Source organism: Pseudarthrobacter polychromogenes (genome assembly GCF_014644495.1).
Taxonomy (GTDB): Bacteria; Actinomycetota; Actinomycetes; order Actinomycetales; family Micrococcaceae; genus Arthrobacter; species Arthrobacter polychromogenes.
On sequence record NZ_BMKU01000006.1, the window covers coordinates 56,299 to 113,969 of the forward strand.

Annotated in this window: 50 protein-coding genes, 1 tRNA gene and 1 pseudogene (2 of these 52 only partly in view); 36 read left to right on the forward strand and 16 right to left on the reverse strand. The window is 65.5% G+C overall.

From position 1 onward, the window contains the following. The 4 genes from IEX43_RS11285 to IEX43_RS11300 all read left to right on the forward strand — a co-directional run. A protein-coding gene (locus IEX43_RS11285; RefSeq protein WP_181038097.1) for a DUF6457 domain-containing protein crosses the window boundary here: on the forward strand, nt 1-249 show its 3' portion. Its footprint begins 45 nt before the window's first position; the window shows 249 of its 294 coding nt (coding positions 46-294); its start codon lies off the left edge, out of view; its stop codon occupies nt 247-249. Next, nucleotides 246-1,622, forward strand: coding sequence for a molybdopterin molybdotransferase MoeA (locus IEX43_RS11290; protein WP_188811090.1), 1,377 nt, complete (start codon nt 246-248; stop codon nt 1,620-1,622). Before IEX43_RS11285 ends, IEX43_RS11290 begins: the two co-directional genes overlap by 4 nt. Nucleotides 1,623-1,703: 81 nt before the next feature. Beyond that, on the forward strand, nt 1,704-2,579 hold the full coding sequence (gene fdhD / locus IEX43_RS11295) for a formate dehydrogenase accessory sulfurtransferase FdhD (RefSeq protein WP_188811092.1): 876 nt from the start codon (nt 1,704-1,706) through the stop codon (nt 2,577-2,579). A gap of 137 nt (nt 2,580-2,716) precedes the next feature. Then, nucleotides 2,717-5,767 carry an alpha-mannosidase gene (locus tag IEX43_RS11300; protein ID WP_188811094.1) on the forward strand — a complete coding sequence of 1,017 codons (3,051 nt, stop codon included), beginning with the start codon at nt 2,717-2,719 and terminating at the stop codon, nt 5,765-5,767. Nucleotides 5,768-6,015: 248 nt separating this feature from the next. On the opposite strand, the gene IEX43_RS11305 is transcribed toward IEX43_RS11300, so the two are convergent. Then, entirely contained in the window at nt 6,016-6,753 is a 738-nt protein-coding gene (locus IEX43_RS11305; protein ID WP_188811096.1) for a hypothetical protein, read from the reverse strand. Continuing rightward, nucleotides 6,750-7,484 (reverse strand): hypothetical protein, encoded by a 735-nt coding sequence (locus IEX43_RS11310; protein WP_188811098.1) that lies wholly within the window; start codon nt 7,482-7,484, stop codon nt 6,750-6,752. Before IEX43_RS11310 ends, IEX43_RS11305 begins: the two co-directional genes overlap by 4 nt. A gap of 251 nt (nt 7,485-7,735) precedes the next feature. Between IEX43_RS11310 and abc-f the strand changes: the two genes are divergently transcribed. Together abc-f and IEX43_RS11320 are read left to right on the forward strand one after the other, a co-directional pair. After that, nucleotides 7,736-9,379 (forward strand): ribosomal protection-like ABC-F family protein, encoded by a 1,644-nt coding sequence (gene abc-f, locus IEX43_RS11315; protein ID WP_188811100.1) that lies wholly within the window; start codon nt 7,736-7,738, stop codon nt 9,377-9,379. Continuing rightward, nucleotides 9,376-11,289, forward strand: coding sequence for an ABC transporter ATP-binding protein (locus IEX43_RS11320; protein ID WP_188811102.1), 1,914 nt, complete (start codon nt 9,376-9,378; stop codon nt 11,287-11,289). The genes abc-f and IEX43_RS11320 overlap by 4 nt, the downstream gene beginning before the upstream one ends. Here the strand turns inward: IEX43_RS11320 and IEX43_RS11325 are convergent. The 3 genes from IEX43_RS11325 to IEX43_RS11335 form a co-directional block, all read right to left on the reverse strand. After that, nucleotides 11,286-11,705, reverse strand: a complete 420-nt coding sequence (locus IEX43_RS11325) for an NUDIX hydrolase (protein WP_188811104.1) — start codon at nt 11,703-11,705, stop codon at nt 11,286-11,288. The two genes, IEX43_RS11320 and IEX43_RS11325, sit on opposite strands and share 4 nt — an antisense overlap. Then, on the reverse strand, nt 11,702-12,199 hold the full coding sequence (locus IEX43_RS11330) for a DUF6314 family protein (RefSeq protein WP_188811105.1): 498 nt from the start codon (nt 12,197-12,199) through the stop codon (nt 11,702-11,704). The genes IEX43_RS11325 and IEX43_RS11330 overlap by 4 nt, the downstream gene beginning before the upstream one ends. A 1-nt stretch (nt 12,200) precedes the next feature. Further along, nucleotides 12,201-12,273: transfer RNA gene (locus tag IEX43_RS11335), tRNA-Arg, on the reverse strand. An 83-nt stretch (nt 12,274-12,356) separates the two neighbouring features. On the opposite strand from IEX43_RS11335, the gene IEX43_RS11340 reads away from it, so the two are divergent. Continuing rightward, complete coding sequence (locus tag IEX43_RS11340) at nt 12,357-13,112, forward strand: DUF998 domain-containing protein (RefSeq protein WP_188811107.1); 756 nt, start codon at nt 12,357-12,359, stop codon at nt 13,110-13,112. Here the strand turns inward: IEX43_RS11340 and IEX43_RS11345 are convergent. Beyond that, a complete protein-coding gene (locus IEX43_RS11345; protein ID WP_188811109.1) occupies nt 13,105-13,734 on the reverse strand; it encodes a hypothetical protein in 630 nt (209 codons plus the stop codon). The two genes, IEX43_RS11340 and IEX43_RS11345, sit on opposite strands and share 8 nt — an antisense overlap. A gap of 32 nt (nt 13,735-13,766) precedes the next feature. Here IEX43_RS11345 and IEX43_RS11350 point away from each other — a divergent pair, with 32 nt between their 5' ends. Continuing rightward, nucleotides 13,767-14,597 (forward strand): inositol monophosphatase family protein, encoded by an 831-nt coding sequence (locus tag IEX43_RS11350; protein ID WP_188811112.1) that lies wholly within the window; start codon nt 13,767-13,769, stop codon nt 14,595-14,597. Nucleotides 14,598-14,604: 7 nt separating this feature from the next. On the opposite strand, the pseudogene IEX43_RS11355 reads toward IEX43_RS11350, so the two are convergent. Next, nucleotides 14,605-15,946, reverse strand: a pseudogene (locus tag IEX43_RS11355) (DUF222 domain-containing protein). A 280-nt stretch (nt 15,947-16,226) separates the two neighbouring features. On the opposite strand from IEX43_RS11355, the gene pcrA reads away from it, so the two are divergent. The 5 genes from pcrA (at nt 16,227) to sucD (ending at nt 23,240) form a co-directional block, all read left to right on the forward strand. Beyond that, the gene (gene pcrA / locus IEX43_RS11360; protein ID WP_377102785.1) at nt 16,227-18,779 is read left to right on the forward strand and encodes a DNA helicase PcrA; all 2,553 of its coding nucleotides are present in this window, start codon (nt 16,227-16,229) and stop codon (nt 18,777-18,779) included. A gap of 119 nt (nt 18,780-18,898) precedes the next feature. Beyond that, nucleotides 18,899-20,209, forward strand: coding sequence for a glycosyltransferase (locus IEX43_RS11365; RefSeq protein ID WP_188811116.1), 1,311 nt, complete (start codon nt 18,899-18,901; stop codon nt 20,207-20,209). A gap of 18 nt (nt 20,210-20,227) precedes the next feature. Further along, complete coding sequence (locus IEX43_RS11370) at nt 20,228-20,914, forward strand: hypothetical protein (protein WP_229666420.1); 687 nt, start codon at nt 20,228-20,230, stop codon at nt 20,912-20,914. A 242-nt stretch (nt 20,915-21,156) separates the two neighbouring features. After that, a complete protein-coding gene (gene sucC, locus IEX43_RS11375; protein WP_188811118.1) occupies nt 21,157-22,326 on the forward strand; it encodes an ADP-forming succinate--CoA ligase subunit beta in 1,170 nt (389 codons plus the stop codon). An 11-nt stretch (nt 22,327-22,337) separates the two neighbouring features. Further along, nucleotides 22,338-23,240 carry a succinate--CoA ligase subunit alpha gene (gene sucD / locus IEX43_RS11380; RefSeq protein ID WP_157239019.1) on the forward strand — a complete coding sequence of 301 codons (903 nt, stop codon included), beginning with the start codon at nt 22,338-22,340 and terminating at the stop codon, nt 23,238-23,240. A gap of 145 nt (nt 23,241-23,385) precedes the next feature. Here the strand turns inward: sucD and IEX43_RS11385 are convergent, their stop codons facing one another. Then, nucleotides 23,386-23,868, reverse strand: a complete 483-nt coding sequence (locus IEX43_RS11385) for an SRPBCC family protein (protein WP_188811121.1) — start codon at nt 23,866-23,868, stop codon at nt 23,386-23,388. Further along, complete coding sequence (locus IEX43_RS11390; RefSeq protein ID WP_188811123.1) at nt 23,865-24,227, reverse strand: ArsR/SmtB family transcription factor; 363 nt, start codon at nt 24,225-24,227, stop codon at nt 23,865-23,867. Before IEX43_RS11390 ends, IEX43_RS11385 begins: the two co-directional genes overlap by 4 nt. 162 nt (nt 24,228-24,389) lie before the next feature. Here IEX43_RS11390 and IEX43_RS11395 point away from each other — a divergent pair, with 162 nt between their 5' ends. From IEX43_RS11395 to IEX43_RS11460, 14 genes are all read left to right on the forward strand, one after another. Continuing rightward, nucleotides 24,390-24,794, forward strand: a complete 405-nt coding sequence (locus tag IEX43_RS11395; RefSeq protein WP_188811125.1) for a tautomerase family protein — start codon at nt 24,390-24,392, stop codon at nt 24,792-24,794. Nucleotides 24,795-24,998: 204 nt separating this feature from the next. After that, on the forward strand, nt 24,999-26,003 hold the full coding sequence (gene iolC, locus IEX43_RS11400; RefSeq protein ID WP_188811127.1) for a 5-dehydro-2-deoxygluconokinase: 1,005 nt from the start codon (nt 24,999-25,001) through the stop codon (nt 26,001-26,003). Continuing rightward, complete coding sequence (locus tag IEX43_RS11405; RefSeq protein ID WP_188811129.1) at nt 26,000-26,950, forward strand: Cgl0159 family (beta/alpha)8-fold protein; 951 nt, start codon at nt 26,000-26,002, stop codon at nt 26,948-26,950. The genes iolC and IEX43_RS11405 overlap by 4 nt, the downstream gene beginning before the upstream one ends. 40 nt (nt 26,951-26,990) lie before the next feature. Next, on the forward strand, nt 26,991-28,919 hold the full coding sequence (gene iolD, locus IEX43_RS11410; RefSeq protein ID WP_188811131.1) for a 3D-(3,5/4)-trihydroxycyclohexane-1,2-dione acylhydrolase (decyclizing): 1,929 nt from the start codon (nt 26,991-26,993) through the stop codon (nt 28,917-28,919). 46 nt (nt 28,920-28,965) lie between these two features. Then, nucleotides 28,966-30,477: a CoA-acylating methylmalonate-semialdehyde dehydrogenase gene (locus IEX43_RS11415; protein WP_188811133.1), complete on the forward strand. Its 1,512-nt coding sequence runs from the start codon at nt 28,966-28,968 to the stop codon at nt 30,475-30,477. Nucleotides 30,478-30,568: 91 nt separating this feature from the next. After that, nucleotides 30,569-31,480, forward strand: coding sequence for a sugar phosphate isomerase/epimerase family protein (locus IEX43_RS11420; RefSeq protein WP_188811135.1), 912 nt, complete (start codon nt 30,569-30,571; stop codon nt 31,478-31,480). Between the two features lie 45 nt (nt 31,481-31,525). Continuing rightward, nucleotides 31,526-32,539 carry a Gfo/Idh/MocA family protein gene (locus IEX43_RS11425; protein ID WP_188811137.1) on the forward strand — a complete coding sequence of 338 codons (1,014 nt, stop codon included), beginning with the start codon at nt 31,526-31,528 and terminating at the stop codon, nt 32,537-32,539. A gap of 101 nt (nt 32,540-32,640) precedes the next feature. After that, a complete protein-coding gene (locus IEX43_RS11430; RefSeq protein ID WP_188811139.1) occupies nt 32,641-33,516 on the forward strand; it encodes a sugar phosphate isomerase/epimerase family protein in 876 nt (291 codons plus the stop codon). Next, nucleotides 33,513-34,949 carry a sugar porter family MFS transporter gene (locus IEX43_RS11435; protein WP_229666421.1) on the forward strand — a complete coding sequence of 479 codons (1,437 nt, stop codon included), beginning with the start codon at nt 33,513-33,515 and terminating at the stop codon, nt 34,947-34,949. The genes IEX43_RS11430 and IEX43_RS11435 overlap by 4 nt, the downstream gene beginning before the upstream one ends. A 253-nt stretch (nt 34,950-35,202) precedes the next feature. Further along, the gene (locus IEX43_RS11440; protein WP_188811141.1) at nt 35,203-36,204 is read left to right on the forward strand and encodes a substrate-binding domain-containing protein; all 1,002 of its coding nucleotides are present in this window, start codon (nt 35,203-35,205) and stop codon (nt 36,202-36,204) included. 64 nt (nt 36,205-36,268) lie between these two features. After that, nucleotides 36,269-37,318, forward strand: coding sequence for an ABC transporter permease (locus IEX43_RS11445; protein WP_188811144.1), 1,050 nt, complete (start codon nt 36,269-36,271; stop codon nt 37,316-37,318). A gap of 13 nt (nt 37,319-37,331) precedes the next feature. Next, entirely contained in the window at nt 37,332-38,267 is a 936-nt protein-coding gene (locus IEX43_RS11450; RefSeq protein ID WP_188811146.1) for an ATP-binding cassette domain-containing protein, read from the forward strand. An 87-nt stretch (nt 38,268-38,354) separates the two neighbouring features. Beyond that, nucleotides 38,355-39,347 carry a Gfo/Idh/MocA family oxidoreductase gene (locus tag IEX43_RS11455; RefSeq protein ID WP_188811149.1) on the forward strand — a complete coding sequence of 331 codons (993 nt, stop codon included), beginning with the start codon at nt 38,355-38,357 and terminating at the stop codon, nt 39,345-39,347. 44 nt (nt 39,348-39,391) lie between these two features. Beyond that, on the forward strand, nt 39,392-40,432 hold the full coding sequence (locus IEX43_RS11460) for a Gfo/Idh/MocA family oxidoreductase (RefSeq protein WP_188811151.1): 1,041 nt from the start codon (nt 39,392-39,394) through the stop codon (nt 40,430-40,432). 127 nt (nt 40,433-40,559) lie between these two features. On the opposite strand, the gene iolB is transcribed toward IEX43_RS11460, so the two are convergent. Together iolB and IEX43_RS11470 are read right to left on the reverse strand one after the other, a co-directional pair. Continuing rightward, nucleotides 40,560-41,453, reverse strand: a complete 894-nt coding sequence (iolB, locus tag IEX43_RS11465) for a 5-deoxy-glucuronate isomerase (protein WP_188811152.1) — start codon at nt 41,451-41,453, stop codon at nt 40,560-40,562. A gap of 18 nt (nt 41,454-41,471) precedes the next feature. Continuing rightward, nucleotides 41,472-42,212: a GntR family transcriptional regulator gene (locus tag IEX43_RS11470; protein WP_188811329.1), complete on the reverse strand. Its 741-nt coding sequence runs from the start codon at nt 42,210-42,212 to the stop codon at nt 41,472-41,474. A 172-nt stretch (nt 42,213-42,384) separates the two neighbouring features. Here IEX43_RS11470 and IEX43_RS11475 point away from each other — a divergent pair, with 172 nt between their 5' ends. Beyond that, entirely contained in the window at nt 42,385-43,524 is a 1,140-nt protein-coding gene (locus IEX43_RS11475) for an LOG family protein (protein WP_188811153.1), read from the forward strand. A 20-nt stretch (nt 43,525-43,544) separates the two neighbouring features. On the opposite strand, the gene IEX43_RS11480 is transcribed toward IEX43_RS11475, so the two are convergent. After that, complete coding sequence (locus tag IEX43_RS11480; RefSeq protein ID WP_377102782.1) at nt 43,545-44,477, reverse strand: matrixin family metalloprotease; 933 nt, start codon at nt 44,475-44,477, stop codon at nt 43,545-43,547. Beyond that, nucleotides 44,477-45,649 carry a VIT1/CCC1 transporter family protein gene (locus IEX43_RS11485; RefSeq protein WP_188811154.1) on the reverse strand — a complete coding sequence of 391 codons (1,173 nt, stop codon included), beginning with the start codon at nt 45,647-45,649 and terminating at the stop codon, nt 44,477-44,479. The genes IEX43_RS11480 and IEX43_RS11485 overlap by 1 nt, the downstream gene beginning before the upstream one ends. Before the next feature lie 244 nt (nt 45,650-45,893). Here IEX43_RS11485 and IEX43_RS11490 point away from each other — a divergent pair, with 244 nt between their 5' ends. Continuing rightward, nucleotides 45,894-46,121, forward strand: a complete 228-nt coding sequence (locus IEX43_RS11490) for a hypothetical protein (RefSeq protein WP_188811155.1) — start codon at nt 45,894-45,896, stop codon at nt 46,119-46,121. Nucleotides 46,122-46,221: 100 nt separating this feature from the next. Here IEX43_RS11490 and IEX43_RS11495 read toward each other — a convergent pair whose 3' ends face one another. Next, entirely contained in the window at nt 46,222-47,739 is a 1,518-nt protein-coding gene (locus IEX43_RS11495) for a sodium:solute symporter family protein (RefSeq protein ID WP_188811156.1), read from the reverse strand. Between the two features lie 268 nt (nt 47,740-48,007). Between IEX43_RS11495 and IEX43_RS11500 the strand changes: the two genes are divergently transcribed. Further along, nucleotides 48,008-48,583, forward strand: coding sequence for a helix-turn-helix domain-containing protein (locus tag IEX43_RS11500; protein WP_104186205.1), 576 nt, complete (start codon nt 48,008-48,010; stop codon nt 48,581-48,583). A gap of 126 nt (nt 48,584-48,709) precedes the next feature. Here the strand turns inward: IEX43_RS11500 and IEX43_RS20290 are convergent, their stop codons facing one another. Further along, the gene (locus tag IEX43_RS20290) at nt 48,710-48,919 is read right to left on the reverse strand and encodes a DUF559 domain-containing protein (protein WP_229666422.1); all 210 of its coding nucleotides are present in this window, start codon (nt 48,917-48,919) and stop codon (nt 48,710-48,712) included. Continuing rightward, nucleotides 48,879-49,529 (reverse strand): type IV toxin-antitoxin system AbiEi family antitoxin domain-containing protein, encoded by a 651-nt coding sequence (locus tag IEX43_RS11505; protein WP_229666423.1) that lies wholly within the window; start codon nt 49,527-49,529, stop codon nt 48,879-48,881. The genes IEX43_RS20290 and IEX43_RS11505 overlap by 41 nt, the downstream gene beginning before the upstream one ends. Nucleotides 49,530-49,849: 320 nt before the next feature. On the opposite strand from IEX43_RS11505, the gene speB reads away from it, so the two are divergent. The 6 genes from speB to IEX43_RS11535 all read left to right on the forward strand — a co-directional run. Then, nucleotides 49,850-50,914, forward strand: coding sequence for an agmatinase (gene speB, locus IEX43_RS11510; protein WP_188811157.1), 1,065 nt, complete (start codon nt 49,850-49,852; stop codon nt 50,912-50,914). Between the two features lie 4 nt (nt 50,915-50,918). Beyond that, the gene (locus tag IEX43_RS11515) at nt 50,919-52,637 is read left to right on the forward strand and encodes a thiamine pyrophosphate-binding protein (protein ID WP_229666424.1); all 1,719 of its coding nucleotides are present in this window, start codon (nt 50,919-50,921) and stop codon (nt 52,635-52,637) included. 169 nt (nt 52,638-52,806) lie between these two features. Beyond that, entirely contained in the window at nt 52,807-53,280 is a 474-nt protein-coding gene (locus tag IEX43_RS11520) for a MarR family winged helix-turn-helix transcriptional regulator (RefSeq protein WP_188811158.1), read from the forward strand. 10 nt (nt 53,281-53,290) lie between these two features. Next, nucleotides 53,291-54,901, forward strand: a complete 1,611-nt coding sequence (locus tag IEX43_RS11525) for an MFS transporter (RefSeq protein WP_308422231.1) — start codon at nt 53,291-53,293, stop codon at nt 54,899-54,901. A 165-nt stretch (nt 54,902-55,066) separates the two neighbouring features. Next, on the forward strand, nt 55,067-56,800 hold the full coding sequence (locus IEX43_RS11530) for an ABC transporter ATP-binding protein (protein WP_188811160.1): 1,734 nt from the start codon (nt 55,067-55,069) through the stop codon (nt 56,798-56,800). Then, nucleotides 56,797-57,671 carry the 5' portion of an ABC transporter ATP-binding protein gene (locus tag IEX43_RS11535; protein ID WP_308422232.1) on the forward strand. The gene runs 1,201 nt beyond the window's last position, so the window shows 875 of its 2,076 coding nt (coding positions 1-875); it begins with the start codon at nt 56,797-56,799; its stop codon lies off the right edge, out of view. The genes IEX43_RS11530 and IEX43_RS11535 overlap by 4 nt, the downstream gene beginning before the upstream one ends.

Consider the following 57,671-nt stretch of genomic DNA (forward strand, 5'->3'; position numbering starts at 1 on the left):
CTCCAGGCCTATGAGCTCGAGGACGTCCAGGTGGACGTCAACGCCATCCTTGCCCTGGCTGGTGTGGCCGCCCACTCGGTGGTCCGCCCGGCGGCACCGCTGACCACCTTTATCGCGGGTTATGCCGCTGGGCTGGCGTCGGGTTCCGGGCAGGCAACGAACGCCGCTTCCATGGAATCCGCGCTGGCCGTGGCCCGCACCCTGGCCGCCGACTACGATGCTGAAGCCGCCGGGACTCCCGGCGAATGACCAGCGACGCCCAGGAGGAACCGAGCAAACCCGAAGCTGACCAGCCCCGGCATCTCGACCACACATGGGACGAAGCCCGGCAGGCCGCTTTCGACGCCGCCCAGCCGATTCCCGCCGGGCCGGTTGCGCTGGAGCTTGCCCTCGGACGGAAACTGAACCAGGACATCGTGGCGCTGCAGGACATGCCCCACTATGCGTCGTCGGCAATGGACGGCTGGGCGGTGAACGGCACCGGACCCTGGATCCTGGTTGAACCCGGTACGCCCCTTGCCCCGCACCAGGCCAGTCCCATCGCCACGGGGGGACTCATCCCCCCGGGTGGCAAGTCGGTATTGCGCAGTGAAAGTGCCCGGCTGGACAAGGACGAGGACGGACTGCCCATCCTGATGACGGGCGGCACGGCCCGCCCCGGCGAGCCCCGCACCGGCCAGCACGTGCGGAAAGCGGGGGAGGAGGCTTCCGGGGGCGACGTCCTGGTCAGGGCAGGAGTGGTGCTCAACCCCGCACACCTGGCGCTGGCCGCCCTGGCTGGATATGACGAACTTGTGGTCCAGGGAAAGCCCCTGGTCCGGCTGCTGCTGACCGGCTCCGAAGTGGTTGGCCACGGCGTGCCCGTCCCCGGCCAGGTGCGGGACACCTTCGGCCCGCAACTGCCGGCCGTGGTGGGCATGCTGGGCGGGATCCCCGGCGGGCAGCAGAGGATCGGCGATTCCTATGCCGAGTGGCTGGGCGCGCTGGAGGACGTGGTCCCGGAGGTGCCGGGGGCGCCGGACCTGCCGGCCGACGTCGTCATCACCACCGGCGGGACAGGAAAATCAGGCACCGACCACCTTCGCCGGGCCGTAGCTGAGCTGGGAGGGCGGCTGATCATCGACGGCGTGGCCATGCGTCCGGGGCATCCGGCCGTCCTGGCCGAACTTCCGGACGGGCGCTTCGTGCTGGGACTGCCGGGCAACCCGCTTGCCGCCATGATTGCGCTGTCCACGGTAGGGGCCCCGCTCCTGGCGGCGCTGGGGCACGGCGAGATGCCGGCGGTCCAGGACGTGCCGTGCGGAACCACTCTCGAGCCGGAGCCGGGGCGCACCCGCCTTATGCCGTTCCGGCTGCTGTACGGGATGGCCTCCCCGGCCCAGCACACCGGCCCGGGCATGATGCGGGGGCTGGCCTCCGCCGACGGCGTTATGGTTGTTCCTCCCCACGGGGTGAAGCTCGGTGAGCTGGTGCCAGCCTTCGCCCTGCCCTGGGGGCAGCCCATCCCTGCGCCCCCTGACCCCAATGCCAGGCCGAAGACGCGCAGCGCCGGAAGGACAGGCCGGACAGCTGCAAAGCCGGCCGCCACCGGTCCCGTGGACTGGAGCGAACTCCTTGGCTGACGAAGCCCGGGAGGGGCCGGCTGCGCTGGCGTCACCACGGGGCGGTTGCGATGATGGAACCATGAACAGGAACGGTGGGACATGGGACGTGTAACCCAGCGCCGCAAGGTGCACAAGTACGTGCTGGATGGCTCGCCGAATGCCCTCGAGTTCCCCGTCCGGTACCGGGAGGATGTCCTTGCGGTGGAGGAGCCGCTGGAAATACGGCTGGGCAGCATGTCCTACTCCGTCACGATGCGGACCCCCGGCCATGACTTCGACCTGGTGGCCGGGTTCCTGGTGTCCGAGGGCGTCATCTGGGATTCCGGGCAACTCGTCTCGCTGCGCTTCTGCGCAGGGGAAGACGAAAACGGCGTGCAGACCTTCAACGTGGTCGAGGCCCAGTTGCGGCCGGATGTAGAGGCTCCGTCCATAGGCCGGCACGTGTACACCTCCAGTTCGTGCGGCATTTGCGGCACTGATTCCATCGAATCCGTCAGCAAGTCCTCGCACTACAGTCCCGCCGCAGATCCCCTCAGCGTTTCCGCCGAGGTGCTTGCCTCGCTCCCGGACATCCTTCGGGAGTCCCAGCGCCTCTTCGACGACACCGGCGGCGTCCACGCTGCCGGGCTCTTCCGGATTGAGGACGACGGCGGCGCGAACCTTCTGTGCCTCCGGGAGGACGTGGGACGGCACAACGCCGTGGACAAGGTGGTGGGGTGGGCCCTGCGGGAGGGCCTGCTGCCGCTGAGCGGCACGGTCCTCCAGGTCTCGGGACGGGCATCGTTCGAGCTTGTCCAGAAGGCTGCGCTGGCCGGAATACCCGTCCTTGCTGCCGTGAGTGCGCCATCCAGCCTTGCGGTCGAGCTGGCCGAGGCCAGCGGCCTGACACTCGCCGGCTTCAGCAGGGTAACCAGCCTCAACATCTACGCAGGTGACGGGAGGATACGGCGGCCGGTGGCAGCTGCGCCGTCGTAGGCCAGCCCAGCTGCCTGCTGGCCCGGAAAACAGCCGGGAAACGGTTTCGAAAGGGTTGGTAAAAGACTTACCAGCGGGTAGATTTATCCATCGAATGGACACCAGGATCCAGTCCCAAGCGCTAAAGAGGGCACACATTGCATGACGACCGCCGGATCACTGAAGTGCGCCTGCACAGGTTCGTGCGGGAGCGCATCACCCCTGCGGTCTACAGCCGGACCCTTCCCCTCACGCTGAGCAGCTGGGATGCCCCGGATGAACCCGTCCCCGCGCTGGAAGCCATGCGGCAAAAATTCCAGCCGCAGGAACACGGCGCACTGTGGGGAAAGCCTTGGGGCACCAAGTGGCTCCGTCTCCAGGGGGAAGTTCCCGAATCATGGGGCACGGAACCGGACACCACCGTTGAAGTGCTGGTGGACCTTGGGTTCACCGTTGAAATACCCGGGTTTCAGTGCGAGGGCATCGCGTGGCGCCCGGACGGCACCATCATCAAGGCGGTCTCGCCCCGGAACCAGTACATCCCGCTGAAACTCTTGGGTGGCGGCATGGCGGTGGACTTCTACGTTGAAGCTGCGGCGAATCCGGACGTCGCCCAGGGCTGGACGTTCGCCCCCACGCCCTACGGGGATAAGTCAACGGCCGGGGCAGCACCGCAGTACAGGCTGGGAAGCATTGTCATCGCCGAACTGAACCAGAACGTCTGGGAACTGCAGCAGGATATTTCAACTCTCTCAGGCCTCATGGCGGTACTGCCCCTGGAACTGCCCAGGCGGCACGAGATCCTCAGGGCCCTCGAGCGCATGATGGACATCATGGATCCGGACGATGTAACCGGAACCGCTGCCGCAGGACGCGAAGTGCTCGCGGACGTACTTGCCCGGCCGGCATATGCCTCTGCGCACCAGCTCGTAGCCACCGGTCATGCCCACATCGATTCCGCCTGGCTCTGGCCGGTCCGGGAGACTGTCCGGAAATGCGCCAGGACGTTTTCCAACGTCGTGGCGCTGATGGACGAGAACCCGGACTTTGTATTCTCCTGCTCCTCGGCCCAGCAGTTCGCCTGGATCAAGGAGTTCTATCCCGAACTCTTCGGCCGCATCCGCGAGAAGATCCGTGCCGGCCAGTTCGTTCCGGTCGGCGGGATGTGGGTTGAATCGGACACCAATATGCCTGGCGGTGAGGCAATGGCGCGGCAGTTCGTAGAGGGCAAGGGCTTCTTCCTCGCGGAGTTCGGTGTGGACTGCCACGAGGCCTGGCTGCCGGATTCGTTTGGATACTCCGCTGCGCTGCCGCAGATCGTCAAGTCCGCAGGCAGCCGCTGGTTCCTGACCCAGAAAATCTCCTGGAACCAGGTCAACAGGATGCCGCACCACACCTTCAACTGGGAGGGCATCGACGGCACCCGGCTCTTTACCCATTTCCCGCCTGTGGACACCTACAACTCGGAGCTGAGCGGACGCGAACTTGCCCACGCGGAGCGGAACTACCGCGACCACGGCCACGGCACAGTGTCACTGGTGCCGTTCGGCTATGGCGACGGCGGCGGCGGACCAACGCGGGAAATGCTGGCTGCTGCCTCACGCGCCGCGGACCTGGAAGGTTCCCCAAAGGTCCGGATCGGCTCCGCGGAAAGCTTCTTCACGCAGGCCGAGGCTGACTACCCGGTCCTGCCGGTCTGGGTGGGCGAGATGTACCTCGAGCTGCACCGCGGAACCTATACCAGCCAGGCCAGGACCAAGAAGGGCAACCGCCGCAGTGAGCACCTGCTGCGGGAGGCAGAATTGTGGTGCGCAACGGCTGCTGTGCGCACCGGCGGCAGGTTCGCCTACCCGGCTGCGGAACTCAAGCGGTTGTGGCGGCTGGTCCTCCTGCAGCAGTTCCACGACATCCTTCCCGGCAGTTCCATCGCCTGGGTCCACCACGATGCCGAGCGAAATTACCAGGCCGTCAGTGATGCCCTTGAGGCCATCATCGGCGGGGCTGCCGCCGCCGTGCTGGGCAGCGGCGACCGGGCATTCCTGCTGAACGCTGCGCCGCATGCCCGGGACGGCGTGCCTGCACTGGCTGCAGGCGAGCCGGCTGCAGCGGAGGGCAGGGTCCAGGCCAACCCGGACAACGGGGGCTTTGTCCTGGACAACGGAGTCATCCGCGCCGTCCTGGACGCCGACGGGCTTATCGCCTCGCTGGTGGATTACGCCAGTGGCCGGGAAGCGATTGCTCCCGGCCAGCGGGCAAACCTCCTTGAGCTGCACCGCGATACTCCCAACGAGTGGGACGCCTGGGACATCGACGAGTTCTACCGGCGCAACGTCACGCCACTCACCCGGGCCGCTTCCGTCCGGCTGGTTCACGAAGAGGCAGACGGCGTGGTGCTGGTGGAGCGGCTGGCTGGCGCTTCCACCATTACCCAACGGATCGCACTTGCGCCGGGGAGCCCGTCCCTCTCCATCACCACCTCGGTGGACTGGCAGGAACGCGAGAAACTGCTGAAGCTCGGCTTCGCGCTGGACGTCCGGGCGGACAGGTCGGCTGCAGAGACGCAGTTTGGCCACGTGTTCCGGCCCACCCACACGAATACGTCGTGGGAAACGGCAAAGTTCGAGATTTGTGCGCACCGCTGGATCCACGTGGCGGAGCCGGGGTATGGTGTGGCGATTTCCAACTCCTCCACCTACGGCCACGACGTGGCGCGGAACATCAGGGACGACGACGGCGGCACCACCACGACGGTGCGCCTGTCGCTGTTGCGCGCTCCCAAGTTCCCCGATCCGGAGGCGGACCGCGGGCTGCATGAGCTGACCGTCACCATCCGTCCGGGGGCGGATATTGCCGGCGCAGTGGAGGAGGGCTACCGGACTAACCTTGCTCCCCGGCTGGTCCGCGGCGGTTCCCCGGTGGAACCGCTGTTCTCCGTGACGAACCCTGCCCTGGTGATTGAGGCCGTCAAGCTGGCCGAGGACGGGTCCGGGGACGTGGTTGTCCGGCTCTACGAGTCCTTGGGCCAACGGTCTGCAGGAAAGCTGACCGCGAACTTTCCCGTGCAGGGCGTCACACCGGTCGATTTGTTGGAACGTCCGCTCGAGGCCCCAGGTGTGAACGTCAGCGCTGACGGAGCGGAACTTGGCCTCCGGCCTTTCCAGTTGGTGACCCTGCGGTTCGCCTGCTCGGCCGCGGCAATCACCAGCTAACTGAACCGGAGCGTGGGGCCGGGCACTTCGGGCTGCTCACGTTTGCCACGATCGGCCAAAACGGGCCTTAACCAGGCTGAGTGGGGGCGGTCCCCAACGGCCGCCACCACTCATCCCCCCAATAGGTGTGAAGGCCCCCGGAGCGGCCAACGCTTTGGAATTTATCCCCGTTCGAAAACGACCTGCGCTCCACCTTCACACAATCATGATTGTTTCACATTCTAATGAATTTGTGAAAGCCAGCAGGGTTACTTTTCGGTATATGTCCTCTTGGCAGGCGAGGTCCGGCTGCTTCGTACCCTTGCAGCCCAGATCAGCGCCAGGCCAAGGACGAAGCACAGCACGGCCGTGTAGTTGATGACGAACTCCGCCGCCCCCCACTCCGGAGGCACCGCGGGAAAGAGCAGTGTCAGGGCGATAGCTACTCCGCCTGTTGCGAGGAGCGCGGCAGCGACCCGCACCAGCAAGGGCAGGCGGCTTCGGACAGCGCGGACCATGGCAGGCAGCAGCACCAAGGATATGTACGCGGGATAAGCCCGTCCGGCTGCTCCGTAGTATTCAACAAGAACAAAGTTCCGTTCGCTCTTTTCTGACACAGCTGCAAGGCCTGCCGAGGAACCCACTGTATCCATCATGAAGAACAGGACCATCAACGCAAGGGAGATGACCAGCAGCACAACCATGCCCGCTTTACCCGTGATGAGCCGGTACGCGCTGTCGGCGCCGAAACCGCGGGTGACCCGGATCCCGACAAAATAGATGGCTGCGAAGATGATGAAGCGCAGCAGCAGGTTGGCCAGGTTGATGCCGCCCAGGGCCTGGTCGATGGCCACGTAGGGCGCCTCGATGCTCAGGAGGATGGCGACGGTCATCAGTCCGAAGATGTAGAACAGCGACCTGTTCTCTCCACGGATGGCGCTGGGCACCCGGGCTGCAGCGATGAGTCCGCAGGTGGCAAGCGTGGACCACTGAAGAATTTCGATCATCCCAGGTTCTCCCAGATCTTTTCCGTTTGTGCCTGATCCTGCTCCTGGCGTCGCAGCACCTTGCCCAATGCCTGCAGCCTGTCGCCCGCCAAGGCGGTGAGGTCGCCGTCGGAAAGGCTGTCCAGGGCGGCCTGCCGCGCACCCGGCGGCCAGCCCGCTTCCTCTTCGGTGATCAGGCCGGTGGCCACAAGGCCGCCGGCCGGTCCAACGCCGGCAGCAAGGGCGGTGGCAAGCGCCAGCTCCGGTGACAGCCGGTTGGCGGTCAGCTGCGCTGAATAGTTCTGGGGAGCCACTCCGGTGGCTGCGGAAACGCGGTGCCTCACTTCGCCGTCGTCGATCGCGTCAACCCAGTTTTTTACCGAGGTGGCGTGCGGGGCGGCGGAAAGAGGCGGGGACGCAGTCCCGGAGCCGGCGGGCTCCATCGCCGGACGGGCAAGGACAGCGCGCAGGATGTCGGGGGTGGAGACCTGGCTGACAAGTTCGCAACGGGTGGGCGGAACCTGGGGACCGGCCAGGTCCTGGTAGGCCTCGAAGGTGGCCAGGGCCGAGAGTGGATTCACGTTGTAGGCGCGGCTGATGCTGACCACAGTGCTGACTGAGACTTTTCCACGGACCAGCTGCTGGGCCAGGGTGGTCCTCTTGATCCCTGAGATCCTGCAGACGTCAGCCGTGCTGGCGTCCGGCGCAATGCCTTGCAGCCAGCGCTGGAACGCCTTGGCGGGGAGGGTCATGGACAGCTCTCTGCAGAACGGATGGTGTGTCGATTTTAGCGTGCCGCATCCTGGCGGTTTTACCCCTGCTGCCGTTTCGACTATGCTTGATGGTCGAGCCCGTTGGTCCGTACACCCCCCAAGTCCGGACCAGCGGGCTCTTTCATGTCCTGCGGCCCGGGCTCCTTCCTCCCCGGGTAAATGTCAGGGCCCTGCCAGCCAGTGCTCGGGCAGGAAACCCGCTGCGGACGCAGTGGCGAAAGGACAGAACCATGACTGCAACCCTCGTAGCGAAGGACGTTTCCGGCGGCCACGACCACCGGCAGCTTTTCTCCGGGCTCTCCCTGACAGTGGCCCCCGGGGACGTGGTGGGCGTGGTGGGTGCCAACGGAGCCGGAAAGTCCACGCTGCTGCGGCTCCTCGCCGGCGTGGACCAGCCGCAGGAAGGTTCCGTCAGCCTCGCCCCCGCCGACGCCTTCGTTGGCTGGCTTCCCCAGGAGCACGAACGCGTGCCGGGTGAAACGGTGGCAGGCTACATTGCCCGCCGCACCGGCTGTGCCCAGGCCACTGCTGAGATGGAATCCACCGCTGAGGCCCTTGGCAGCGGCGCGCCCGGAGCGGACGACGCCTATGCGCTGGCCTTCGACAGGTGGATGGCCTCCGGTGCGGCCGATCTTGATGACCGGCTTCCCGCTGTCCTGGCGGACCTTGGGCTGGACACCGGTCCGGATGCGGCCATGACCGGCCTTTCCGGCGGGCAGGCAGCGCGGGTGGCGCTGGCGGCGCTGCTGCTGAGCCGGTTCGACGTGGTGCTGCTTGACGAGCCCACCAACGATCTTGACCTCGAAGGACTCGCCAAGCTGGAGGACTTTGTCACAGGCCTGCGCGGCGGCGTGGTGCTGGTAAGCCACGACCGCGAGTTCCTTGCGCGCTGCGTCACCACTGTGGTGGAACTGGACCTGGCGCAGAACGCCGTGGCCGTGTACGACGGCGGCTACGACGCCTTCCTGGAGGAACGGTCCGTTGCCAGGCGGCACGCACGGGAGAAGTACGAGGAATTTGCGGCCACCAAGGCCGACCTGGTGTCCCGGGCGCGCACCCAGCGCGAATGGAGTTCCCAGGGTGTCCGGAACGCAATCAAGAAGAGTCCGGACAATGACAAGATCCGCCGCGCAGCCAGCACGGAATCCTCCGAGAAACAGGCCCAAAAGGTGCGGCAGATGGAATCGCGGATCTCACGGCTGGACGTGGTGGAGGAGCCGCGGAAGGAATGGCAGCTGCAGTTCTCGATCGGAAAAGCGCCGCGTTCCAGCTCCGTGGTGGCAACCCTCCGAGACGCGGTGGTCCGGCAGGGCGACTTCACCCTGGGGCCCGTCAACCTGCAGCTCAACGGCGGGGAACGCATCGGCATCACGGGGCCCAACGGCGCCGGCAAGTCCACCCTGCTGCGCCTGCTGCTGGGCGGCATCCAGCCTGACTCAGGCAGTGCCGCGATGGGTGCTTCCGTGGCCATCGGCGAGATCGACCAGGCCCGCGGACTGCTCGCGGGCAACCTGACACTGGCCGACGCCGTGGAAGCAGTCCTCGTTGACCTGAACCCGGCCGAGGTCCGCACACTCCTGGCGAAATTCGGACTCAAAGCCGACCATACGTCCCGGACTGTGGAGTCCCTGTCACCTGGGGAGCGGACGCGGGCGGCTTTGGCCCTCCTGCAGGCCAAGGGCGTGAACCTCCTTGTCCTTGACGAGCCCACCAACCACTTGGACCTTCCGGCCATTGAGCAGCTCGAAGAAGCGCTGGAAAGCTACGAGGGCGCGCTGCTGCTGGTCACCCACGACCGCAGGCTGCTGGAAAACGTACGGCTGGATGTACGTTGGAATGTGGACAACGGAACGGTAGAGGAGCAGCAGCAATGAGCATGGAAGGGGTGGCCTGGAGCTCCCTGTACAAGATCACCCGGTCGACGAGCGGTTCCCAACCCTTTTCGAAGGCCACCCTGAAGCGTGTCCTGGGCTTTGCCCGGCCGCACCGCGGAAAGTTAATCGCCTTCGTGGCACTGTCCGTGGTGATGGCGTTCCTCGCCGTTGCCACGCCTGTCCTCGCCGGACAGGTGGTGGACGCCATCGTGGCGAAGGCCGCCACCGGGGAAGTGGTGCGGCTCGCCGTGCTGATCGCCGTCGTGGCCGTAGCAGAGGCAGGCCTGGGCCTGGTGAACCGCTGGCTTTCGTCCACGATTGGCGAGGGCGTGATCGTGGACCTGCGCACCAGGGTCTTTGACCACGTGCAGAAGATGCCCATAGCGTTCTTCACCCGCACACGCACCGGGGCGCTGGTCAGCAGGCTGAACAATGACGTGATCGGTGCCCAGTCCGCCTTCGCCGGCACCCTGTCCGGCGTGGTCAGCAACGTGGTGGCCCTGGTCCTGACCCTCATCGTGATGCTGGGAACCTCCTGGCAGGTGACGGTCCTGGCGATGATCCTGCTGCCGGTCTTCCTCATCCCCGCCCGGCGCATGGGCTCCAAACTCGCGGACCTGCGGCGCGAAGCGGCGGAACACAATGCCGCCATGGGCACGCAGATGACCGAGCGCTTCTCCGCCCCCGGCGCCACCCTGGTCAAGCTCTTCGGGCGCCCCGACGAGGAATCCCGGGAATTCGCCGTCCGCGCAGGACGTGTCCGTGACATCGGAGTCCGGACCGCCATGCTGCAGTTCACCTTCGTCACGGCCTTGACCCTCGTTTCTGCGCTCGCGCTCGCCCTGGTCTACGGGATGGGCGGTTGGCTGGCGATCACCGGCCAACTGGCTGCGGGCGACGTCGTGGTCCTGGCGCTGCTGCTCACCAGGCTGTACGCCCCGCTCACTGCACTGTCCAACGCGCGGGTGGAAATCATGAGTGCCCTGGTCAGCTTCGAGCGCGTCTTCGAAATCCTTGACCTCAAGCCGCTCATCAGCCAGAAGCCGGACGCTGTGGAATCGCCGCGCGGCCCGCTCTCCGTGGAGTTCGACGATGTCCGGTTCTCCTATCCCTCTGCGGACAAGGTGTCCCTGGCCTCCCTCGAAGACGTCTCCACCCTGGATACCCGCGGCGGCGAGGAAGTCCTGCACGGGGTCAGCTTCCGGGTTGAGCCCGGGCAGACGGTGGCCTTGGTGGGCTCTTCGGGTGCCGGCAAGTCAACCATCGCGCAGCTGCTGGCCCGGCTTTACGACGTCGATTCCGGCGCTGTCCGTTTTGGTGGAGTGACGCCCGGAAAAGGGGTGGATGTCCGCGACCTGACCTTCGACTCGCTCCGGGACACACTGGGCATGGTGACCCAGGACGGCCACCTGTTCCACGAGAGCATTGCCTCCAACCTGCGCCTGGCCCGCCCGGACGCAACCGAAGAGGAGATGTGGGAGGCCATCCGGCAGGCCCGGCTGGAGTCCATGATCCGGTCACTCCCGGACGGGCTGGACACCGTGGTGGGGGAGCGCGGCTACCGGCTTTCCGGCGGTGAACGCCAACGTCTCACCATCGCCCGGCTGCTGATCGCCCAGCCCCGGGTGGTCATCCTCGATGAGGCAACGGCGGCGCTCGACTCCACCAACGAAGCTGCCGTGCAGGCTGCCCTCGGGGCGGCACTCGAGGGGCGCACCGCCGTCGTGATTGCGCACCGCCTCTCCACCGTCCGCGCCGCGGACGCCATCCTGGTGGTGGAGGACGGCCGGATTGTGGAACGCGGGACCCACACCGAACTCCTCGCTGCCGAGGGGCGGTACGCCGAGCTCTACCGCACGCAGTTCAACGAGGCCACCGCTGTTGCCCAGGAAGCAGTTCCCGAGCTCTAGGCCTGCCTGTCCGCGCTCCCGGACCTTGCCAGCTCCGGGAGGATATGGTCCGTCAGCAGCGGGGCAAGGTCCCGGGTGGGTTCGGCGCCCAGCGTCAGCCACCGGATCTCGGCGATTTCCGCGGAAGGGTAGGCCTCCCACACTCCCGGGGCCATAAAAACTGTTGCCTCGATGTCCGTGGCGGCCTCATTCGCGGCATCGGCGATCCACACCCCCATCAGCTGCAGTTCCCGGGGATCGAGGACGATGCCCACCTCTTCCGCGAGCTCACGTGCTGCCGCCTGGACGGCTGTCTCCCCGGCCTCGGGTTTGCCGCCGGGATGCATGAACATGGCCGTGCCGCGTTTCCTCACGGTCAGGAGCCGGCCAGCCTTGTCGAAGACACAGACAGCCGAGACCACAATGCGGTTTTTCATGCTGCGGGGCCCTGCCTGCGCACCAGGTGTGACGTCAGCAGCAGGTCCTTGCGGGGGCCCTGGACGTCCCAGGTGTAGCTGAACCTGTCCTGGCCCCCATAGACGTACGTAACGCGGTAGGTATCGGGATCGCACCAGTGGTTGTCAAGGTTGGACGCCGGAGTGAAGCTCATCCGGTGGAAAGGCCTGCCGTCAGGGAAGAACACGTCCATCGCATCCGGGCCCCCGGCAGCCCGCAGGAGGTATTCGCGGGAGGCGGGGCCCGTGAAGGAGGGCCAGCGCATGGTGCCTTCCTCACGGAAGGCCAGGCCGCCGTCGTCCGTGGGGACAAAATGTACGACGCCGGAGAAGGTTCCGCGGGTGCCATCCGCACGGTCCAACAGGTCCCGCTGGACCGTCCACTGCCCGGCTCTGGCAGCGTCCGCGGCGGGGCCGGGTGAGGCGGGGCCGAGGAGGTAGGCGCGGAGCGCGAACTCCGGGGGAGGAAAGTTCAAGTGCCCTCGATTGGAATCGAACCAACGACACCGGCTTTAGGAGAGCCGTGCTCTATCCACTGAGCTACGAGGGCTTAGCATCCGGCGGATCGGCAGGCCAGTCCGGCCGGACACGGATACAAGCATACAAGGTGCTGGGCCGTACTACGCTCAAGGCATGAGTTCAGCGCCGTCCGCCGCCATGCCTGCCACGTTAATTCCGGATACCGCGTCCACCCGCCAGTACATCGGCGCCTGGTCGGTGCTGAGCGTCCTGCAGTATTTTGCCGCGGAAGCGGCAGTGATCGGTGCCTGGGCTGGCCCCAGGCACTATGACCTGCGGACGGGGTACATCAGTGACCTTGGCGCCCTAAACTGCGGCATCTTTGACGGCCGTGCGGTGTGTTCCCCCTTGAACTGGCTGATGAACGCCTCATTCGTGGTCCAGGGGCTCGGCATGCTGCTGGGTGCCCTTTTGCTGAGCTCCGGGCTGCTCTGCGTGGCGGCCCGGGCGGATCTGCGGGTGCAGCCGCGGCGCAGGCCCTGGCTGGCGGCTGTCTGGGTCCGGATCCTGACCGGGACGGCCGGGGCCGGCACTGTGATCGTGGGGCTGGTGCCCCAGGACGCAGGTTCCGGCTGGCACATCGTGGGGGCGGTGATGTACTTCCTCGCCGGGGCCGCCGCCCTGCTGGTCCTGGGCATCCTTTGGCTGCGGAAATCAAACTTCGCCTGGTTCATCCTGGTGTGCGGTGCCGTGTCCCTCGCCGCCTTGGTGACGGGCGGCCTGACGGGAATGGACATTCCGGAGCCTGGCACGCTTGAGCGGCTCATGGGTTATCCGGTCACCCTGGGCATGGCCACTGCAGGACTGGTTATTGCCCGCCAGGTCCACCGCCACCGCAAAATGATGCGGGCCCGGGCAGCCCTCAGCTAGCGGCTCTGGGCTTGCGGGCGCCGAGGACAACGGCGGCGGCGCCCGCCAGCAGGCTGAGGACCAAGAGGACCCAACCGGCCACGGTGAGTCCGGAGGCGAGGGCCACCTGGCCGGCGTCGGCAGTTCCGGAGACCAGCACTCCGTCGATGGCGGCGTTGCCCCAGAGCCGGACCACAACGAACAACAGCGGCAAGGACCAGAGCGCCCAGCGCAGGGCCTTCCGGGCCACGTTCGTGCCGATCAGCAGCAGCCAGGTGAATCCGAAGATCAGCGGGAACAGGGTCCCCGCTGTTTTGTGCACGTAGTTAAGCTGGCCGCGCGCGTCGTCGTCCATCACGGCCTGGAGCTGGCTGACGTAGGCCGCATCGAAGCCGCCGATGAGCGAATCCGGCATGGCCAGGCCTGTGGAGAGGTCACGCATCTGCTCCAGGGTCAGCAGGTGCAGGTACCAGAAGAGGAACAGGCTGGCCACCACGCCGGCGATCAGGATGAGGTTGCTGTTGTTTTGGGCTTTCTGCGGCGTGCGCGCCGTGGTGGGGTTCACCACCGGCGGCAGATGGTGCTGCGGTACCGCCGCCTTCGAGCCGTGTTTCTTGATCCGCTGGGCAGGTGTTTTGGCCATGGCTTCATTATCGCGCCCCTTAAACTGAAGCCATGACCACTGGCCGGCACAGCGCTGTTGAACTTGACCCATCTTTGGACGACTACCAGCTGGCAGCAGCCCTGGTGCGGGAGGCCGGGCAGCTGGCGCTGCTCATGCGGATGGCAGGCCTGCAGTCACAGCAGAAGACCTCCATTTCAGACGTCGTGACCGCCGCTGACCATGCGGCAGAGGCCTATGTCCTGGAGCAGCTGCAGCGCTGCCGGCCACAGGACGGCATCCTGGGGGAGGAAGGCGCATCGGTACAGGGCAGCAGCGGCCGGACCTGGGTCATCGATCCGGTGGACGGCACGTACAACTTCCTGCACGGCTCCACGTACTGGTGCTCGGCCATCGCCTTGAAGGACCAGTCCGATGTGCTGCTTGGTGCCATCTTCCAGCCGGAGGAGGACAAGCTCTGGCTTGGTGGCCGGGCGCATCCGGCCAGCCTCAACGGTGAACGGCTGACGGTTTTCCACGACAACAGGGGAGAGCGCAATGCTACCCCCGCGGCCCAGCTGGGGGCGGCAACCTACATCCACCCCAGCTGGCTGATGGATCCGCTGTGCGCCATGCCCTGGCACGCGGCGGCGACGTCGGCTGCAGCCCTGCGGATGCTCGGCTCCGGCTCGTGCGACCTTGGCCGGGTGGCGGACGGCCAGATCGGGTGCTGGTTCCAGCACAGCTGCCCGGAATGGGACTGGCTGCCCGGCAAAGCGATTGTCCGGGCCGCCGGAGGCGCCGTGGACACGGTGCGGGTCAACGGTTTGGAGTGGTTTATGGCTGGAGGGACGACGGCGGTGCGCGAGCTGCGTGCGGCCCTCGAGTCTGGGTCCGTGGCATAGCGCAATCTCACGCCGCCTCCCGTCGGCTGAAGCGGAGGCGCTTGAGCACCCTGGCCTGCTGACGCTGTCTTCTGCGGCGTTTCCGGCTGCCCCGGGTAGCCGACCTGGCCGCCACGGCAAAGCCCGTGCCGCCTGGCGGGCTCGTGTCCAGCCCGGTGCCGGGTGGGGGAGGCGCCGTGGAGTGGTAGGTGTGGCCGGTGGGGGTGTGGAGTTCCACCGTGTGCCTGGGCCCGGGTACCGGCGTGGCTGTCCAGCCGGGTGTTTCTTTGGTGTGGTTGCAGGCTTCGCAGAGGCCTTGGCCGTTGGTGCTGGTGGTTGTGCCGTCACTGTGCCAGGGGGTGATGTGGTCGTGGTGGCGGATGGGCGCGTCGCAGTAGGGGGTGCGGCAGGTGTCGTCGCGGACCTGGTTGAACCGGCGGAGCCCGGGCGGGAAGAGCCGGGCCTTGGAGTCCATGGCGAGCAGCTCACCGGTGCCGGGGGCGGTGTAGAGCCGGCGGATCCACGTGGTGAACTCTGCGGTGTCAGTGTCTTCTCCGAGGACTGTTCGTCTGGCCCAGTGGGCGGGGACGATGCCGTAGCCGGAGAGCTTGGCTGGTTCGCTGTCGCACTGGAACAGGGTGCGGTCGGTCATGACCAGCTGCACCTCGATGCCGGCGACCCCGCCAGGGGTGCCGGTAACGTTCTCAACGAGCTGATCGGCCATGATCTGGCCCTTGGACCGTTCGTCCCCAGAGGACCGCAACGTATCCGCATGCCGGGTCAGGGCCGCGTAGACGGCCACCCCCTGGGCGACGGGCAGCAGAGCGGTCAGGCGGGCCATGGTGTCCGGCGCCGGGCGAAGGGTCGCGGTTCGGTCGTTCACCGCATGGCTGGCGCGTTTTGCCACCGAGTGCGGGTCGCGCCGGTACGCGGCAGCCCGGACCGCGGCAATGATGGCCCGGTCCCCGGTCCCCGGCCCCTGCCAGTGACCCTGCACCTGCCAGGGTGCCGGTGTCGGCGGCGAGTTCCTCGTCCACCGCGCACCGGTCTTCGGCGGACAGGCACGCTGTTTCCTTCACGACGAGGGTGGCGCGCCATTCGTTCAGCTCCCCGGATTCCAGGGCGGCAAGGGTGTGGGGCATATCGGTGACGAGGGTTTTGGCCAGGCCCAGGAGCCTGCCGCCGCGGGCCGGGGACTCCCGCCGCGCCAACGCCACCTGCGCGGCAACACCGGCGCCGCGCTCCTTGGCCGGGACACCAGCCGCGGCCTGCTCCCGCCGCTGGGAGAGATCAAAAGCCACAGCGATCCGGGCCTGTTGCGCAGCCGCCAGCGACTTCAGATCCTCAAGCTCCCGCAACTGATCAATCATCCCCGGACCAGTAGAAGCAGGACGGACGGAAGCCAGGGTTTGTACAACGTCGCCAAGGCGAGTGCCATCGAGACTTTCTTCACTCCGCGCCGGCGCCGCCGCCGTCATCATGGCTTCCATCCGCTAAGCCTTTCAACTGCATGCCCTCCTTGCACGCACCGCTCAGCGCTATGTGGATAAAGCTTGCAGGACCGCCGAAAAGGCGTGGGCATGGAGCCCGTCATCCACAGCCGGGAAGTCCGTGTCGGTCCCACCGCCTAGACTTGTAGGCACCATGGATATGTTGTTTGACCCGTACTCTGACGGACCGTTCAAGGCTGCTTCCCCGGCAGCTGCCCGCACCAAGTCGCGCGCTGAAGGCGCCACGACGGCCGGTCCCGGCGGTGCTGTGCCGTGGGAGAACCGGCAGGGCGCCGGGCTGTCCGGCGGCACACAAGCGCCGCATGCGGATGGTCAGCATGCGGAGGGCCACGGCCACGGCCACCGCCGGCCGGACGCGGCCCAGCTCCTGGAAGGGCTGAACCCGCAGCAGGAGGAGGCCGTTAAGCACGCAGGTTCCGCGCTGCTGATCGTAGCCGGCGCGGGTTCGGGCAAAACCCGTGTGCTCAGCAACAGGATCGCCTACCTGATCGCCACCGGCCGGGCCCACCATGGGGAGATCCTCGCCATCACCTTCACCAACAAGGCCGCTGCGGAAATGCGGGAACGCATTGAAGCGCTGGTGGGTGGGCGCGCCAAAATCATGTGGATCTCCACCTTCCACTCATCATGCGTACGGATCCTGCGCCAGGAAGCCGCGAACGTGGGGCTGAAATCGAACTTCTCCATCTACGACTCAGCCGACTCCCTCCGGCTGGTCACCCAGGTGTCCAAGGCCCTGGACCTGGACCCGAAAAAGTTTGCCCCCAAGGCCATCCAGCACAAGATCTCCGCCTTGAAGAACGAGCTCATCGATGCTGACTCGTACTCTTCCGCCGCGAACTACAACGATCCTTTCGAGCAGGCCGTGGCAGAGGTCTACAAGGGCTACACACAGCGGCTGCGCCAGGCCAATGCCATGGATTTCGATGACCTGATTGCCGAAACGGTGTTTATGTTCCGGGCCTTCCCTGCCCTCGCGGATTCCTACCGCCGGCGGTTCAGGCATGTCCTGGTGGACGAGTACCAGGACACCAACCATGCCCAGTACGCCCTGGTCCGGGAGATCGTGGGCGAAGGCCCCGGCGCCTCCGAGTTGACGGTCGTGGGCGATTCGGACCAGTCCATCTACGCTTTCCGGGGCGCCGACATCCGCAACATCGTGGAGTTCGAAAAGGATTACCCCGAGGCACGGACCATCAAGCTGGAGCAGAACTACCGCTCCACGCAGAACATCCTCAGCGCAGCCAACTCGGTCATCTCACGAAATCCCAACCGTCCCGAGAAACGGCTGTGGACCGCCGAAGGCGACGGCCACAAAATCATCGGATACGTGGGCGAGAACGAGCACGACGAAGCCCAGTTCATTGCCAAGGAGATCGACCGGCTCCAGGATGAGGACAACCTCCGTCCGGGGGACGTCGCCATCTTCTACCGCACCAATGCCCAGTCACGCTCCATCGAGGACGTGCTGGTGCGGGTGGGCCTGCCGTACAAGGTGGTGGGCGGCACGCGGTTCTACGAGCGCAAGGAAATCAAGGATGCCCTGGCCTACCTTCGTGTCCTGGTGAATCCGGACGACGACGTCAACCTGCGGCGGGTGCTCAACGAACCAAAACGGGGGATCGGCGACCGCGCCGAAGGTGCGGTGGCGGCACTGGCCCAGCGTGAGCGCATCTCGTTCATGGCAGCCGCCCGTCGGGCCGAGCAGGCCCCGGCGATGGCAACCCGATCCGTCAATGCCGTCCTTGGGTTTGTGAAGCTGCTGGATGACCTCGCCGAAGTGGCCGCGGGTTCCGGCGCCGCAGCAGCCCTTGAAGCCGTCCTGGAGCAGACCGGCTACCTGGCCGCGCTGCGCTCCAGCACAGACCCCCAGGACGAGTCCAGGGTGGAGAACCTGGCGGAGCTTGTGGCCGTGGTGCGGGAGTACGAGCAGGAGAACCCCGAAGGATCGCTGGGCGCGTTCCTGGAGCAGGTCTCGCTGGTGGCCGACGCGGACCAGATTCCTGACGCTCCCGGCGGGAACGCCGAAGACACAGCCGCCGCCGTTGCGGAGGCCAAACGGCTTGGCGTGGTCACGCTGATGACACTGCACACCGCCAAGGGCCTCGAGTTCCCGGTGGTATTCCTGACCGGCATGGAGCATGGACTGTTTCCGCACCAGCGGTCAGCGACTGACCCCAAAGAACTGGCGGAAGAACGCCGGCTTGCCTACGTTGGCCTGACGCGTGCCCGGAAACGCCTGTACGTCACCCGTTCCGAGGTCCGGAGCATGTGGGGCCAGAGCCAGTACAACCCAGCCAGCCAGTTCCTGGAGGAAATTCCCGCCGAGCTCCTGGAATGGAAACGCGAAGGAACCAGCAGGCAGTCAGGCGGGTGGGGCGGCGGATCAATCGGTTCGAACCGCTACAGCGGATCCTTCTGGGGCGCCGGGACGGCCAGGGGCGCCGCTGCTGACTCGTCAGCCGGATTCAACGCGGACGTGCCCGCGGCCATTGCGAAGAACCGTGTGCAGCCGCAGAAAGAAATCGTGGCGGTCACCGTGGGGGACAAGGTCAACCACACGAGCTTCGGCAACGGTACCGTCCTCGCGCTGGAGGGGGCGGGGGACAAGACCGTGGCCAAGGTGAAGTTCGACGTCGGTGAGAAGCGTTTGCTGCTGCGCTACGCGCCGCTGACCAAGCTCGACGCCTAGCAGTTCCAGGACAGCGAAGGCCCGGGCCGCCAGGGTAGGAAGCCTTGCCCGGCACCGGCGCCCAGTACTAAGGTTCAGGAACCGTCCTGCTGCAGCGCAGGACCAGTCGGAGCGCGGCCATGAAAATCCTGTTCGCCAGCCAGGCCATCGATGGACACTTCAACCCCATGACGGGGGTGGCGGTTCGCCTCAAAGAACGGGGCCACAACGTCGCCTGGTACACAGGCCCCGTCTTCCGTGACAAGCTCCGGGACCTGGACATCCCGCTCCTTCCTTTCCAACGGGCCATTGAGCACCGCGTGGATAACCTCTTCGAGCTGTACCCGGAACGCGCCAAGCTCAAAGGACCCCGGGCCATCGGGTTCGATGGGGAGAAGATCTTTGCCAGCAACGTCAGCAACTTCTTCGAAGATATCCGGGAACTGGAACAGGACTTTGCCTTCGACGTGGCCGTGGTGGACAGTTCAATGTTCATCCACCGCCTCGTGGCGAGCTTAATGGGCAAGCCGCTGGTGAACTTCGTGGCGATTCCCAACATGGAAAGCGACCCGCAGGTACCGCCGCTGTTCTTCGGCTTCAAGCCTGCCCGCAACCCGGTGGAGAGATCCATCCAGGCCGCGGCGGGCTTCCTGTCCGACAACGTCATCCTGCGGCCCGCCGGCCTGAGCTACCGCCGCCAGCTTGCGGCCTACGGGCAGGCCGCCCCCAGGCACGGACGTCTGACGGACGAGCCCTACCGGTCCTCAGCGGCCGTCATCCAGACCGGCCCGGAAGCCCTGGACTTCCCGCGGCGGCACAGGAACCCCGCGGTGCACTATGTGGGGGCACTCCTGCCGTACAGGCCCCCGCCCCCGGCACTGGCTGCGGCTGAACGTGGTGCCGAAGAAGCGGAACATTGGCCGCTGTACCCACGCACGTTGCTGGTGACCCAGGGAACGGTGGACAACGTAGACCAGGACAAGCTGATAGTTCCGGCGCTCGAGGCGGTCAAGGACATGGACGCGCTGGTGATTGTGGCCACCGGTGGCCGCGGGACGGAGGTCCTCAGCGCGCGCTACCCGCAGCCCAACATCGTGATCCGCGACTTCGTGGACTTCGCCAGCGTGCTGGATTTCACGGACGTGTTCATCACCAACGGCGGCTTCGGCGGGGTGCAGCTCAGCCTGTCCAAAGGAGTGCCAATGGTGGTGTCAGGGATCAACGAGGGCAAGAGTGACGTCAATGCCAGGGTGGAATTCGCCGGCGTGGGCATCAGCCTCAAAACGGAACGGCCCAAGCCACAGCGAATTGCCCAGGCAGTGCAGGAGATCCTCTCGAACGCTGCCTGGCGGACGCGGGCACAACAGATGCGTGACCACTTCGCCGCAGGGGATCCCGCTGCTGTTGCCGCCGCCGTCGTCGAAAAGGCAGCCGGACTGGCACCAGACTGAGCGCCGCCATGACGCATAATGGACCGCATGCGACGGACTGTACAGGGGATGCTCGCCGCCCTTTTCCTCTTGGCTGCAACAGGCTGCACCGTGACGGTGGAGGACCCTGGATACGTGGCACCGCCTCCATTGCCGCCGATTGAGCAGCTGGAACAGGCGCCGCTGGTTGACCCGCAGGAATTTTCAGGCAGTGACGATGTCATCTCCTTCCTTACCGAGGACCGGACAGTGGCGTGCTCCCTGACGGCAGCCCGCGGGCCGCACATCAATCTCCCCTATGAGCAGAACAGCTTCAGCGACAGCGAAAACAACAAACTGGCCATTGTGCCGGTAGCCCACTGCGAACTGGCCGGATACCCGAAACCTGCCCCGGACGACGTAGCGGATGACTGCGCAGGAACGAATATCGGATACCTGGGCGGGGTAGCCCTGCTGACGCCGGACAAGGCTACGTACGGAGAATGCCGGTCCGGAGTCACACAAATGGAAGCAACATACGGCCCCCGCGGCAGCAAGGCCGGCCCGATCGCGGAATTGGCTGTGCTGGCTGACGGGCAGAACCTTGAGCGAAACGGACTTCGCTGTTCCGCCTACAACGGCGGCGTAGCCTGCGGAAACGTCTCGGCCGGCGTGGGGTTCTTTGTTTCGGAGGACCGTTACGAGCTGATTTCCAGCCCTCCGGAGAGTGCCCCGCCGGCACTGTGAAGCCCTCAAAAACCGCGTAAATCCGCGGTTTTTCTACGTTCCATAGAATAGTGTCCTTACTCACATAAGGGGTACTCTGGGACGGGCCGGTCCTCCCAAAGGACTAGAGTTCCCAGTGGAGCATCACGCCGCGTGGCTCGTTTCCAACAGGCCGCCGGTGCGTGCAATTCCGCAGCCCGGTCATCGTCTTCGATGGTGTCCGACTGTACAGAAACTACTTCGACGTAGAAGGACACTAAACCGTGGACCTGTTTGAATACCAGGCGCGCGATATGTTCGAGGCGCACGGTGTACCCGTGCTTGCCGGCATCGTGGCGTACACCCCAGAAGAAGCAAAGGCAGCTGCCGAGAAGATCGGCGGCGTAACTGTCGTTAAGGCCCAGGTTAAGGCCGGTGGCCGCGGTAAGGCCGGCGGCGTTAAGGTTGCCAAGACCGCCGATGAGGCACTTGAGCACTCCACCAACATCCTGGGCATGGACATCAAGGGCCACACCGTTAACAAGGTGATGATTGCCCAGGGTGCGGACATCGCCGAGGAATACTACTTCTCCGTCCTGCTGGACCGGGCCAACCGCAACTACCTGGCCATGTGCTCGGTTGAAGGCGGCATGGAAATCGAACAGCTCGCCGTCGAACGCCCTGAGGCGCTGGCGAAGATCGCCATCGACCCCGCCGTGGGCATCGACCAGGCCAAGGCTGACGAGATTGTCGCAGCAGCCGGCTTCGCCGAGGAACTGCGCGGCAAAGTCGCCGCCGTGATCCTGAAGCTTTGGGATGTCTTCAAGAAGGAAGACGCCACCCTGGTGGAGGTCAACCCGCTGGTCAAGACCGGTGCCGGTGAGATCGTGGCCCTTGACGGCAAGGTCTCCCTGGACGAGAACGCCGACTTCCGCCACGCCAAGCACGCCCTCCTTGAGGACAAGGACGCTGCTGATCCGCTGGAGGCCAAGGCCAAGGCGCAGGACCTGAACTACGTCAAGCTGGACGGCGAAGTAGGGATCATCGGCAACGGTGCCGGCCTGGTCATGTCCACCCTCGACGTCGTTGCCTACGCCGGCGAAAAGCACGGCAACGTCAAGCCCGCCAACTTCCTGGACATCGGCGGTGGAGCTTCCGCCGAGGTCATGGCCGCTGGCCTGGACGTCATCCTGGGCGACGAGCAGGTCAAGTCGGTATTCGTCAACGTCTTCGGTGGCATCACCGCGTGTGACGCCGTCGCCAAGGGCATCGTTGGTGCGCTGGCCGAGCTGGGCCACTCCGCGAACAAGCCGCTGGTAGTCCGCCTCGACGGCAACAACGTTGAGGAGGGCCGCCGCATCCTGGCCGAGGCCAACCACCCGCTGGTTACCCTGGCCGCAACCATGGACGAGGGCGCCGACAAGGCCGCCGAGCTCGCCAACGCAGCTAAGTAAAGGGACGCACCATGTCTATCTATCTGAACAAGGACTCCAAGGTCATCGTCCAGGGCATCACCGGCGGCGAAGGCACCAAGCACACCGCCCTGATGCTCAAGGCCGGCACCAACATTGTTGGCGGCGTCAACGCCCGCAAGGCCGGCACCACGGTCCTGCACGGCGACAAGGAAATCACTGTCTTCGGCACCGTCAAGGAAGCCATGGCGGAAACCGGCGCGGACGTCTCCATCGTCTTCGTGCCGCCGGCTTTCACCAAGAGCGCCGTCGTTGAAGCCATCGAGGCCGGCATCGGCCTGGTGGTTGTCATCACCGAAGGTGTGCCGGTCCAGGACTCGGCCGAGTTCTGGGCACTGGCCCAGTCCAAGGTGGACGCCGACGGCAACCAGGTCACCCGCATCATCGGACCGAACTGCCCCGGCATCATCACCCCGGGCGAGGCGCTGGTTGGCATTACCCCGGCCAACATCACCGGCAAGGGTCCCATCGGCCTGGTCTCCAAGTCCGGCACCCTGACCTACCAGATGATGTACGAGCTGCGCGACCTGGGCTTCTCCACCGCCATCGGCATCGGCGGCGACCCCATCATCGGCACCACGCACATCGACGCCCTGGCCGCGTTCGAGGCCGACCCCGAGACCAAGGCAATTGTGATGATCGGCGAAATCGGTGGCGACGCCGAAGAGCGCGCTGCCGACTTCATCAAGGCCAACGTCACCAAGCCGGTTGTCGGCTACGTTGCCGGCTTCACCGCGCCCGAAGGCAAGACCATGGGCCACGCCGGCGCCATCGTCTCCGGTTCCGCCGGAACCGCCCAGGCCAAGAAGGAAGCCCTCGAGGCCGCTGGCGTCAAGGTCGGCAAGACGCCGTCGGAGACCGCCAAGCTGCTGCGCGAAGTCTACGCAGCGCTCTAGTTCCAAGTAAGAACCAACGCGGGGTCGCTTCCCGCCCGTCACTCGTGGACGGGCCCGAAGCGGCCCCGCGTTGCTGTTAAGTACGACGACGGGTGGGTCACCTTCCACATGGAAGGTGACCCACCCGTCGTCGTACTTTTGCGCTCTACACCTTGGCGCCGTTGAGGAGTTCGTCCAGCCGCTCATAGCCTTCCGACATGCCGCCTTCCATGCCGGACTGCGCCATGCCGTCGCGGGCCTCCTGCGTGGGATAGACCGAATGTCCGCGGAGGCGGCACCGGCCATTGCCCAGGTCCTCGAACGTCATGAACTCCAGGCTGACGACGTCCGGATACCCGCCGAACTCGAAAGTCTGGATGGCGAACTCGTTCTCGCGGACCGTGTGGAAGATGCCTTTGAACTCATAGGGCACTCCTTCCGGGCCGGTGTGCAGGTAGCTGTAACTGCCGCCGGTCCGGAAGTCGTAGTGGTCGATGTCCATCTTGTAACCACGCGGACCCAACCACTGGACGAGAAGGTCCGGCTCCTTATGGGCCCGGAAGACGTCCGCTACGGGGAAATCAAACTCGCGCTCGTAGTCGATGAAGGGGACTCCCTCAGGAACGCTGAGCTTCAGGGAATTGCTCATGATGACTCCTTTGTATCTGGCCCGCTGCCGGTTGCAGCGTTTGACCTCAGCGCGGCATCGAGGCTGCGGAACTGCCCCTCGCGGACCAACCTGTACTGGTCGATCCATGCGGTGAGTGCCTCAAGCCGTGCGGGATTCAGGTGCACGGGCCGCCGCTGGGCTTCCCTGGTGCGGGTGACCAGTCCCGCCTGCTCGAGTACCTGGATGTGCTTCGAGACAGCCTGTTTGGAGATCTCGAAGGGTTCCGCCAATTCATTCACGGTGGCCGGTCCCCGGCTGAGCCGGGCTATGATGCTCCGCCGCACGGGATCGGCCAGGGCCATAAAGGCCGAGTCCAGAGCCGCTGCGTCGGGTTCCATCGTTGCTGCTCCACTCCTCAACTGGTGCTTTAATCAATCAGACAGTTTATCAATCTGCTAGTTGTTTAAGAGTACTCCCACTGCGTCCATGCGGCAATGTCTCCGTTGCGGTTCATTCGCTTACTTTGTTAGTATGTCAGAACAAACTTTAAAGGAGCGAAAGTGCCACTTGTTCGAATTGATGTAAACCAGGGGCGCAGCCAGGAGGAACTCCAGCGACTGAGCCGGGGGATCCATGACGCGATCCTCGCCGAGTACGGAATCCCGGAGCGCGACTACTTCCATATCCTGACCGAGCACCCTCTGGGGCAGATTCTTGCCCAGGATGCCGGGCTTGGCTTTGAGCGGACCAGCGGGGTTGTGATGATCCAGATCTTCACGCAGGGAGGCCGGTCACAGGAGGCCAAGCAGCGCCTCTTTGCCGCGGTGGCGGAAAAGCTCGCGAAGGTTGGCATCGCCGGAGAGGATGTATTCATCGGCTATGTGGAGAATGCGGCGGGCGACTGGTCCTTCGGTTTTGGCCGGGCGCAGTACGTCACCGGCGAGCTGGCCGTGCCGCGCAAGTAGCCAGCCTTCTGCGGCCCTGGACGCCGTGCCAAAGGGCGCTAAATGGCCGCTATGGCAAGTTGTAAACATGTCAGTACAAACCTTTGACAGGACATTGATTCTAGGGCAAAGTAGTGGATGTGACCCCGCTCATGGAGGGGCCAGCCAGTCACTGGAGCTCTAGCTGTTGAGGGCAGAGTTCAAATTAGAAAGGTCCGCGATACCGTGACCCACGAACTGCTCACGATCGGGCGCATCAGCGTTGATATCTACCCGAACGACATCGGGGTGGACCTGGAGGACGTGACGTCTTTCGGCAAGTACCTCGGCGGATCGCCGTCGAACGTTGCCGTAGCAGCCGCCCGGCATGGCCGCCGGACAGGCGTGATTACCCGCACCGGTGACGACGCTTTTGGAACCTACCTCCACCGGGAATTGAAGAAGTTCAACGTCGACGACGCGTTCGTCACCCCGGTCAAGGAATGGCCAACGGCGGTGACGTTCTGTGCGATCAAGCCGGCTACGGACGAGTTCCCGCTCTACTTCTACGGGCGCTTTCCCACCGCCCCGGACCTGCAGATCAAGGCCGAGGAGCTCGACCTGGACGCCATCCGAAACGCAGGGATCTTCTGGTCCACCGTGACCGGGTTATGCCAGGAGCCCAGCCGAACAGCCCACATCAAGGCACACGAGGCACGTCCCCGGACCGGGTTGAAGGAAGGCCAGTTCACCATCCTCGACCTCGACTACCGGCCCATGTTCTGGGCATCTGAAGAGGAAGCGCGGGCTGAGGTGGCCAAGATCCTGCCGCACGTCACCGTCGCCATCGGCAACGACAAGGAATGCGCCGTGGCGGTAGGGGAGGGAACCCCCGATGAGCAGGCGGACCGCCTGCTGGCCGCCGGAGTCGAGATCGCCGTCGTTAAACTCGGCCCCGAAGGCGTCATGGCGAAAACCCGCACGGAACGCGTAGTTTCCGCCCCTGTGCCCGTGCAAACCGTCAATGGCCTGGGAGCCGGCGATTCCTTCGGTGGTGCCTTCTGCCACGGACTGCTGTCCGGCTGGCCGCTTGCCCAGGTCCTGGACTACGCCAACGCCGCCGGTGCGATCGTCGCCTCCCGCCTTTCCTGCGCCGACGCCATGCCGACGCCGGAAGAGGTCACCTCCTTGCTCGCGGAACGCGGCCGCCTGGTACCTGGCCAGTTTGCCACCGAAGGAGCAGCACTGTGACCCTCACGCCGCTGGCCTCAAACAATGCGCTGGATGACGACCCGCGCCGCTACGCCCACCTGAGCACCATCCGGCTTGAGGACCCGGACGCCATTGCCCGGGCAGCCAAGGCCCGGCGCCGCCACCCCGGCCTGAAGTACGGCAAGCAGAACTTCATCGTTGCCGCCGACCACCCTGCCCGCGGCGCCCTGGCCGTCGGCAGTGACCCGGTGGCGATGGCAGACCGCCGCCAGTTGCTGGACCGGCTGCAGATTGCCCTGGCAAATCCGGACGTTGATGGCGTGCTTGCGTCGCCGGACATCATGGATGACCTTCTCCTGCTGGGTGCGCTGGAAGGCAAGCTGGTTTTCGGCTCGATGAACCGCGGCGGACTCGCCGGCCTGGTCAATGAAATCGACGACCGTTTCACCGGCCACACGGCAGCCGCCCTGGAAGCGCTGGGTGCCGACGGTGGGAAAATGCTGACCCGCATCTGCCTCGGCGACCCGGACACGGTGGCAACCTTGGAGGCCACTGCCAAGGCCATCGACTCCCTTGCCGAGCGCAAGCTCATTGCCATGGTGGAGCCCTTCCTTTCGGTCCGGGACAACGGCCGCGTCCGGAATGATCTCTCCACGGATGCCGTCATCAAGTCCATCGCCATCGCCGAGGGCCTGGGATCCACCAGCGCCTACACCTGGATGAAGCTTCCCGTCGTGGCGGACATGGAGCGGGTTATGGCGGCCACCACCATGCCCACCGTCCTGCTGGGCGGGGATCCGGACAGCAGCCAGGACGAGGTTTTCGCCAGCTGGCATGCAGCCCTCGCGTTACCCGGAGTGCAGGGCCTCACTGTTGGCCGGACGCTCCTGTACCCGGCCGACGGCGATGTTGCCGGTGCCGTGGCCACGGCCGCCTCACTGCTGAACCACACCACCCCAAACCGAACCGAAGAAGTATCGGAGTAGCCTCCCCATGGGAACAACATCAGGAATTGCCACCCGCAGAATGACGGTCGCCCAGGCCGTGGTGGAATACCTTTCCAAGCAGTACACGGTGGACTCCATTGGCGGGGTTGAGTACCGTGAGCGGCTGATTCCGGGAACTTTCGGCATCTTCGGGCACGGGAACGTGGCCGGCGTGGGCCAGGCCCTGAAGCAGTACCAGCAACTGGACCCGGCCATCATGCCGTACTACCAGGGCCGGAACGAACAGGCCCAGGCGCATCAGGCCGTGGGGTACGCCCGGCACACCCGCCGCCGCCAGACCTTTGCCATCAGCACGTCCATCGGCCCTGGCTCCTCCAACCTGCTGACCGGAGCAGCCCTGGCGACGACGAACCGCCTGCCGGTGCTGCTGCTGCCGTCCGACACCTTCGCCACCCGCGCTGCGGACCCGGTGCTGCAGCAGTTGGAGCAGCCCTACGCCTACGACATCACGGTCAATGACGCGTTCCGGCCGCTGACTAAGTTCTTCGACCGCGTCTCCCGGCCCGAGCAGCTGTTCTCCGCCTTCCACCATGGCCTGCGTGTCCTGACGGATCCGGCGGAAACCGGCGCCGTGACCATCTCGCTGCCCCAGGACGTCCAGGCGGAGGCCTTCGACGTCCCTGCGGAGTTCCTGGCAGAGCGCGAATGGCGGATCCGCCGCCCGGACGCGGACGACGACGACATCGCCCGCGCTGCCGACGCGATCCGTTCTGCGAAGCGGCCGCTGATCATCGCCGGCGGGGGCGTCCTCTACGCCTACGCCAATGAGGAACTCGCGAAGTTCGTGGAACTGACGGGCATCCCGGTGGGCAACACCCAGGCCGGCGTCGGCGTGCTGCCGTGGGACCACAAGTTCTCCCTTGGAGCCATTGGCTCCACGGGCACGACGGCGGCAAACGCCATTGCTGCCGACGCGGACCTGATCATAGGCATTGGCACGCGCTACGAGGACTTCACCACCGCCTCCCGCACCGCGTTCCAGAACCCGGACGTGAAGTTCATCAACATCAACGTCGCGGCGATCGACGCCTACAAGCACGGCGCCACGCTGCCGATCGTGGCGGATGCCCGCAAGGCCCTGGTCAAGCTGAATCAGGCACTGGGCGGCTACCGCGTCGGAGCGGACCTCGAGCAGAAGATCGCGGCGGAGAAGAAGCGCTGGGACGCCACCGTGGATGAAGCCTTCGATTCCCGTTCCACACCCCTGCCGGCACAGAACGAGATCATCGGTGCCACGTCCCGCGCCATGGACGCGGCCGACGTCGTTATTTGTGCGGCGGGTTCCCTCCCCGGCGACCTGCACAAGATGTGGCGGGTCCGTGACCCGTTCGGCTACCACGTGGAATACGCGTACTCCTGCATGGGCTACGAGATTCCGGGCGGCCTCGGGGTCAAGCGCGCGGCGATGGCGGAAGCTGTTAACGGCGGAACCCAGCGCGACGTCGTCGTCATGGTGGGGGACGGCTCCTACCTGATGATGCACACGGAACTAGTCACCGCCGTCGCCGAACGGATCAAGCTGATCGTGGTCCTGATCCAGAACCACGGCTACGCCTCCATCGGCTCGCTCTCCGAGTCCCTGGGCTCGCAGCGGTTCGGCACCCAGTACCGGTCACTCAACGAGGAACAGCACAGCTTCGACGAAGGCGACACCCTGCCCGTTGACCTGGCCCTGAACGCCGAATCCCTGGGCGTGAAGGTCATCCGGATCGAACCGGGGGAGAAGGTCATTGCCGAACTCGAACAGGCCATCCGCGACGCCAAAGCCGCACCGGAGCGCGGCGGCCCTATCCTGATCCACGTCGAATCAGACCCGCTGCTCGACGCGCCGTCCTCTGAATCCTGGTGGGACGTTCCCGTCTCCCAGGTTTCCGAGCTGGACTCCACGCAGCAGGCCTACCAGGCCTACACCGACCACAAAGCCCGCCAGCGCAAGCTGCTTGGCTGATTCCCTCTTCGACACCCGAACGCTTTCAACTCAAGGAAGAGCCGCCATGACTGTTACAACCGAGACCTCCACCATCAACCACTTCATCAACGGCGCCGAAAGCGCCGGCGAGGGTGGCCGCACCACGAACGTCTACAACCCGGCCACCGGCGCCGTGTCCGCGCAGCTGCGGCTGGCCAACCGGGCAGACCTGGACGCCACAGTAGCTGCTGCCCGCAAGGCCGCCGACACCTGGGGCGACATCTCCCTGGCCAAGCGCACCGCCGTGCTGTTCAAATTCCGCGAGCTCGTCGCCTCCCACGTCGAGGAGCTCGCCCAGCTGGTCACCGCCGAACACGGCAAGGTCCTCTCCGACGCCAAGGGCGAAATCGGACGCGGCCTGGAAGTCATCGAGTACGCCTGCGGCATCCCCACGCTGCTCAAGGGCGACTACTCGGACCAGGTCTCCACCGGGATCGACGTCTTCAACTTCCGCGAACCCCTCGGTGTGGTTGCCGGCATCACCCCGTTCAACTTCCCCGTCATGGTCCCGCTCTGGATGGCACCGATGGCCATCGCCACCGGCAACGCCTTCATCCTCAAGCCCTCCGAACGCGACCCCTCTGCATCCATGCTCCTGGCCAGGCTCTGGAAGCAGGCAGGCCTGCCCGACGGCGTGTTCCAGGTCCTGCACGGGGACAAGGAAACCGTGGACGGGCTCCTGACCCACCCGGACGTGGACGGCATCTCCTTCGTCGGCTCCACCCCGATCGCCCAGTACGTCCACGAGACCGCCACCAAGCACGGCAAGCGCGTCCAGGCCCTGGGCGGCGCGAAGAACCACGCCATCGTTATGCCTGACGCCGACCTGGACAACGCCGCTGACCACCTCGCCGCCGCCGCCTTCGGCTCCGCCGGGGAACGCTGCATGGCCATCTCGGTCGCCGTCGCGGTCGGGGACGCCGCGGACCTGATCGTCAAGAAGGTCGAAGAGCGCGCCCTGGCCGTCAAGGTCAACAACGGCACCGCCCCCGGCGCCGAAATGGGCCCGGTCATCACCCCGGCCTCCAAGGAACGCATCGTACGGATCGTCACCGAAGCCGAAGCAGCCGGCGCCGCCATGGTGGTGGACGGCCGCGACCTCGTGGTCCCCGGCCACGAAGACGGCTTCTGGGTAGGCCCTACAGTGATCGACCACGTCAAGACCGAGATGACCGCCTACACCGAGGAAATCTTCGGACCCGTCCTTGTGGTGGTCCGTGTGGATACCCTTGAGGACGGCATCAAGCTGATCAATGCCAACCCGTATGGCAACGGCACCGCGATCTTCACCTCCTCCGGCGCCCACGCCCGGAAGTTCCAGCGCTCCGTCACGGTGGGCATGATCGGTATCAACGTTCCCCTGCCTGTCCCGGTGGCCTACCACTCCTTCGGCGGATGGAAGGCATCCCTCTTCGGCGACAAGCACATCTACGGCCCCGAAGGCGTCTCCTTCTACACCCGCGGCAAAGTCGTCACCTCCCGCTGGCCCGAACCCACCCACGCTTCCGGCGCCTCCTACAACTTCCCGTCCAACTAGCGACCCGACTACCCACCATCGACTGCTCCGTAACGGCCGTTTTGAGCGTCCAAAACGGCACCTGCGGAGCAATCGATGAGAAGGAATGGCAATGACTGAGAACAAGCTGATCATCGGCACGGCGCCGGACTCCTGGGGAGTCTGGTTCGCGGATGACCCCAAGCAGACGCCCTGGGAACGGTTCCTCGATGAGGTGGCCGAGTCCGGCTACAAGTGGATTGAACTGGGCCCGTACGGCTACCTGCCCACCGATCCCACGCGGCTGGCAGAAGAACTGAACCAGCGCGACCTCAAGGTCACCGCCGGCACGGTGTTCACTGCCTTCCACCGTGGACTGGACCAGTGGGAATCCGCCTGGGAACCGGCCCGCAAAGTGGCCGAACTGACGGCGGCCATGGGCGGCGAGCACATCGTGGTCATTCCGGCCATGTGGCGAGACGACGTCACCGGCGAGGCGGTGGAGAGCGGCACCCTGACTGACAAGGCGTGGAGCGACCTTTTTGCCGGCCACAACCGCCTGGGCAAGACCCTGCTGGAGGATTTCGGCCTGAAGCAGCAGTTCCACTCCCACGCTGACTCCCACGTTGGCGCGCAGGAAGACATTGAAACCCTACTGGCCGCCACGGACCCGAGGTACCTGAACCTATGCCTGGACACGGGCCACGCCGAATACTGCGGTGCCTCAAGCCTCGAGCTGATCAAGAACTACCCGGACAGGATCGGCTACCTGCACCTGAAGCAGATCAACCCGGAGATCCTCAGGCAAGTCAACGAGGAAAACATGACCTGGGCTGCCGCCAACCTGGCCGGCGTCATGACCGAGCCGCCGAACGGGCTTCCCGACCTGCGCGCCGTCATCGAAGCGGTGGAGGCCCTCAACCGGCCCATGTTCGGCATCGTGGAACAGGACATGTACCCGGTAGCCTTCGATGTGCCCATGCCCATTGCCAAGCGCACCCGCAACTACCTGCTGTCCTGCGGTTCCCGAACCGCCGTCAACTGACAGCAACACCGCCGCATCCGCTAAGACCCCTGAAGGAACGAAACAATGACTGAAGCACTCCGCGTCGCCGTCATCGGCGCCGGGCGCATGGGCGCCGACCACATCCAGCGCCTTAACACCCGAATCCACGGAGCCGAGGTTGCCGCCGTCGTGGACGTTGACCTGGCCCGCGCACAGGCGGCAGTTGAAGGCATTCCGGGCGCCGTGGCCCTTGCCGACGCCGAGGAAGCCCTCAACAACGGCGACGTCAACGCAGTACTCATCGCCACGCCCGGCTTCCTGCACGAGGACATCCTGCTGAAGGCCATCGCCAAGGACATCCCGATCCTGTGCGAGAAGCCGCTGACCCCCGATGCCGAGTCCTCCTGGAAAATCGTGGAGGCTGAGGTTGAGCTGGGGCACAAACGCATCCAGGTGGGCTTCATGCGCCGCTTCGACGCCGAATACGCGGCCCTGGGCCAGATCATCCACAACCACGAGCTGGGCGAACTGCTGATGCTGCACCACCAGCACCGCAACCCCACCACGCCGCCGGGCTTCACCAACGAGATGCTGATCAACGATTCCGTGGTCCACGAGTTCGATGCCATCCGGTTCTTCACCGGAGAGGAAATCACCAGCGTCCAGGTCCGCATGGGGAAGGCCACCAAGAACGCCCCCGCCGGCCAGCACGACCCCCAGCACGTCCTGCTGGAAACGGAATCAGGCGTCCTGGCCGACGTCGAAATCTATGTCAACGCCAAATTTGGCTATGAGGTGGCCACCCAGGCCGCCTTCGAAGAGGGCATCGTCAACATCGGCGGGGACAAGGGCCCCTACACCCGCAGCGCCGGCCGCTGGGGCGGCAACGTCACCCCCGGATTCGAAGAGCGCTTCGGCGCGGCATACGACGTCGAAATCCAGTCATGGGTGGACGCTGCGCTGAAGGGCGAAATCGGCGGCCCCACCGCGTGGGACGGCTACGCCACCGCGGCGTGCTGCGAGGCTGGCGTCGAAGCGCAGAAGAGCGGCGAAAAGGTGGCCGTGAAGCTCGCCGCCAAGCCTGACCTATACCGCTAACCCGCGGAGTTTTTGTCCAGATACGCCGACTTCCGGGCCTTCCAACCCTGCGTATCTGGACAAAAACTCCCGCCTGACGGATCCATACATGGAGTGTTTACGTGAAAATCGCACTTGATCCCACCCCTTTCCACCACTCGCACAGCCTGCTGGAGTTCCCGAAGGTGGTGGCCGATCTCGGCTACAAGTACATGCAGATGACGCCGCACGCGGACTTCATCCCCTTCTACAACCATCCCAAAGCCGATGACGAACTGGTGGGCCAGCTCAGCAAAGCCTGCAGGGACGCGGGAATCGAAATTGCCTCCGTCCTGCCGGTGCTCCGCTGGTCCGGCCCGGACGAGGACGCCCGCGAAGCTGCTGTCCGTTACTGGAAGCGGGTCATCCAGATCACCGTTGACCTCGGCGTCGGCACTATCAACACCGAGTTCAGCGGCCGCCCCGAAAAGGCTGAGGAGTCCGAGCGGGCGTTCTACCGCTCCATGGAGGAGCTCCTGCCGATCATTGAACGCGAAGGCATCGACCTGCTCATTGACCCGCACCCGGACGACTTCGTAGAGGAAGGCCTGGCCGCAATCCGGGTCATCAGGGGACTGAACTCGAAGAATGTTGGCATGGTCTACGTGGCCTCGCACAGCTTCCACATGAAAAACGCCCCGCTGGACATCATGCGCGCGGCGGGGGACAAACTCCGCCTGGTTCACGTTGCGGACACCATGGACCACCACGCCTCACACGGGCTTCGCTACATCACCAACCCGCCGGGCAACCCCGTGCGCGTGCACCAGCACCTGAAGATCGGTGACGGCGACGTGAACTGGGACGAGTTCTTCGGCGGACTGAAGGAGATCGGTTTCCTGGACCGGGATGACACAGTGATGGTCTCCAGCGTCTTTGCAGAGGACGAGAACGCCGAGGACGTCTCCCGCTACCAGTTGGAGACCATACAGCAGTACGTCCAGAAAGCTACCGCATGAGTCTCTCCGGGAAGGTCGCGGCGGTAAAAGGGCAACAGCCTCCGAACCATAAGAGGGCGCTGCGGACCGCCACCATCATCTCCACGTTCGGCGGACTCCTCTTTGGCTACGACACAGGGGTCATCAACGGCGCGCTGCCGTACATGCAGGAGGATCTGGGCCTGACGCCCCTGACCGAGGGCCTGGTCACATCGTCGCTCCTCTTCGGCGCCGCGTTCGGTGCACTGTTCGGCGGCCGGCTGGCCGACCGGAACGGCCGCCGCAAGATGATCATGGTCCTCGCGGTCATTTTCCTTGTGGGCACGCTGGCGTGCACTTTCTCGCCAAACACCGAGGTTTTGATCGCCGCCCGGTTCATTCTCGGCCTCGCTGTGGGCGGTGCCTCCGTCACCGTGCCTGTGTATCTGGCCGAAGTTTCGCCCAGCGCACGGCGCGGACGGATCGTCACACAGAACGAACTGATGATCGTTACCGGGCAGCTGCTGGCCTTCATCTTCAACGCCTACCTGGGCAACACCTTCGGGGAGACCGGCGGCATCTGGCGCTGGATGCTGGTGATCGCCACCCTGCCGGCCATTGCACTGTGGATCGGGATGAATTTCATGCCCGAGAGCCCCCGATGGCTGGCCTCGATGGGAAGTTTCGGCGAAACCCTCAGCGTTCTCCAACGCATCCGCTCCCAGGCCGAGGCGCGAACAGAATTTGAGGAAGTCAAGGCCATGGCCGTCGAGGACTACAAGTCCAAGATGGGCTCCTGGAGGGACCTTGGGATCCCCTGGCTGCGGCGGATCTTTGTCGTGGGCCTCGGCCTGGCCGTGATCCAGCAGATCACGGGCGTGAACTCCATCATGTACTACGGCACCCAAATCCTCGCCCAATCCGGATTCGGGCGCGAGGCTGCGCTGACCGCCAACATTGCCAACGGCGTCATCTCTGTCCTCGCGACGTTCGTGGGAATTTGGCTGCTCGGCAAGGTGGGCCGCCGTCGGATGCTTATCACTGGGCAGATAGGCACGACGACGGCGCTGCTGCTGATCGGCCTGTTCTCGCTGATCCTGCCTGAAGGCTCAGCCCGTGGTTTCGTTATTCTGTCCCTGACTGTGACCTTCCTGGCCTTCCAGCAGGGTGCCATCTCACCGGTCACGTGGCTGATGCTCTCCGAGATTTTCCCGCTCAAGATCCGCGGGCTCGGCATGGGCGCCTCCGCCTTTGTCCTTTGGATCGTCAACTTCATGGTGGGGTTCGGATTTCCGCAGCTGCTGGCGGCGATCGGTCTGTCCAGCACCTTCTTTGTGTTCGCCGTGCTCGGAGTGGGCGCCATAGCGTTTGCCGCCAAGTACGTTCCCGAGACCAAGGACAAGAGCCTTGAAGACGTGGAGCACTACTTCAAGAACGTGGCCGGGACGCAGCCGGAGGCCGTCGCGGGCCAATAAGAACACCTAACCGTAAAGGGCACCGTCGTCTCCCGAGACGAAGGTGCCCTTTTGGGTTTCACAGAGGGTGCCAGCGGCCCGTATGCCGCGGACACCGCCCGGTTTTCACGGACGTTAGCGCCCACATTACGTGCGTACATACTAATGTCAGGACAAACTATTGACATGTGTGGTTCAAGTCACCATGATCGTAGTAAGCACATTCCGGCGACTGCACCGTGGCAGTCCGGAGCTGATATCAAAGGAGATACTCGTGGCTAGATTTTCCTGGCGTAAAGCAACACTTGTAGCGGCTGTCGTGCCGATGCTGGCACTGAGTGCCTGTTCGAGCACCGGAGGCAGGACCGAGGAGGCCGGCGGCGCAGCAGGCGGCGGCCAGGTCGCGACAACAGAACGCATGAAGGTTGCCCTCATCACCCACGCCGCTCCCGGTGACACCTTCTGGGACATCCTCCGCAAGGGTGCCGAAGAAGCAGCTGCAAAGGACAACGTGGAATTGCTCTACACCTCGGATCCTGAGGGCGGACGCCAGGCCCAGCTGATCCAGCAGGCAATCGACCAGAAAGTCGGCGGCATCGCCGTGACATTGGCCAAGCCGGACGCCCTCAAGGACGTCCTCAAGAAGGCAGTGGACGCCGGCATCCCCGTAGTCAGCCTGAATTCAGGTGCTGATATTTGGCAGCAGGTAGGCGCCTTCACCCACTTCGGATCGGACGAGAACCTCGCGGGTGCGGCCGTGGGGGAGAAGCTGTCCTCGCTGGGAGCAAAGCGCCCCATCTGCGTGATCATGGAACAGGGCAACGTGGCACTGGATGCCCGGTGTGCCGGCGTGAAGTCCAAGATTCCGGCTACGGAGAACCTGTTTGTCCAGGGAACCGACATGACCCAGGTTTCCTCCACAGTCACTGCGAAACTCCAGGCCACCCCGGATGCAGACGCCATCATCGGACTGGGAGCGCCGTTCACGCTGACCATCAACAAGGCAGTGGAGTCCCTCAGCCTGCAGGACAAGGTCAAAGTAGCCTCCTTCGACATGAACGGTGAACTGGCCCAGGCCATCATCGACGGCAAGGTTGCCTTCACCGTCGACCAGCAGCCGTGGCTCCAGGGCTATGGAGCCGTCGACGCCCTCTGGCAGGTCAAGCGGGGCGGCATCCACGTAGGTGGCGGGCTTCCGGTGCTGACCGGCCCGTCGATCATCGATCAGGCAGCAGCTCCTGACGTCCTCAAATTCGCCAAGGAAGGCATCCGCTAAGGATGCTTTGAGCGGGTTCCGGGGCCCTTGCGGCTCCGGAACCCGCCATAGCAGGAGAATCCCCATGACCCAGACCCTGACCAAACCCTCCGTCCCCGCGACCGATGAACGCATCGGTAAGCGCAGCCCCCTCCAGAAACTGCTCGGCCGCCCTGAGGTCGGCGCCCTGGTGGGCGCCATCGTCCTCTTCGTTTTCTTCGCCGTGGTTTCCCCGACCTTCCTGCAGCCTTCGTCCTTCGCGACCGTTCTGTACGGCAGCTCAACCATCGGAATCATGGCCGTCGGCGTCGCGCTGCTTATGATCGGCGGCGAGTTCGACCTTTCCACAGGTGTCGCCGTCATTAGTTCGGCCCTTACCGCCTCGATGTTCAGCTGGTACTTCAGCACCAACGTCTGGGTTGGTGTGGCCCTGGCACTGCTGGTTTCCCTGGCCATCGGATACATCAATGGCTGGATCCTGATGAAGACCAAACTACCCAGCTTCATCGTCACCCTGGCCACGTTCCTGATGCTGACCGGCCTGAACCTGGGCCTGACCCGCATGATCGGCGGCGGCGTATCTTCCCCCTCGATCTCGGACATGGACGGCTTCGCCTCCGCCCGCGCGGTGTTCGCGTCATCAGTGAGGATCGGCGGGATTGATGTCCAGATCACCGTATTCATCTGGATTGCCCTTGTGGCAGTGGCCACCTGGGTCCTGATGCGGACCCGCGTGGGGAACTGGATCTTCGCCGTCGGCGGTGATGCGAATGCGGCCCGTGCCGTGGGCGTTCCGGTCAAGGCCACCAAGATCGGGCTGTTCATGGCAGTTGGTTTCTGCGGCTGGATCCTGGGCATGCACAACCTGTTTGCCTTCGACGCGGTGCAGTCCGGTGAGGGTGTGGGCAACGAGTTCCTCTACATCATTGCCGCTGTGATCGGCGGGTGCCTTCTCACCGGCGGCTACGGTTCGGCTGTTGGCGGCGCCATCGGCGCGTTCATCTTCGGCATGGCCAACAAGGGCATCGTCTACGCACAGTGGAACCCGGACTGGTTCAAGTTCTTCCTGGGCCTGATGCTCCTGCTGGCCACCATCGTCAACCTCATCGTCAAGCGCCGCGCGGAACTGAAGTAAAGGGGTCCGGAAAATGAATGCCCAAAAAATCGACCAGCGCACATTGCTGCAAAACGAAAAAGATCCGCTCACGCATACTCCGGTGCACCTGCTGTCGCTTGATGCCGTAGGCAAGCACTACGGCAACATCGTGGCACTGAAAGATGTCACGATGGCAGTCGACAACGGCCGTGTCACCTGCGTGCTCGGTGACAACGGCGCCGGCAAATCCACGCTCATCAAGATCATCGCCGGACTACACCAGCACGACGCCGGAACGCTGAACATCATGGGCGAGGAGCGGAAGTTCGATTCGCCCCGTGATGCACTGGATGCAGGCATCGCCACTGTCTACCAGGACCTGGCGGTGGTGCCGCTGATGCCGATCTGGCGCAACTTTTTCCTTGGCTCTGAACTGACCAGCGGTTTCGGTCCTTTCAAGAGCATGGATGTCCAAAAGATGAAGGACATCACCAAAAAGGAACTCGCCGAGATGGGCATCGACCTCCGCGACGTGGAACAGCCCATCGGCCAGCTCTCCGGCGGTGAGAGGCAGTGCGTGGCCATTGCCCGCGCCGTCTACTTCGGCGCCAAGGTCCTGATCCTGGACGAGCCGACGGCGGCGCTCGGCGTGAAGCAGTCGGGCGTAGTTTTGCGATACATCCTCCAGGCCAGGGACCGGGGACTCGGGGTCATCTTCATCACCCACAACCCGCACCATGCCTTCCCCGTGGGGGACCGGTTCCTGCTGCTCAAGCGGGGCAAGTCCATCGGCTACTACGACAAAAAAGACATCACCCTGGACGAGCTCACCGCGCAGATGGCCGGCGGCGCTGAACTTGCCGAACTTGCGCACGAACTCGAACAGCTCGGCGGCCACAGTGATGTGGTCAAGGAAGTGCAGGCAGAGGTCGCTGACGTCACCCACGGCACAGAGACGCCAAAGCAAAGCGGCCCCCGGCACGCCTAGCACGGACCGGAGCGGGGCCCGCCGGAAAGCCGGACGGGCCCCGCTCAACATTGCGCACAGACAACGAACAGCAGACAGGAAGACATCATGCCGATCCGGGTGGGCGTCATCGGCGCCGGAGTCATGGGCGCAGACCACATCAGGAACCTTTCCGCCGCCGTCAACGGTGCGGAAGTCACCTTCGTGGCAGACCTCGACGCCGGGCGGGCAGCGGCAGCTGCGCCGCCTGCGGCCCGGACCACCACGGACCCCTCGGAACTGATCAACTCGAGCGAGGTGGACGCCGTCGTCATCGCCTCGCACGACTCCACCCATGCCGGACTGGTGCTGGAATGCTTCGAAGCGATGACGCCTGTGCTGTGTGAGAAGCCCCTGGCACCTACGATCCTGGAAAGCCTCGATGTGGTGGAGGCTGAGGCGGACATCCTGGCCGCCACCGGCGGCAGGCTGCTGTCCATGGGCTTCATGAGGCGGTTCGATCCGGGCTACGCCGCACTGCGCGAAGCCACGCGGGTCCGCAACTACGGCGAACCGCTGATGGTCCACTGCACCAGCCGCACGGCAACTGCGGGCCCCGGTGCCAGCTCTGAATCAGCCATCACCAATTCAGCCATCCACGAGTTCGACATCATCCCCTGGCTGCTGGGCACGCCCATCGCCGAAGTTTCATGGCAAGCGGGGCGCAGCTCCCGGCACAGCACCGGAGACCTGCAGGACCCTGCGCTTATGCTCCTCCGGACGGCCGACGGCACCCTTGCCATCCTTGAACTGTTCCTGAATGCGCAGTACGGCTACACCACCAGGTGCGAGGTGGTGTCCGAGCATGGTTCGGCTGCCCTCCCCGAGCCCGCAGCACTGGTGGTCCACCACGAAGGCCAGCAACGGTCCGGCATCCCGGCCGACTGGCGACCACGCTTCGCCGACGCCTACCGCCTGCAGCTCCAGGCCTGGATCTCCGCCCTGGAACGCGGCGAAACCGCGCCGCTCGCCACCGGGGAGGATGGCCTGCGGGCGTCGCGGGTGGCCCAGGCCATGATCCGTTCGCTGCACAGCGACGGAGCCTTCACGAAGGTGATCTAGTGATGGCTCAATTTCCCTGGTGAAGACAGAACGAAGGAAGAACTGTGAAGGATTTAACTCTTGGGCTGGTGGGCGTAGGCCGAATCGGCGCCATGCACGCGGACAACATCTCGGCGCTCAACGGCGTACTTAATGCTGAGGACATCAATGTCCGGCTCCGGCTGACGGACGTCGCCGAAGAGCACGCCAGGGCCGTGGCTGCCAGAGTGGGTGCCGAGTTCCTGCCGTCCGTGGAAGCACTGCTCGCCTCGGGCTTGGACGGGCTGGTCATCGCCACCGGCACAGGCACTCATCCCGGCCTGATCAAGGCGGGGGTGGACGCTGGAATCCCGGTCTTCTGCGAGAAGCCGGTGGCACTGGACGTGGCGGACGCCCTGCCGGTCCTCGAGTATGTCCGGGAGCGTCAGGGAGTGGTGCAGATCGGCCATCAGCGGCGCTTTGACCCCGGCTATCTCGAAGCACGGCGTGCCTACCAGGCCGGTGAGCTTGGCTGGATCCATTCACTGCGGGCCGTCACCTGCGACATGGCACCGCCGCCCGTCGAGTTCCTGGCTGGCTCGGGCGGACTTTTCCGGGACTGTTCCGTGCACGACTTCGACATCCTCCGCTGGCTGACGGGCAGGGAGATCGTGGAGGCCTATGCGAAGGGCTCCAACAACGGGGACCCGGCCATCGGGGCTGTTGGGGACGTGGACACGGCCCTCGCCCTGGTGACGTTCGACGACGGCACGGTGGGGACAGTCTCGGCCACACGCTACAACGGGGCCGGCCACGACGTCCGGCTCGAAATCCAGGGCTCCAGGGGATCGCTGCTGGTGGGCCTGGACGACAGGACCGCATTGGCCTCGGCCGAAGCGGGCGTTGCCTTCCCCGCTGGACAACCGCACCAGACCTTCGCCGAAAGGTTCGATGCCGCGTACCGGGCCGAGATGGCGGCGTTTGTGGAGCTGATCCTTGGCCTTCGGGACAACCCGTGCACGCCTGAGGATGCGGTGGCAGCTTCACGCGTGGCGGATGCTGCCCAGGAGTCGCTGCGCAGCGGATCCCCGGTGAGGGTGGAGCTGGACCCGGCCGTCGCGGGCTGACCTCCGGGTGTGAGTTTTTGTCCAGATATGCAGGGTTGGAGGCCCTTAAAGCCTGCATATCTGGACAAAAACTCCTGCCGGCTGGGGACCCGCGCATCACCAGGGCTATGTCACGGACCTGGCGGGGTCAGGCGCCGAACGGGAGCCGCGGATCGATGTCCTGGCCGTCCCATGCCTGGCGCACCCAGCCGTGGTGGGGGTCGTCGCTGATGAGCCATTCGCGCACGGGCCCCGGCCCGGCCATGACGTTCAAGTAGTAGAGGTCGTACCCGGGTGCGGCCATGGCAGGACCGTGCCAGCCGTAGGGAACCAGGACGACGTCGCCAGTGCGCACCTCCGCCGACACGTCGATGGGACGCTCGTCCGAGGCGTAGACGCGCTGGTAGCCGATGGCGTCCGCATCCGCCGGCGCCGCTGAGCCTTCCGCCACGCGCGTCTCGAAGTAGTAGATCTCCTCGAGGCGGGTCTCGCCGTCCTTCTCCTCGTCGTGCTTGTGCGGGGGATAGGAGGACCAGTTGCCTGCTGGGGTGAGGACCTCGCAGACGATGAACCGGTCGGCTTCCAGTGCGGCCGGTGTGCCGAAGTTGTGGACCTGGCGGGAGCAGTTGCCGGCGCCGCGCAGCTCAACCGGGGTTTCCGCGGCGGTCACCAGCCGGGTGGGGTACGCGTCCTGTGCCGGGGCAGTGGCTACCGCCACCCTCCCGCCGTCAGCCGACGCGATGCTGACGGCGCGTCCGGTGCCCGAGTACAGAACATCGCTGGGGCCGTGAAACACGGACGCGCGCCCGTCCAGTCGGTATTCGGTGCCATCGACCGTGACCGTGAAGGATCCGTTAAGGGGCACCACAATGCGTTCCTCATCGGCGGCGGGAAGGACGACGTCGGCCCCTGCGGCGAGCGTGGCCACCTTCAGCCCGGTGTGTGCCCAGCCGTCCACGGACAGGGATGAGTCCGCGGTCCCGATCGAGACGTCCCATGTGCCGTCGGTGGCGGTGCCCAGTGGATAGACCCAGTTGGTCATGGAGTGTGGCTCCTTGCGTTAGCGCTGTACGAGTGTCATTTCAAAGCTGTAGGAATCCCCGCGGTACACGTGGTGCCCGGTTTCCACGCGGCGGCCGGTGTCATCCGTGGCGGTACGCTCCATGGTGACCAGGGCGGATCCGGGCGCGGTCTCGAGGAGGGAGGCCTGGTAGTCGTTGGCCACCACGGCGCCGATGCGCTGGTTGGCGAGCCGGAAGTTCACGCCCCCGCGGCGCAGGATGGCGTAGAGGCCTTCCGCCGACAGCGTGGCTTCATCCATCTCGGCGATGTCATCACGGACCCAGTTCTCCATGAGCGCCAAGGGTTTGCCTGCCACTTTCCGCAGCCGCGTGAAGTGGTAGACCTTGGAGCCGGCAGGCAACTGGAGGGTGGCCAGGGTGGCCTCGTCGGCCTCCACATGGGCGAAGCTCAGGACGTCGGTGGTGGGCTTCTTGCCGTTGTTGGTGAGGTCGTCGTAGAGGCTGGAGAGCTCGAGCGGACGGCGCACCTGGCTCGATACAACCTGGGTTCCGACGCCGCGTTTACGCACCAGCAGCCCGGACCGGACCAGTTCATCCATGGCCTTGCGCATCGTGGGGCGCGAGAGGTTCAGCTGTGCCGCCAGGTCGATTTCGTTATCAAGCCGGCTGCCGGGCTCCAGCACGCCGCTGAAAATGGCGGCTTCGATCCCCTGCACCACCTGGTGGTAAAGCGGGACGGGGGAGGAGCGGTCGATGCTGAGACCCAGGTTGTGCGCCACGGTACTTCCCTCATGTTCCTTGTTGCGGGACGTCGTCGCCCGGGTGGGGCGGGAACGGCCGCTTTGCCGCCATATGTTCTCTTGATAGGACATACTTTTCTTCTTCTCTGATCCTAGCAGCCGCGCCATCCGGGTCAAGGGGAGCGGGCCCGCGTTGCTTTAGGTTTAGACAGTGAACCTCTCCGGAAACGTGGGCCCCCACCCGCACAACCTTGAAGTGCAGGACCTGGACAGCTTCGACCGCCTGGTCAGCGCCGGTGCGGTGGACATGCGCGGTTGGCACGCGCAGTCCCTGGACCTGCGGGGGAGGACCGGCGCACTGCAGAGCCTGCGCGTGGAGGGTGCCATCTTCCTGGGCTGCACCTTCGACGACGGCGTGGAAGACCTGCTGCGCCGACGGGGCGCGCTGATCTTCCCGCGGCTGGAAACCGTGCCCTTCAACCCCTACCGGGCCGCCTTGTACTCGCCCCAGGAACTGTACGCCGGGCTGCCCGACGCCCCCTACGAAGCCCTTCCGGACGCCCGGATCTACCAGTGGAGCATCCAGCCCGGCATGCGGCACCGGCTGGACGCCACCCTGGCCTCAGCGTTGCACGACCACGCCATCGGTGACGCCTTGGACGATATGACCCGGACAGGCCCGTTGCACGGCCGGGCCATGGTGGGTGTCATGGGCGGGCATGCCGCACAGCGCGGCAGCAGCGGGTTTGCCCAGGCCGCCCTGCTGGGCAGGCTCCTCGCGCAGGACGGGTACGTGGTGGCCACCGGCGGGGGACCGGGGGCCATGGAGGCGGCAAACCTCGGCGCGTACCTCAGTGAAGTGGACGACGACGGCGTGCAGGCTGCGCTGGACATCCTCGCCTCCGTCCCCGGCTTCCGTCCCTCGGTGTCCGCGTGGGCGCGTGCGGCGGCCGCCGTCGTCGAACGCTTTCCGGGCGGTACGCCGTCGCTCGGGATCCCCACCTGGTTCTACGGGCACGAGCCGCCCAACTACTTCGCCACGCACATCGCAAAATACTTTGCGAACGCCATCCGGGAGGCGATCCTGCTGGAACTGTGCACGGGAGGAATCGTGTTCCTGCCGGGAGCTGCCGGCACCGTCCAGGAGATCTTCCAGGATGCGTGCGAAAACTACTACGGGGCACGGGAAAAGGTGACGCCCATGGTGCTGGTGGGCCGGCACCACTGGGAACGCCAGTACCCGGCCTGGCCCATGCTGCAAAGCCTTGCGGCCGGCCGGCCGATGGAGGACCGGATTTTCCTGGTGGACACTGTCCAGGAGGCGGTGGAGGTGCTGCGGCTGCCCGCCTGAGCCGTGGAGCAGCCGGCCGGTCAGAGATCCTTCCGGCACTGCGCCTTGCTGAGCTCGTAGAGCCCGTTGAGGTCCCCGGCGGACAATCCCTCGGGGGTGCCGATCTCGGGATACATCAGCTGGGTGGGGTCAGCCACGTGGTCGAGGCCCATCACGTGGCTGAGCTCATGCAGGATCACGGCACGTGCGTACAGGTGGCCGTCCGGGTTCAGCAGTTCATCGGCGATCTGCGGCGCGTCCAGGTCCAGGCCGCCCGTGACAAAGGCCTTGGGGCCGTCGTCGTAACTGAAATGGGTGCTGCCCCCGGTGCCGATCACCTTGCCCTTGAGCTGCGGAGCCACCTCCGGTGTTGTCCAGGCGATCAGCAGCGGCGCCCAGCGCTCGCCGTAGGCCTCGGGCTGGTACGGCGGACGTTGGGGGGAGGGCTGCTCTGCGGTGGTGCCGTCGTAGATGAACCGCATGCCGGTGGCGGCGGAAATGGTGGCGATGGATTCGGTGACCAGCTGCTGCGAGCCGGCCGGTGCGAGCTCGTCATTGATGACGTAGTGCAGCGGCCTGCAGGGGGAATACCCCACCGGGCTGCCGTCCCCGTTGACGGCGAGGAAGCGGTAGGAATCGCTGCCCAGCGGCGGAGGGTCTGCGGCGGCCAGGGGAGCGTCAGACTCCTCCAGCCCCGGGGGAGGCGCGCCCAGCCGGCCCTCGGCCCGGGGCGCCTGGCCTGCTTCCCCTGCAGTGCCCGGGTCCTGCTGCCCCGCGGACTGCCCGATTCCCGGGCCGATCCGGACGTCCAGCAGCTCTTTGAAGCGAGGGTCGTTCAGTGCCAGTGCTGCTCCGAACACAGCGCCCGCGGTCAGCGCGGCGGTGAGAATAAGCTCCACGCCCCGGCGCACGCCCAGGCGGGCTTTGGTCCCCGCATGGCGCGACGGCGCGCGGTGCGGCGGCCGGTTTTCCACTAGCCTACGACGGTGCCGAAGGCCAGCCCCAGCAGGTAGGTGATGGCCGCAGCGCCCAGGCCGATGGCCAGCTGGCGGAGTCCACGCGTCAATGGCGACGTGCCGGAGAGCAGGCCCACCGTGGCGCCGGTGACCAGGAGGGCGAGGCCCACCAGAATGCCGGCCGCCACCAGGGCGGCAACCCCGGTCAGGCCAAACAGGAACGGCAGGATGGGCACGATCGCACCGGAGGCGAAGAAGCAGAAGCTGGACAGGGCCGCGCCCCACGCGGTCCCCACTGCTTCATGCTGGTCCTCGACGTCGGGCAGTTCCGGCTGCAGCGACAGGCTGGGATCGCAGTCGCAGGGCAGCAGGCCCATGCGTTCGGCCACCCGGTGCTGGGCCGCTTCCTGGGTCATGCCCCGGGCCAGGTACACCAGCAGCAGTTCGTTGTGTTCCAGGTCCAGCTTGGGGGCCGCCAGCAGGGTGACCTGGGTGGGGCGCGTCGCCGCGAGCAGTTCGCGCTGCGACCGGACGGAGATGAACTCGCCGGCGCCCATGGACATGGCGCCGGCCAGCAGCCCCGCGATTCCGCTGAGCAGCACCACACTGCTGGCGACACCGGACGCGGCCATGCCCATCACCAGGGACAGGTTGCTGACCAGGCCGTCATTCGCGCCGAACACGGCGGCGCGGAAGGTGCCCGCGAGGCGGTTGCGTCCCCGGGTTGCCAGCCCCCGGACCACTTCCTCGTGGATCTGCTCGTCCGCCGCCATCGCCTCCGTGGCGTTGGGGTCCTTGGCGTAAGGGGAGCGGCCTTCTGCGCGCTGGGCCAGGGCCAGCACAAACACCGACCCGAAGTGGCGGGCCAGGAACCCCAGCATCCGGCTGCGCAGCGAGGCACGCCGGGGCTTGCCCGCCCGTTCCCCCAGCAGTCCCAGCCAGTGAGCTTCGTGGCGGCCCTCGGCTTCGGCCAGGGCCAGGAGGATGTCGCGCTCTTCGCCCTGGCGGTTCTGTGCCAGGTCCCGGTAGACGGCGGCTTCCGCCCGTTCGTCCGCGAGGTATTGCCGCCACCGCTTGACGTCCGACGGCGATGGCTGGGCCTGCTGCCGGGCGCCGGCTGGTTCCTGGGGTGCTGAAGGTTGCGACGCTTCTGGTGTGGCGTGGCGGTTGAACCTGGCGTGCTGAGACACGGAAACTCCTGGGCTGGATGGGGCATGGCGCGGCCCCATTGCAGTGCAAGCTTACTGCGAAAATCCGCGGATTTTTGGCCGGTCAGCCTCCTCCGGATATTTCGGTGCGCCGTAAACCGGACGGGATATTTAGGTCCCGTGGCGCGCTATTGACCACCCTTCGGTGCGGTGCTGTGATGAAGGTGTGGCGCGTCCAGCGCCCTCACTGAAAGAGCACGTCAGGCGAACAAACGGAGGTTCAATCATGAGCACCACCGGACAGCACCCGGACATGCCGCACCTGGATGCCGTAGAGGCGGATCCCGCCTATGACTACGCCGAGGATGCACCGGTAGTTGAGGACGACTGGGATACCGAGGACGACCTCCTGGACGAGGAGGAGCCGGTGGTCCAGGTTCCTCCCGTCGTGGTCGACGCCGAGGACCGCGTGGTCCCGCTGGATGACCCTGACGAGGTCCGCGAAACCGATTAGGAAACCAGGACTAAACGACGGCGGCACCTCCCCTTCGCCGGAAAGCGAAGGGGAGGTGCCGCCGTCGTGCCCTGTTCCTGCTGTTCTACCCTGCCGGGGCCTAGCGGGCAGCGGTGGGAAGGGGCGATTCTTCCGCGGCCTGCCCGGCCACGCGGCGCTGCCAGTTGCGCATAACCTGCGGGTCGGTTGGTTTGGTCAACAGGGAAACCGCGACGTAGACCAGGGCGGACGCCAGCAGGCCGTAGTAGATGGGCTCGTTGGCGTAGATGCCGTCCAGCGGTGCCTCGGCGTTGATTTCCAGGACGATCATGGTGCCCAGCGTCACCACGGAACCCACAGCCATGGATGCGGCCGCGGCGATGCCCGTACCGCGCTTCCAGACCAGTCCGCCGAGGATCGCCACGAGGAGGCCGCCCACCAGGATGTCGTAGGCAATAGTCAGGGCTGCCACCACGTCCTTGGTGATGATGGCGATGACGATCGCGATGATTCCCAGGGCAAGGACCCAGATGCGGTTGGCCTTGACGTCGTGCTCAGGGTTGTCCGAGTCCTCCGTGTTTATGTCCCTGCCAAACCAGCTGGCAACGAACGGCAGGACGTCGGCGCGGGCCACGGTTGCGGCGGCGATAAGGGCGCCCGATGCGGTGGACATCATCGCTGCCACCGCTGCTGCCAGGACCAGCCCGCCGATGCCGACGGGCAGCAGGGTCTGGGCCACCTCGGCGTAGACGTCGTCCTTGACTGCGATGTCGATGCCGGATAGGGCCACGCTGGCGGCCATGCCGATCAGGGCGCCGGCAACGCCATAAAGAATGCAGTAGATGCCTGCGGTGGCGCCGCCCCAGCGCGCCACGTTGGGCGTTTTCGCCGTGAAGACGCGCTGCCAGATGTCCTGGCCGATCAGCAGGCCCAGGGTGTAGACGACGAAGTAGGTGATGATCGTCTGGACACCGATGCCGTCAATCTGGAAGAAACTCTCGTCCACCCGGCTGCGGATGCCCTCAAAGCCGCCCGCCGCGTTGAGCGTGAAGGGCAGCATCAGGAAGAAGATGCCCACGGTCTTGATGATGAACTGCACCTGGTCGGCCAGGGTAATGGACCACATGCCGCCCACTGTGGAGTAGACCAGAACGATGGCTCCGCCAACGCCTATCGCAATCGGACGCTCCCAGTCGAAGAGCACCACGAAGATGGTGGCGTAGGCGCCGGTGGATGTGGCGCACAGCATCAGGGTGTAGGCGAGCATGACAATGCCGGAGGCCTCCGTGGCCCTGCTGCCGTAGCGCAGGGTGAGCATCTGGGACACCGTGTAGATCTTCAGCTTTTGGATGGTCCCGGCAAAGAGGAGGCTCAGCAGCAGGACGCCGGCGCCGATGGCCACCACCAGCCACATGCCGGAGATGCCGAACTTGTAGCCGAGGCCCACGCCGCCCACGGTGGAGGCGCCGCCCAGGACGACGGCGGCCATGGTTCCGGTATAGAGGAAGGGGCCGAGGCGGCGGCCGGCAACCAGGAAGTCGCTGTTGTTCTTGGTACGGGACTTGCCCCACCAGCCGAAGGCCAGCATCGCGAGCAGGTACACCACCACGATGGCGATGTTGATGAAACTTGCATCCATGTTGGGCTCCTTGGAGCGTGTTGGCAGCGTGGCGCACGCCGGAAGGAAGGTGGACCGGGCGCCGCTGCAGGATTTGGGGGAGTGAGGGGGGATTCTCGGCTATTGCTCTATAGGCAACAAGTGTTTCCAAAGCGTAGGCTGTGACGGTGATAACAGTCAAGACCGCGTTGGACTCCGGGCCACGCGTGCAATGAGGCGTCACAGAAGGGGCCGGCCACTAGTATTGCTCCAAAGTGGGGCCGGGCTGCCGGCCATGAAAGGTTCGTAGATGAAGGCACTGCCAGTTGAGCCGAGCAACGTCCCAGTGGCCATCGGCTCGAGGATCCGGGCCGCCCGGCAGTCGCAGCGGCTGACCATTGAGCAGGTTGCTGACGCGACGGGGCTGACCAAGGGGTTCCTCAGCAGGGTGGAGCGCGACCTTACGTCCCCGTCCGTGGCCTCCCTGGTCACGCTGTGCCAGGTCCTCTCGGTCTCCGTCGGCGACCTGTTTGCGGCGCCCGAGACGCACCTGACCAAGCGCAATGACGGGCCGCGGATCTCGCTGGGCGGGCAGGGCATCGTGGAGCGGCTCCTCACCGCGCGCTCGGAGCGGCGCGTCCAGATCATCCAGGCCTGCATTGAACCGCACGGCCGCGGCGAATCCGAGCTCTACGCGGTGGACTGCGACGTTGATGTCCTCCATGTGATCAAGGGCAGCATCCGGCTGATCCTCACCAACGAGGAATACGACCTCAGTGCCGGGGACACCGTCACCTTTCCCGGCCGTGAGCCGCACACCTGGATCAACCCCACCGACAAGCCCGTTGAGGTTCTGTGGGTCCTGGTGCCGGCCGCCAGCCGGTAACTCCCGCCTGTCCGGCCGTCCTGTGCGCTCCCGCCCAGTTGCCCGGCCGCCCTCCGGGGATTTGCGCTGCTCCGCGCCCGGCCGGCCCTCGCCCGCCGCAGGAAACTGGGCGGGAGCGTCCGAGGGTCAGCCTCGGGTTGCCAGTGCAGCCCTGATCTCGGAGACAACCTGCTCTTGGTTGAACCAGATGTGCTCGGGCATGTAGCGGAGAACGGCGTAGCCCTTAACCGTGGAGGAATTATTCCTGTCCCGGTCCCTGAGCATGTCCGCCCGCTTGGAGTGGAACGCGTAGCCGTCAATCTCCACGATAAGGAAGCCGTTGAGGAGGAAGTCCACATACCCGCCCGATTCCGGGTATGTGGACCTGAACTTCAAAGTCGATGCCGTTTACCCGGAAAAGGTGCTGGGCGTCCACTTCAACGATGGATTCGGCGCGGAGATCCAGGTCCTGGAGAGCCCGCAGTGCCGGCGCGGACCGGTCCGCGCGGAGTTCCTGTTTCAGGAGCTCCAAAGGCAGGCTGTAGAGCCGGATGGCCGACGTCGCCAGGGCAGTTGACGCTGGCGGCGGCAGGCATCCCAGCGCGTGCAGCACGACGTCTTCGACGCCCGCCAGCGGCAGGGTTGGGTGGCCGCTGAAGCGCACCGATCGGTGCCGGATGAACCCTGCGCCGTGGCCATGGTTGCAGGCCAGATGCAGTTGGAGTGGCGCCTTCCTGAGCCAGAGTCCATAGTGCGGCGCTGCGCTCGCGCAGGTCAGCCGCGCGTTGTGATGGATGGCTGCCGCCAGCTCTTTGTTGCAGTTGGGCGCGAGGAAGACTCCGCGCTTGGGTTGGTGGGCGCCACGCTGCGTGAGCCGGGCTATGTCCCTTCGCGAGTACCCGGCGTCGAGCAATTGGGCCGTCCGGGCGACTCCGCCGGCTTGTTTCAGGTGCTCGAGGATGTCCATCTGGCAATTCCAGTCGGACGGGACCGGCAATTGGAACAGTGCCCGGGCCGTATGTGGATTCGGTGGGCAGCGCTCTGCCGTACGTTCCTGCCCAGTTGGTGGCGGGCGCCCGGGCAGTCCTTTCCGGCTGAGCGCGGCCGGCCCGCGGACCGCGTGGTGCGGCAGGGTCGGGGTCCGGTGGCAACTGGGGAGGAACGCGCGGCGAGAGTGGATCCAGGACGGGACCATGCCGATGAAGTAAACAAGTGGTGCACATGAGGAAACCACCTGTATGATTGCAGTCACACCAGTCCCTCAACTCCTCGAAGGAGAGGCCTCTATTGGAAGAGCTGCGCATCGAAGCCAACGGCAACCTTGGCCCCATCGATTCATCCCGGATTCCCCGTTACGCGGGAGCTGCCACCTATGCCCGCCTTCCCCGCCTGGACCAGGTGGCAAAGGCCGATGTCACGGTGGTGGGCGTGCCCTTCGATTCCGGCGTCTCCTACCGCCCGGGTGCCCGGTTCGGCGCCAACCACGTCCGTGAAGCAAGCCGGCTGCTGCGCCCGTACAACCCGGCATGGGACGTCAGCCCCTTCGAGAACATCCAGGTAGCCGACGCCGGGGACATGGCCGTCAACCCGTTCAACATCAACGAGGCCATCGAAACCATTCAGCAGAACGCCCTGGACCTCACGGCGGGCGGCGGCAAACTGGTGACCCTGGGCGGTGACCACACCATCGCTTTGCCGCTCCTCCGCGCCGCTGCCGAGCGTGCCGGCGGGCCCATCGCCATGCTGCACTTTGATGCGCACCTGGATACCTGGGACACCTACTTCGGGGCCGAGTACACGCATGGCACCCCGTTCCGCCGGGCCGTCGAGGAAGGCATCCTGGACACGGAAGCCATCAGCCACATCGGCACCCGCGGCCCCCTCTACGGCAAAAAGGACCTCGACGACGACCATCGCTTCGGGTTCGGCATCGTCACCTCTGCCGACGTCTACTACCAGGGCGTCCTGGAAACCGTGGCCAAGGTCCGTGACCGGATCGGCAACCGCCCGCTGTACATCTCCGTTGACATCGACGTCCTGGACCCCGCCCACGCCCCGGGCACCGGCACCCCCGAAGCGGGCGGCATCACCAGCCGCGAGCTGCTGGAAATCATCCGCGGCTTCCGCGGCATGAACCTCGTGGGAGCGGACATCGTGGAGGTGGCCCCCGCCTACGACCACGCCGAGATTACCGGCGTGGCCGCCAGCCATGTCGCCTACGAACTGGTCACCCTGATGGCCGACAACGCCGTGCCAGGCGACCGCTTCGGAGAAGCCAACGGTTACGCCGCCCAGGCCCTCGGCCAGGAATCCCGCCGCCCGGCAGGCTTCGCCCCGGCAGGCAAGGAGTAGCCGGATGGGCGACGTCACTGCGGGCGCGGCTGCCGCACCCGCTGCAAAGAATCCGGGCCCGGGAGTGCGCAACGGCGGGGACCTCGTCGTCGAAACCCTTGAGGCGCTGGGCGCCAAAACCGTCTTTGGCATCCCGGGCCAGCACGCCTTGGGACTCTTCGATGCCATGGGCCGCGGCAACCTGCAGTTCGTCTCCTCCCGGGTGGAAAACAACAGTGCCTTTGCCGCGGACGGGTATTCCCGGGCGACGGGCGAGGTGGGAGTCCTGTTCCTGTCCACCGGCCCCGGCGCGCTGACGTCCCTGGCCGGGCTGCAGGAAGCCTACGCCACGGGGGTTCCCATGGTTGTGGTGGCCAGCCAGATCCCGCTCGAGGGCCTGGGGGCCAGGCGCAAGGGCATGCTGCACCAGCTCGATGACCAGAAGGCGTCGGCGGCCAACGTCACCAAGAGCCAGCGGCTGATCCAGCACGCGTCCGGCATCCCGTCTGCAATCCAGGACGCCTGGACCGAGGCGATCTCCTCGCCCCAGGGTCCCGTCTGGCTGGAGATCCCGCAGAACGTCCTGCTCGATCCCATCCTGGTGCCCCCGGTGGAGGATGCGCTCGCCGAGGCGGCGGACAATCCGCCCCGGGTGGAGCTGGTCCGGGAAGCGGTGAAATGGCTGCAGTCCGCGGAACGTCCGGCCATCATCGCCGGCGGCGGCACGCGGCGGGGCCGGGCCGAAAAGTCCCTGCTCTCAATTGCCGAGAAGCTTCGTGCACCCGTGATCTGCACGCCGGGCGGAAACGGTGCCTTCCCCTGGAACCACGAGCTCTCGCTGCAGTCCTGGATCGAGGACCGCTACATGACCGACCTGCTGGAGGACGCGGACGTCCTGGTGGTCATCGGATCATCCCTGGGCGAGGTCACCTCCAACTACTTCACCTTCGAACCGCACGGCCGGATCATCCAAATCGACGCCGAACCAAGGGTCTTAGAGTCCAACCGCCCCGGGCTGGGGATCCGGGCAGACGCAGGCCAGGCGCTCGCCGCCCTTGACGAAGCCCTGGACTCCGGGGCCGGCCGGGCCGCGCCCGCCTGGCACGGAAAACCGCCCGAGGAACTGGTCAAGGAATCCCTGGCGAAGGTCCGCGCACGCCTGGAGTCGCAGGACCTGGCCAAGGAACTGACGTTCATGGCGGACATCCGCGAGGCGGTACCGGCGGACATGCAGACCTTCTGGGACATGACCATCGCGGCATACTGGGGCTGGAGCTGCTGGGACGCCCGCGAGGGCCAATTCCATTCGGCCCAGGGCGCCGGCGGGCTGGGCTTCGGCTTCCCGGCAGCCATCGGAGCGGCCGTGGGACTCGAAACGGTGGGCAGGCCCGCTGGCTCTGCGCGGGTCCTGGCCGTATCCGGTGACGGATCCTCGATGTATTCCATCTCTGAACTTGCCACCGCGAAGCAGCACAACGTTCCGGTCACCTGGCTGATTGTGGACGACGGCGGCTACGGCATCCTGCGCGAATACATGGTGGGCGCCTTCGGCAAAGCCACGGCCACCGAACTGGCCCGCCCGGACTTCGTCAAACTTGCCGAAGCTTTCGGTGTGTCTGCCGTTAAGGTGGCGCCAGAGGACGTGGGGGACGCGCTGAAGGCAGGCTTCGCTGCTGACGGGCCGAACGTCGTCGTGGTGGAAACCCTGCTGAAGATGTTTGCGCCCACGCACCTGGCGGAATGACCCGCCACTGCTCCTGACCAGCCCCTCCTCCTGACCTTGGTCTCCTTGAGGCCCCAGCTCGCACAGAGCTGGGGCCTTTCGCGTGCACCCCAGCAAGCGATTAGTTTCCCAAAGCAACAACTTTTAATATATAGTTGCTTCAGGCAAACAACTGAGGAGCCCTTCAACCATGGCAGTAGCGCCGGACACGGCAGCAGATCTTGTGTACCAGATCTTCGACCTCCAGCGGGCGGTGCGGTGCATCGCAACCGCCAGCGTGCGTGGGCAGGACACGGGGGTGGCGCTCCAGGGCGTGCTGCGCTTCGTGGGGGAGGGGGAGTCCCGGGCCACGCGGCTCGCCGAGCGGCTGGGAGTCAGCGCGCCGGTGCTCAGCCGGCACATCGCGGACCTGGAGGAGCACGGGCTGGTGGTCCGCAGGCAGGACCCCGACGACGGCCGGGCCCAGCTGGTTGCCCTGACGGCCCTGGGAGCGGAAAAACTCCGCCACATCGAGGACCAGCGGACGGCGGTCCTGCAGGAGTACCTGCGCGACTGGAGCGAGGAAGACGCCGGCAACACGGCCAGAATCCTGCACAAACTCACCGATTCACTCAAGCAATCAGCCCGGGCAACGGCGGCCGGCACCATCACAACCACCGCTTAGGAGCAGACCTATGGCCAGAACTGCCGCCCCCGCCACATCAGCAGGCGCCCCCGCGGGCACTCCGCCCGAGATGTCCCACCGCCAGATCATGGAAGCCCTCACCGGGCTCCTCGCCGCCTTCTTCACGGCGATCCTCAGCAGCACCATCGTGGCCAACGCGCTGCCCACCATCATGTCCGACCTGCACGGCACCCAGACCGACTTCGCCTGGGTCATCACCGCCGCGCTGCTGGCCAACGCCGCCACCACCCCCATCTGGGGCAAACTCGCCGACCTCTACAACAAGAAGGTCCTGGTCCAGCTCAGCATCATCATCTTCGTTGCCGGCTCCGTCATGGCCGGCCTGTCCGAAACCATCCCGCTGCTGCTGGGTGCCCGCGTGATCCAGGGCGTGGCCATGGGCGGACTCACGGCACTGTCCCAGGCCATCATCGGCACCATGATCCCGCCGCGGAACCGAGGGAAATACTCCGGGTACATGGGCGCGGTCATGGCAGTCGGCACCGCCGGCGGACCGCTGCTGGGCGGCTTCATCGTGGACAGCCCGCTCGGCTGGCGCTGGACCTTCTTCGTCTGCGTGCCGCTCGCCGTCGTCGCCCTCATCCTGCTGCAGGTCACCCTCAAAATCAGCCACGTCCGCCGTCCCGCCAAGATCGACTGGCTGGGCTCCATCCTGCTGACCTCCGGTGTGAGCCTCCTGCTGATCTGGGTCTCGTTCGCCGGCAACCCCGCCTACTACGACTGGATTTCCTGGCAGACGGCCGCCATGGTGGGCGGCGGCATCCTCCTGCTGGCCCTGCTGGTACTGGTGGAATCCAAGGTGGAGCAGCCCATCATCCCGCTCAAGATCATCTCCGAACGCACCACGGCACTGGCCATCCTCGCCTCCGTCGCCGTAGGCGTGGCAATGTTCGGGTCATCCACCTTCCTGGGCCAGTACTTCCAGGTGGCGCGCGGCGCCAGCCCCACGGAAGCCGGGCTCCTGACCCTTCCCATGATCGCCGGAAACCTTGTTGGTTCAGTGGCCTCGGGACAGCTGATCAGCCGGACGGGCAAGTGGAAGGGCTACCTGATCGCCGGTTCCATCCTGCTGATCGGCGGGCTGGGACTGTCCGGAACCTTGGACCACACCACAGAACTCTGGCACGCAGGGGTCTTCACCGCAGTGCTGGGCCTTGGCCTGGGCATGCTGATGCAGAACCTCGTTCTGGCCGTGCAGAACACTGTCCGGGCTTCAGACATCGGCACGGCAAGTGCATCGGTTGCCTTCTTCCGGTCCGTGGGCGGCGCCATCGGCGTCTCCGTCCTGGGCGCCATCCTGGCAAACCGGGTCAGCGAGCTGGCCACGCAGGGCTTGGCAACCGCAGGCATCCCCGTTGAGGGAGGTACGGCCGGTGCCAGCATGGACCTGGCGCACATGCCGGAACCTGTCCGCGACATCATGCGGGCCGCCTACGGTGACGCCACCGCGGAGGTGTTCCTGATCTCCGCCGCCGTGGCCGTCGTGGCGCTGGTGTCCGTACTGTTCATCAAGGAGAAACCCCTCCGGCGCACCGTGGACATCCAGCCGGGGGCCGAGGGAAAGAGCACGACGGCGGAGCGCGCCCCGGCTGGCAGGTGACCCTGAGGGGTAATCCCCGCGGATGATCTTTCCCTGCGCCTGTTTCACCACAGGAAGGAGTTTCGTAGAGTGGGAAGGCTGAGGATGTCCGCCCCGGCTGCTACTACTTAAGCCTCCTACTCTTGACGAACCCATCATCGAACTCATCCCTAAGGACCCGTGGGCATGCTCCTCACCCTCATACGGCGGTTTTCCAGGCCGTATAGGCCGTTCATCGCGGCCGTCATTGTGTTCCAGCTGGCGTCCACCATCGCGGCGCTGTACCTGCCCAGCCTGAACGCCCAGATCATCGACCAGGGGGTGTCCCGCGGGGACACCGACTTCATCTGGCGGACGGGCGCGGTGATGCTGGCGGTGGCGTTCCTCCAGGTGGGCACCGCCATTGCAGGTGTGTACTTCGGCTCGAAGACGGCCATGGCCATGGGCCGTGACCTGCGCCGCGGGGTGTTCCGCAAGGTCACCAGCTTCTCGGCCATGGACGTCAACGCCTTTGGTGCCCCAACGCTCATCACCCGCGGCACCAACGACGTCCAGCAGGTCCAGATGCTCGTGCTGATGGGCCTGAACTTCATGGTGGCAACGCCCATTATGTGCATTGGCGGCATCATCATGGCGCTGCGCGAGGACCTCAACCTGTCCTGGCTGGTGTGGGTTTCCGTGCCCCTCCTGACCGTGGTGGTGGGGTACCTGGTGGTCCGGCTCATGCCGATGTTCCGGTCCATGCAGAAAAAGATCGACCGCATCAACGCCGTCCTGCGCGAGCAGATCATCGGCATCCGGGTGGTCCGCGCCTTCGTCCGGGAGCCGTATGAAACGGAGCGCTTTGGCGGAGCGAACAAGGAACTGACGGATGTCTCGCTGAAGATCGGCGCCCTGTTTGTCCTGATGTTCCCTGCCATCGGCATGATCCTCCACCTGTCCACCGCGGCCGTGCTGTGGTTTGGCGGGCAGCGCGTGGACTCCGGCGAGATGCAGGTGGGCGCCCTGACCGCCTTCCTGCAGTACCTGCTGCAGATCCTGATGGCGGTCATGATGGGCACCTTCATGGCCATGATGATCCCGCGCGCGTCAGTCTGCGCGGACCGTATTGGCGAGCTGCTCGACGTCGAGCCCTCCATCCACGATCCTGAACGCCCGGAGGTGCCGGGCACGCTGGCCGGCGTGGTGGAGTACCGGAACGTAACCTTCGCCTACCCTGGCGCCGAGTCGCCGGTGCTGAGCAACATCAGCTTCACGGCACAGCCCGGCCAGACCATCGCGATCATCGGATCCACCGGCTCGGGAAAAACCTCCCTCCTGTCCCTCCTGCCCCGGCTCTACGACCCCGCGGAGGGGGAGGTCCTGCTGGACGGGGTCCCGGTCAGCAGGATGGACCGGGCCGACATCACCCGGCGGGTGGCCATGGTGCCGCAGCGGCCATATCTCTTCTCCGGAACCATCGAGCACAACCTGAGGTTCGGAAAGACCGGGGCCACTGACCAGGAACTGTGGGACGCACTGCAGGTGGCGCAGGGCGACGAGTTTGTCCGCGCCAAGAAGAACGGCCTCGGATCCCGCATCTCCCAGGGCGGGACCAACGTCTCCGGCGGCCAGCGCCAGCGCATCTGCATCGCCAGGGCACTCGTGAGCAGGCCCCGCGTGTACCTCTTCGACGATTCTTTCTCCGCACTGGACGTGGCCACAGATGCCCGGCTCCGGGCCGCGCTGAAGGGCATCACCGCAGACGCCACCGTGATCATCGTGGCGCAGCGGATCTCCACCATCACCGAAGCGGACCAGATCCTGGTGCTGGACAACGGACGCATCGTGGACCGCGGTACGCACCAGGAACTCCTGGAAACCTCGCCCACCTACCAGGAAATCGTTGAATCCCAGCTGAGCGTGGAGGAAATGGCATGAACGCCCGCAGGAAGGACTCCACCGAGATCAGCGAAGCAGCAGCTGCCCAGGACGCACCCGACGCGGAGCTGGTGGACAAACCCGTCGAGGACGACGACTTCGTGGAGGAGGAGTTCAAGCCCTCCGAAGCCGACGGAGACATGTTCGGCGGGATGCCCGCCAAGAAGGCCCAGCACTTCTGGCCCTCCGCCAAGCGGCTGATGGGGCTGCTGAAGCCTGAGGCACTGGGAATCTACGTGGTGGTGGGCATGGTGGTGATCGCCGTGGTCCTGAACGTCATCGCCCCCAAGATCCTGGGCCAGGCCATGGACGTCATCTTCGCCGGAGTGGTGGGAAAGCAGCTTCCGGCAGGCGCCAGCAAGGAACAGTTCGTGGACGGTCTGCGCCAGCAGGGCCAGGACAACTTTGCGGACATGGTCTCCCGGATGGAACTGGTGCCCGGCACCGGCATCAACTTCGACAAGCTCAGCATGCTCATCGCGGTGGTCCTGCTGATGTACTTTGTGGCCAACATCTTCCTCTGGCTGCAGGGCTACGTGCTGAACCGCATCGTGATGAAGGTGATCCGGCGGCTCCGCGATGACACCGAACGGAAGCTGAACCGCCTCCCGCTCAACTACTTCGACACCCGCCAGCGCGGCGACGTGCTGTCCCGGGTAACGAACGACGTCGACAACATCCAGCAGGCGCTCCAGCAGGCCTTCGCCCAGCTCATCAACTCGTTGCTGACCGTCATCGGCATCGTGGTGATGATGTTCATCGTGTCCTGGCAGCTGGCCCTGATAGCGCTGGTTGCCCTTCCCCTCTCTGGGGTGGCAGCGGGCATGATTGGCGTGCGCAGCCAGAAGCTCTTTGCCGCCCAGTGGAAGAA

Bases quoted from the DNA above. Each gene is read 5' to 3' on its own strand.
- IEX43_RS11290 (WP_188811090.1), top strand. From the start codon at position 246: ATGACCAGCGACGCCCAGGAGGAACCGAGCAAACCCGAAGCTGACCAG.
- fdhD (WP_188811092.1), top strand. From the start codon at position 1,704: ATGGGACGTGTAACCCAGCGCCGCAAGGTGCACAAGTACGTGCTGGAT.
- IEX43_RS11305 (WP_188811096.1), bottom strand. From the start codon at position 6,753: ATGATCGAAATTCTTCAGTGGTCCACGCTTGCCACCTGCGGACTCATC.
- IEX43_RS11310 (WP_188811098.1), bottom strand. From the start codon at position 7,484: ATGACCCTCCCCGCCAAGGCGTTCCAGCGCTGGCTGCAAGGCATTGCG.
- abc-f (WP_188811100.1), top strand. From the start codon at position 7,736: ATGACTGCAACCCTCGTAGCGAAGGACGTTTCCGGCGGCCACGACCAC.
- IEX43_RS11320 (WP_188811102.1), top strand. From the start codon at position 9,376: ATGAGCATGGAAGGGGTGGCCTGGAGCTCCCTGTACAAGATCACCCGG.
- IEX43_RS11325 (WP_188811104.1), bottom strand. From the start codon at position 11,705: ATGAAAAACCGCATTGTGGTCTCGGCTGTCTGTGTCTTCGACAAGGCT.
- IEX43_RS11340 (WP_188811107.1), top strand. From the start codon at position 12,357: ATGAGTTCAGCGCCGTCCGCCGCCATGCCTGCCACGTTAATTCCGGAT.
- IEX43_RS11345 (WP_188811109.1), bottom strand. From the start codon at position 13,734: ATGGCCAAAACACCTGCCCAGCGGATCAAGAAACACGGCTCGAAGGCG.
- IEX43_RS11350 (WP_188811112.1), top strand. From the start codon at position 13,767: ATGACCACTGGCCGGCACAGCGCTGTTGAACTTGACCCATCTTTGGAC.
- pcrA (WP_377102785.1), top strand. From the start codon at position 16,227: ATGTTGTTTGACCCGTACTCTGACGGACCGTTCAAGGCTGCTTCCCCG.
- IEX43_RS11365 (WP_188811116.1), top strand. From the start codon at position 18,899: ATGAAAATCCTGTTCGCCAGCCAGGCCATCGATGGACACTTCAACCCC.
- IEX43_RS11370 (WP_229666420.1), top strand. From the start codon at position 20,228: ATGGACCGCATGCGACGGACTGTACAGGGGATGCTCGCCGCCCTTTTC.
- sucD (WP_157239019.1), top strand. From the start codon at position 22,338: ATGTCTATCTATCTGAACAAGGACTCCAAGGTCATCGTCCAGGGCATC.
- IEX43_RS11385 (WP_188811121.1), bottom strand. From the start codon at position 23,868: ATGAGCAATTCCCTGAAGCTCAGCGTTCCTGAGGGAGTCCCCTTCATC.
- IEX43_RS11390 (WP_188811123.1), bottom strand. From the start codon at position 24,227: ATGGAACCCGACGCAGCGGCTCTGGACTCGGCCTTTATGGCCCTGGCC.
- iolD (WP_188811131.1), top strand. From the start codon at position 26,991: ATGACGGTCGCCCAGGCCGTGGTGGAATACCTTTCCAAGCAGTACACG.
- IEX43_RS11415 (WP_188811133.1), top strand. From the start codon at position 28,966: ATGACTGTTACAACCGAGACCTCCACCATCAACCACTTCATCAACGGC.
- IEX43_RS11420 (WP_188811135.1), top strand. From the start codon at position 30,569: ATGACTGAGAACAAGCTGATCATCGGCACGGCGCCGGACTCCTGGGGA.
- IEX43_RS11425 (WP_188811137.1), top strand. From the start codon at position 31,526: ATGACTGAAGCACTCCGCGTCGCCGTCATCGGCGCCGGGCGCATGGGC.
- IEX43_RS11435 (WP_229666421.1), top strand. From the start codon at position 33,513: ATGAGTCTCTCCGGGAAGGTCGCGGCGGTAAAAGGGCAACAGCCTCCG.
- IEX43_RS11445 (WP_188811144.1), top strand. From the start codon at position 36,269: ATGACCCAGACCCTGACCAAACCCTCCGTCCCCGCGACCGATGAACGC.
- IEX43_RS11450 (WP_188811146.1), top strand. From the start codon at position 37,332: ATGAATGCCCAAAAAATCGACCAGCGCACATTGCTGCAAAACGAAAAA.
- IEX43_RS11455 (WP_188811149.1), top strand. From the start codon at position 38,355: ATGCCGATCCGGGTGGGCGTCATCGGCGCCGGAGTCATGGGCGCAGAC.
- iolB (WP_188811152.1), bottom strand. From the start codon at position 41,453: ATGACCAACTGGGTCTATCCACTGGGCACCGCCACCGACGGCACATGG.
- IEX43_RS11490 (WP_188811155.1), top strand. From the start codon at position 45,894: ATGAGCACCACCGGACAGCACCCGGACATGCCGCACCTGGATGCCGTA.
- IEX43_RS11495 (WP_188811156.1), bottom strand. From the start codon at position 47,739: ATGGATGCAAGTTTCATCAACATCGCCATCGTGGTGGTGTACCTGCTC.
- IEX43_RS11500 (WP_104186205.1), top strand. From the start codon at position 48,008: ATGAAGGCACTGCCAGTTGAGCCGAGCAACGTCCCAGTGGCCATCGGC.
- IEX43_RS11505 (WP_229666423.1), bottom strand. From the start codon at position 49,529: ATGGACATCCTCGAGCACCTGAAACAAGCCGGCGGAGTCGCCCGGACG.
- IEX43_RS11515 (WP_229666424.1), top strand. From the start codon at position 50,919: ATGGGCGACGTCACTGCGGGCGCGGCTGCCGCACCCGCTGCAAAGAAT.
- IEX43_RS11520 (WP_188811158.1), top strand. From the start codon at position 52,807: ATGGCAGTAGCGCCGGACACGGCAGCAGATCTTGTGTACCAGATCTTC.
- IEX43_RS11525 (WP_308422231.1), top strand. From the start codon at position 53,291: ATGGCCAGAACTGCCGCCCCCGCCACATCAGCAGGCGCCCCCGCGGGC.
- IEX43_RS11530 (WP_188811160.1), top strand. From the start codon at position 55,067: ATGCTCCTCACCCTCATACGGCGGTTTTCCAGGCCGTATAGGCCGTTC.